Origin of the sequence: Pseudomonas gingeri (assembly GCF_013386115.1) — a bacterium.
GTDB lineage: Bacteria > Pseudomonadota > Gammaproteobacteria > Pseudomonadales > Pseudomonadaceae > Aquipseudomonas > Aquipseudomonas gingeri.
On record NZ_JACAOR010000018.1, the window covers coordinates 56,568 to 112,199 of the forward strand.

Consider the following 55,632-nt stretch of genomic DNA (forward strand, 5'->3'; position numbering starts at 1 on the left):
GTGGCGGTCACCAGCAGTTGCACCGCGATTTGTCGGCGCAACGACCGGGCGACATCGTCATCGCCCTGGCCTACTTCGACGATTATGGCCCCGAAAACGGCGCGACCCGTATCGTCCCCGGCAGTCATCGTCCCGGGCCGGGAGAATCGCCATCGGATTTCAATGACGAGTGCGGCTCCGTGCAACTTGCAGGTTGCGCGGGCGATATCCTGGTGTTTGATGCCGACCTCGTGCACGCGGGCAGCCTGAACGCCAGCGGCGCCCATCGTCGCTCCCTGCTGATCAGCTATTACGCGGAATCGCTGTATGCGTCGCACCTGGAAACGGCGAGCCTGCGAAACATTCGCATGGACACGCACGATCGGTTCGACCCGCCGCCGTCCGTTGCCCCGCCGCTCTAGCGTAATCCTCTTGAATACTTGCCTGATCCTCCGAGCCTGCCGACCTATGGTTGGGAAACCCTGTGCACGCGAGCTAGAGTCAAGACATGAAGGATTTAGCCGACACGCCCCATTCAAGCTCGCGCCAGGCATGGCACCTGGCATCGAGCATCGACCCGCACACCCTTGAGCCGGGGGATTTCCCGACGGCCATTGCCGGCGTGTCCGTCTTTCGCCGCGACCATCCGGCACCACCCGCGGTGTGCCTGGTCGAGCCCAGCCTGGTCCTGGTCGCCCGAGGTGCAAAACAACTCTGGGTCGGTGGCGAGGGCTACGTGTATGACCCCTCGCGGTTTCTGATCAACTCGCTGGATCTCCCCGCCAACTCCCAGGTGCTCGTCGCCAGTGCCCAGCAACCCTGCGTCGGACTGGTGATGAAGCTGGACGTCGCCATGCTCGCCGAGCTGATCGCCAAGGGCGGCCTGCCGTCGACACGCGACCGTGCCCAGGGCAAAGGCGTGGGGATCGGCACTATGACCGCTGCGCTGGAGGAAGCGATCGGGCGTTTGCTGGGGTTGCTGGATGAACCCGAGACGATTCCGGTGTTGGGCCCGCTGATCATGCGCGAGATCCACTATCGCCTGCTGAACAGCAACCAGGGGCCGCGGCTTCGACGCATGACCGCCGTGGATGGCCAGGGCTATCGCATCGCCAAGGCAATCGATTGGCTCAAGCGGAACTACACCGAAGCGCTGCGCATCGAAGAATTGGCCGCTCGGGTACAGATGAGCCCGCAGACTTTTCATCACCACTTTCGCCAGCTCACCGCCATGAGCCCGCTGCAGTACCAGAAATGGCTACGCCTGACCGAAGCGCGGCGGCTGATGCTCAGTGAGCGCCTGGATGTATCGCGAGCCGCGTTTGCCGTGGGCTACGAGAGCCCGTCGCAGTTCAGCCGTGAATACGCGCGGCTGTTCGGCGATACGCCCAGGCGCGATATCGCCCTGCTGCGCGGTCAGGTGTTCGAGACGGATACGACGACATCGAGCACAGCATGACGCTTGATGGCGATGCGCTTCGCTGCCCATCGCCCCTTATAACAACGACACATCAACCGATGATCAGCGGGTTAGCCATGGAACTACGAATCAACCAGAAGAGTTATCAGGTCGATGCCGACGCCGATACGCCCCTGCTGTGGGTGATCCGCGATGATCTGGGCCTGACCGGCACCAAGTACGGCTGCGGACTGGCGCAGTGCGGGGCCTGTTCGGTGCTGGTGGACGGCAACGTGGTGCGCGCCTGCGTCACGCCGGTGGCCGGCGTGGTCGGCCGCGAGGTCACCACGATCGAAGCCATCGAGGCCGATGAGGTGGGCAAGCGCGTGGTCGCGGCCTGGGTCGAGCATCAGGTTGCCCAGTGCGGTTACTGCCAGTCCGGCCAGGTCATGGCAGCCACGGCGCTGCTCAAGCACACCCCACGTCCCAGCGACGAGCAGATCGCCGCGGCGATGGTCAACCTGTGCCGCTGCGGCACCTATAACGCCATTCATGCCGCCGTGCACGACCTCGCGGCACAACCCGCGAAAGGAGACGCATGATGAGCGCGCACATCGATCCCCTTGAAAACGCCCTGGGCGAGCCGATCAACCTCTCGCGCCGGCGTTTCCTGGCAGGTACCGCCGTAGGCGCCCTGGTGCTCGGCTTCGGCCTGCCGCTGGGTTCGGCCAGGGTGCAGGCGGCCGTTGCGGCCGCCGAGCGCGGGACACAGGTGCCGGCATTCCTGGAGATCCGCCCGGACAACACCGTGCGTCTGCTCTGCTCGTTCATGGAAGGCGGACAAGGCACCTACACCGCCATGGCGCAGATCGTCGGCGAAGAACTGGACGCAGACCCCGCCACCTTTGTGGTCGACAGCGCGCCTCCCGGCGACGTCTACGTGGTGATGGACAATGGCATGCGCATCACCGGCGGCAGCATGTCGGTGCGCACCAGCTACCCGACCATGCGTCGCCTCGGGGCTCTGGCCCGGGCCATGTTGCTGCAGGCCGGCGCGCAGAAACTCGGGGTGCCGGTGGGCGAGCTGTCCACCGAGCCGGGCAAGGTGATCCATGCCGCGTCCGGGCGTTCGGTCGCCTATGGCGAGCTGGCCGAGCACGCCATGGACCTGCCGGTACCGGATCCCGCCAGTGTAAAACTGCGCGACCCGAGCCAGTTCCGCTGGATCGGTAAACCGGTCAAACGTGTCGACGCCTACGACAAGTCCACCGGCAAGGCCCTGTACAGCATCGACTTGAAGGTCGACGGCATGCTCCACGCCGCCGTCCAGCACGCGCCGCGCCTGGGCATGACAGTCGGTGGCCTGCGCAACGAAGAACAGGTCAAGGCCATGAAGGGTGTGCACTCGGTGCATCAGTTGCCCGGCGCGGTGGCCGTGGTGGCCGAACGCTGGTGGCACGCCAAGCGCGCGGTAGAAGCGATCCAGGTCGATTGGCAGGAGCCTGCGGCCGATACCCAGGTACGGCCAATGCCCGCGGACTTTTCCAGCGATGCCTTTGTGCAGCGCCTTGCCGCCGAGCAGGGGCCGGGCCGCGACGCGGAAAATGAAGGCGATGTCGCCACCACCCTGGCCAACGCCAAAACTCGCGTCGAGGCGACGTACCACAACCAGTACCTCAATCATGGCCAGCTGGAGCCGCCCTCCGCCCTGGCGCGCTTCAATGCCGACGGTTCGCTGGAGGTCTGGCTGCCCAACCAGGCGCCCGACATGTTCCGCAACGACATCGCGAAACGTACCGGCCTTGATCCGTCCCGGATCACCTTGCACTCGCCCCTGCTGGGTGGCTTTTTCGGGCGCCATTTCCTCTACGACTCGGCCAACCCCTACCCGCAGGCCATTGCCTTGGCCAAGGCCGTGGGTCGCCCGGTCAAGCTTATCTGGAGCCGCGAGGAAGAGTTCCTGCGCGATGCGCTGCGCCCCATCGCCGCGGTCAGGTTCCGCGCGGCACTGGACAATGACGGCCTGCCCGTCGCCATCGAGGCGATCAGCGCCACCGAAGGTCCCAGCGAGGCCCTGGCGGGCAAACAGGGCGAAAAGCTCGACCCCACCGCCCTCGAAGGGTTGGCGGGCAAGTCCTACGCCATTGCCAACAAACGCATCGCCCAGGTCTACGTCAAGGGGCCGGTCATGCTCGGCTACTGGCGTTCGGTGGGCAATTCGCTCAACGATTTTTTCTACGAGGCCTTCCTCGATGAACTGGCCGACAAAGGCGGCAAGGACCCGTTCGAATTGCGCCTGCACCTGCTGCGCGGCAACCCGCGCCTGACTCACTTGCTGCAAGCCGTCGGCGAGCTGTCCGGAGGCTGGAAACGCGGCCCGTTCACCGCCGAAGACGGCACCCGGCGCGCCCGGGGCGTGGCCATGGCGTCGCCGTTCGGCACCCAGACCGCGGTGATCGCCGAGGTGTCGATCGACAAGGGCCAGGTCAAGGTGCACGACATCTGGCAAGCCATCGACCCTGGCAGCATCGTCAACCCCGCCATCGTCGAAGCCCAGGTCAACGGTGCCGTGGCCCTGGGCCTGTCCCAGGTGCTGGTGGAAGAAGCGGTGTATGTCGACGGCAAGCCCCGCGCGCGCAATTACGACCTGTACCCGATCCTGCCACCCTCACGCATGGCGCGGGTGCACGTGCGTATCGTCGAGAGCGGGGAAAAGATGGGCGGCGTCGGCGAGCCGCCGCTGCCGGCAGTGGCCCCCGCCGTGGCCAACGCGGTGGCGCGGCTGACCGGCCAGCGCATCCGCAGCATGCCCCTGAGCCGATACACCTTCGCCTGAACGGCGCCGGAGCCTTTATGAATAACAGCCGATTCGCAAGAACCGCTGGCTGGCTGGCCGTGCCGTGCCTGGTCGCGGCAGGCCTGCTGGCCTGGTACGTCACCCGCGAGCCGACCTCGCCCCTGGCAAGCGATCAGGCCGCCGAAGCCCGCTTCGACCCGGCCCTGGTCGCTCGTGGCGAGTACGTCGCCCGCCTCAGCGACTGCGTGGCCTGCCACAGTGTGCCGGGCGGTGCGCCCTTCGCCGGTGGCCTGGAGATGGCCACGCCGCTGGGCGCGATTCACACCACCAACGTCACTCCGGACCGCGACACCGGTATCGGCCGCTATAGCCTGGCGGACTTCGACCGTGCCGTGCGCAGCGGCGTCGCTCCGGGTGGACGGCGCCTGTACCCGGCCATGCCCTACCCGTCCTACGGCAAACTCAGCGACGACGACGTGCGTGCGCTGTACGCGTTTTTCATGCAGGGTGTGGCCCCGGTCAAACAGGCCAATATCCCCAGCCAGATCCCCTGGCCGCTGAACATGCGCTGGCCCATCGCCCTGTGGAATGGCGTCTTTGCCGATACGACGCCCTACGCGGCCAAGCCGGCAAACGATGCGCTGTGGAACCGTGGCGCCTACCTCGTCCAGGGACCCGGTCATTGCGGCAGTTGCCATACGCCGCGAGGCCTGGCCTTCAACGAGAAGGCACTGGACGACTCCGGCACACCGTTCCTGGCCGGCGCCCTGCTCGACGGCTGGTACGCACCGAGCCTGCGCGACGATCACAACACGGGCCTGGGGCGCTGGAGCGAGCCGCAGATCGTCCAGTTTCTCAAGATCGGGCGCAACCAGCACGCGGTGGTCTATGGCTCGATGACCGAGGCGTTCAACAACTCCACCCAGTTCATGAGCGACGATGACTTGCGGGCAATCGCCCGCTATCTCAAATCACTTCCCGGCGACCCCGGGCGTGACGGGCCCGCCTGGCAATACCAGGCGGTATCCGCCGCGACGCGCCAGGACACTCCCGGCGCCCACACCTATGTGACCCGTTGCGCTGCCTGTCATGGCCTGGCGGGCGAGGGTCAGCCCGAATGGATGCCACCGCTGGCCGGAGCCACCTCGGCACTGGCCGCGCATGCCGAGTCGGCGATCAATATCACCCTCAACGGCTCGCAGCGCGTGGTGGCGGCTGGCGTGCCGGATGCCTACCGGATGCCGGCATTCCGCGAGCAACTGTCGGACCAGGAAATCGCCGAGGTGCTGACGTTCGTGCGCAGCACCTGGGGCAATCAGGGCGGCGCCGTTGATGCCCAAGCGGTCGGCACGCTGCGCGGGCATACCGGTCCCGCCAGCAGCAGCCCCATCATCCTGCAGATGCGTTGAACCTGGACATCATGGAGAGTATCGATCTGCTGGTCTTGCGCACCGCCCGGGACTGGCTCGGTGCCGGGGAACGCGTGCTGCTGGCAACCGTGGCGCGCACCTGGGGCTCGTCGCCGCGTCCCGTCGGCTCGATGATGGCCTTGCGTAACGATGGTCGTGTGGTGGGCAGCGTCTCCGGTGGCTGTATCGAGGATGACCTGATCCACCGATACACCACCGCCCATGGCGGCACGGGCCTGACAGACGGGCTGCCCGAAGTCGTGCGTTACGGTATCAGCGCGGACGAGGCCCATCGCTTTGGCCTGCCCTGCGGCGGCACCCTGGAACTGGTTCTCGAGTTCAGCCCGTCGCGACAGCGGCTCGATGAAGTCCTGAACCGGCTCGATGCCGGCAGTCTCATTCGTCGCCGGCTGGCGGTAGACACCAACGAAGTGGTCCTGGAACCGACCGCGATCCCTGAGCAGTTCAGTTTCGATGGGCAGTACATGACCAACACCCTGGGCCCCGGCTATCGCATGCTACTGATCGGCGCCGGCGCGCTGGCCGAATACCTGGCGACCATGGCGCTGTTCAACGGCTTCAAGGTGGCGGTCTGCGATCCTCGACCCGAGTACATGGAGTCCTGGGCGGTCGGTGACGTGGAGTGCATCGTCGGCATGCCGGACGATGTCGTCCGCGCCTTTTCCGTCGACCTGCGCACCTGCATCGTCGCGCTCAGCCATGACCCCAAGCTCGACGACCTGGCGCTGCTGGAAGCCTTGCAGGGCCCCGCCTTCTACATCGGCGCCATCGGCTCGCGTCGCAACAGCCAGTTGCGCCGCGAGCGACTGATCGAGCACTTCGCCCAGACCGAAGCCTCGCTCAAGCGCCTGCGGGGGCCGATCGGCATCTACATCGGCAGCAAGACCCCGTCCGAGATCGCGGTGAGCGTCATGGCGGAAATACTGGCGGCCAAGAACGGTATTGCCCTGTCGAGCGAGGTCACGATAGCCGTGGGCAAACGTGCGCATGAAGCGTGAGCCAGAACGCAGCCCCCTTGTCACACCGCTGATGCTATCGTTTCATTGCGCCCGGCGGCCTCGGAGACTGTGCCGATGAATCAGACAGCAAGCGTTGTGTAATCACTGGATAGACGTCGATTCAATAACCCGCACGCAGCGATAAGGGCGGCGGGAGCGGATGCTGCTCGTAAAGGGCTGAGGGTCTTCCACTGCCCTTACCGGTATCCGGCCATGCAGTCTTCGTGGCTGAAAGGCTTTGCGCAGGAGCAGCAGTTGGATTTTGAGTTTTGCTACTCAGTATCCCTCTAAAACCTAACGCCACACCGGCCTTGAAAAACTGATAGAACGACGTTTTTATTGATGGGGCATGCTCACCAGGGGTACTGGATACAACCGGAACCTCTCCGATACCCTGCGCCAGCCTCTGGATATTTTCAGCCGACTCCACCGTTCCTACGGCATGAAAAAATTCGTTCCAATCCATCAATTGACGAGCCCCATTATCGGGCAGCTATACCCCGCCCCTCAACCTTTGAGCAACACGGGATCATCCCAAACATCTTCATACTCTTCAGTAATAAGAAATCTTGATCCAGGAGGAAGCCCCAAATACGGAAGAACCAAAGGCGCCCACTCTGAAAGATGCATGCCATGCAGAGGCACAAAAAAATCAGGCGCCTCTGAAAAAACTTCTCCAGCCCAAATATACCAGCCAGATGTTCCTGATCCAGGCCTAATCCTCATACCATTTAAAGGGCGAAGACCTTCTTTTACGTTAAGTGAAATACCCACCTTAAGGTCCAGATCACACCCATAAAATTCAACACTAAACCGCGAGCAAATTTCCTGCTGAGCGGACTTAAAGTCATCATCCATCATTAAAATCCAAAATATTTTCTCATGGCTTTCCCAAATGCCCCTAACTGTCCGCCCTGGCTAGAAGAACAACTAGGGCAATGTGCTTGGACCGCTTCTAGCGACCTTTGGGCCTGCGAATCTACAGCTCCATCCCTATAGTACTACACAACCAACGGGTCAATATGTCCTGCCACCTGACTTCGGGGAAACAGAGGAAAATGGGACGAATTTGAATTGCACTTACTTAACGGATAAACTACTAATTTTAAATAAAAAAATCAAAAACAGCTCATCTTTTTCTACGGTGATTCCGACATCTTTCGCCAGCCTCTGCATGTTCTCATGCCGACTCTACCGCTCCCAGGACATACTCAAATTTGTTGAAATTCATCGCCCCCCCCAGCGGGTGCTTTTTTCCAATAGCTGATTCAACACCTTCAATGATACCGATCATTCTACATCATTCATTTTACGCAAAAACAACTTAACTTACCTAGGTTTTCTAGATCCTTCTTTAGCTGCTTCAGTGCATTACAATGGGTGGTCCACCAACAAAGCCTCAAGATCTTCTAGTAAAACTTCCGGAGCACCAGATAGAAGCCATTGTTCAAAATCCTGAGGAAATGGAGTTAGATATCTTTTACCCTTATAGCATCCAGAAGAGCTACTACCAAACTCCGAGACAAATCTAAGATGGTGCACCACAAGAATTCTTAATCGACGAGCATCTTGCGCCTGCTCTCGTTCTAACGGCCAATCCGATACCCCCTCAACCAAGCCCAAAACTTCTTTTGAGCGCCCAGAAGCCATCAGGCACCTTATAGTCTCTATTTTATTCAAAACCACCTCCTTCACCGCGAAAAGCGAACACTAGAACCAACAACTTTAACCGTTTTAAAACCAAGCGAATCCATGGTTTTTCCTAACGGCGTCTCCCATACCGCCTGCAACTCAGTCATACCTGAATTTTTTGCTTCCCTAAATACTTCAGCGTTTGTTTTTCCTAACTGCGCTGAAACCGACTCGACCTTATCCGGCCCAACAGTTTCTATAGCCCGAGAAATCATTTCACTACCAACCCCCCGAACTTCAACAGTCGTACCATACCAATCGATACGTAGATCTCCATCAGGAGAATATCTGGCTACCAAGTCAGACTCAGCATAGCGTCTAGAAACTATATTTCCAGACTCATCAAACATCTGATTAGATGAAAGCTCAACTTCCATATTCCCACTCGAATTCGATGAGATTTTTTCGTCAAACTTCAACCCTGTCCTTTCTGCTGGGAAAAACTCAGTTGATATTTCTGAAAGCTCTCCCGCCCCCTCACCTGCAACCTTACCAATATCAACAGCAACGCCTTCAGATACCCCCGTAGCACCACTCTCAGCGGCCCCGGCACTTAATCCAGCAGCTCCCTCACCAACCTCACTAAACAAACCTCCAAAAGCCGGCAACGAAGCAAGCGCGCCCTCCATCGACACAGATGCCAAAGCACCAAACCTACCCGCAAATCCCCCCATGAGGGCCGCGGCCATCAAGGCGGTCTGATTCGGCGGGTTTGTCGGCGATGATCCACCAATCGGCATGCCCATGCCATCGGATTGGTTGGTAGGGTCCTGCCCGGCAATATCGCCCTCAGGGTTTCCGCCATTGGTCGTTGTGAACAGCTTCTTGAACGCAGCAGCTAGCGCATCTCACGCAAACGTTCCAGGCACCGTGAAGGACGGAGGCGGCCAAGTGTCCGAATCAGTCAAAACCACATCCGGATACCGGCGACAAATCGTGCCTCGTTCGCATTCTCTTCTTGATCGCTGGCCAGGTCTGCCGTATTGCCGTAGGAGCGACTCCAGCTAACGCCAATGTATGGGGCAAATTGGCGAACAATTTCATAACGCAATCGCAGCCCTACTTCGGTGTTTGCCAATCCAGCCCCAATGCCGCGCCCAGGATCATTTTTTCCGTAAAAATTGGCTTCGGCCATCGGCTGCAAAACCAGGCGGTTGGTCAGCAGGATCTCGTAGTCTCCCTCCAATCGAGCAGCGGCTTGACCGTTCTCACCGATGTAGGCAGTTGCTTCGACCTCAAAGTTATAGAGGGCCATGCCCTGAATACCGAGCGCTCCCCAAGTTTGTGGTGCCCCGGGCTTGAAGCCCTGTCGTACGCCGGTGACGATATCCCACGATGGGCTGATGGAGTGCCCCCAAAGTGCTGAGAGTTCAGCGTTTTCCGTTACGCCTCTAGTACGTTCGCCTTCCGAGCGCAACCACAGTCGATCAATATCACCGCCGATCCATCCTTTTGCCTCCCAGGCCAATGCATCACCGTTGTCAGTATTCTGATACTCGAACTTATCCAACAGCATGAAGGAGTTGAGCTTTTTGTCGTGGACACCATGACCGGCAACATCTGGAAAAGCGGCGGCACGCTCAGCGTCGGTCAGTACGGGAACAGGGGTTCGACTGGTGGTGGTCGCCCCTCCGTCCATACTTTCCATACCTTCCATCTGCGCGTCATCCATACTCATCTTGCCGTGATCCATTGACTCGTGTGTCGCAGTTGCAAACTTGCTCGGCGCTTTCGCAGACGCAGCAGGCGAGTGTTCATTACCCTCTTCGACCGCCAATGCCAAGGGCGAGAATCCGCCCATCAAGCCGACGGTAAAGAGGCAACCGACCAGCGACTTACGATTCAGGTATGTGCTCACAGATCGTCTCCTTTACTCATCAACCCGTACTTCACGGAACATGCCCATTTCCATGTGGAAAAGCAGGTGGCAGTGATAGGCCCAGCGCCCCAAGGCATCGGCGGTGACCCGATAACTGCGCCTGGTCCCTGGAGGCATGTCGATTGTGTGTTTGCGCACCATGAACTTGCCGTTCTCATCCTCAAGGTCGCTCCACATGCCGTGAAGGTGGATGGGATGGGTCATCATGGTGTCATTCACCAGGGTGATGCGAAGACGCTCCCCATACTTCAGGCGAAGCGGTTCGGCGTCAGAAAATTTGACTCCGTTGAAGGACCACGAAAACTTTTCCATATGACCGGTCAGATGAAGCTCAATGGTGCGATTGGGCTCGCGGCCGTCGGGGTCTTGGAAAGTGCTTTTCAGATCCGAATAGGTGAGCACTCGACGACCATTGTTCCGCAAACCGATACCTGGATCGTTTAGCTTGGGGGTCGGGTTCATGGCTTGCATGTCAACCAAGGGGTTGTTGGCTTCGGAGGAAGGGTGAGTCTGCATTTCGCCGCCCATGCCGGCCATCTTGCTATGGTCCATACCGGCCATGTCAGTCATGTCACCACTGTCCATGCCGGTCATGTCACGTTGCTCCATTCCCCCCCTCTCGCCGTGGTCCATACCAGCCATGCCTGGCATATCACCTTGTTGCATATCGCCACCATCCATACCGGCCATGCTGCCATGGTCCATGCCCGCCATACCGCCCATCCCCATGTCATCCATGGTCAACAGCGGGCGGGGATCGATCGCAGGTACCTGTGGCTCCAAGCCTTCGCGAACGGCGAGGGTTCCGCGTGCATAACCAGTTCTATCCATGGACTGGGCGAAGATTGTGTAAGCCTCTTCACCGGCAGGTTCTACAATCACGTCATACGTTTCTGCCACGGCGATGCGCAATTCATCGACGCTGACCGGTTTGACATATTGGCCGTCAGCCGCCACAACGATCATTTTCAAACCAGGGATGCGGACGTCGAAATAGCTCATGGCTGAGCCGTTGATAAAGCGCAGGCGCAGCTTTTCACCCGGTTTGAAAATACCGGTCCAGTTACCGTCAGGCGCCTGGCCATTCATGAGGTAGGTATAAGTATCTCCACTGACGTCTGCGAGATCAGTGGGATTCATTTTCATTTCAGCCCACATCTTCCGGTCGGCGAAGGCAGATGACCAGCCTTGCTTGCCGACATCGTCGATGAAATCGGCCACGGTACGTTTGTGGTGGTTGTAGTAGTCCGATTGCTTCTTGAGCTTGGCCATGACGCGACCAGGATCTTCGTCGGTCCAGTCAGTCAACATCACCACATAATCACGGCTGTATTGAAAAGGTTCAGGCTCTTTCGAATCGATAACGATTGGACCGTAAACGCCTGCCTGCTCCTGTAAACCCGAGTGGCTGTGATACCAGTACGTACCGTTCTGATGAACCTTGAATTTGTACTCGTACATGCCATCGGGGGCGATGCCGTGGAAACTCAAGCCAGGTACACCGTCCATATTGGCCGGCAGGATGATCCCGTGCCAATGGATTGAGGTGTCTTGGTCCAGGCGATTTTTCACGCGCAGTGTGACCGTATCGCCTTCACGCCAGCGCAACAAAGGTCCGGGCAACGAACCATTGATGGTCAGGGCCGTACGCGGCGAGCCAGTTATATTTACAGGGGTTTCTTCAATAAACAGATCAAATTCATTACCAGTGAGAACACTCGGCAGACCAGGACTGGTCACTGCCCATACAGGAGTGCGCCACAGACCAAGGCCGCCGAGAACGCCACCAGCGGCCAGGCCTTTCACGAATGTCCGCCTGGAGGTTTTGGAGTGCATGCCGTTTATATCCAATCAGTCAAAAAGAAAACCGTGCGAAACAACCAATTGATTGCCCGGATTAGCTTCGCCCGCCATCACAGGAAGCGAATGCTTAAGGTAAGCGAGTTAAGAAATTGCCACATTCAAACCACAACAGTTATTACATTTCTGTCAGCTTTGGAATATACCCGGCTATTTAGCAACTCTTGTGATCCATCACTTTTGTCGTACTTTCTGCGACGGAAGGTTGCGGACTTTGCGCTTTAACTACTTGATACGATTCCATCGAGTTGCTCCTGGCCGTTTCCATGCGTGCAAAAGTCCGATCACCACCGCCTTCGGCCATAGCCAAAGAAGAGAGGGTCAGTGCAGCAATGACGAACAGGAATTTCACAGGATTCATTTTGGTTTTCTCGAATGAGTAATCGTTTACCCCGGAATCCACATCGGGCGTTGATTCTTAGGGGTGAGCTTAAGGCTCAACAGGACTCTAAGATTTATCCCCTGTCAGAAAGCTTAGAAAAATATTACTTTTCTGTCAGTTACCGGTTAGCTGCGTATTTCATTGCGCACTGCGCTCCATGATTACTCGAGAGTCCGGCTCAAGCTGACTGAAATGTAATCGAACCGTTTTCGTTCATGTGGCATCGTGTGCTCGCACCGTGACGTTGAAGTTCAGATGTTTTTTCTTGCTCAGTCTGCCCTAGGGCACGGAATCTGCCGGGGATTCGCCGGTGGTTTTAACAAGCGTCGAAAAGTAAAAACCAGATATTCTCAAATAAACCTCGAATCAACAGCTCTTGCTGTGAGGAGCCTTGCATGTCATTCCTTAAAACTACAACCATAGCTGTTGTACTTAGCGCCGGTTTACTGCTGAGTGCGGTTGCTCAAGCACACCCAAAACTCCTTTCCTCCACTCCGGCAGAAGACTCGGACGCGGCGGCCCCTTCGAAAATTGAATTGCATTTTTCTGAGAATCTCACCCCTCAGTTTTCCGGTGCAAAACTGATCATGACCGATATGCCTGGCATGCCAAACTCTACAATGGGAGTCAAGGCCGCCGTCGCTGGCGGCGGCGATCCAAAAACCATGGTGATCACACCCGCAGCGCCTCTGACCACCGGTACTTACAAAGTCGAATGGCGTGCCGTCTCCTCGGACACACACCCTATTACCGGTAAATTTTCCTTTAAAGTGAAATGATTCATGAGTGACTCAATAAATATCGCTGTTCGCTTTTCTCTCTACTTCGACCTGATGATTTTATTTGGACTGGCAACGTTTGGTCTTTATAGCCTGAGGGGAAAAGAACGAGTATCGGGAACAGTTTTGAATTTTGAGTCGCTTCTTTACGGTACTTCAGTGATAGGTGTGGCTCTATCTCTTGCAGCCATGTTATTGCTTGCGAAAGCAATGAGCGGCGTGTCGGGGTTCATGGAGCTACATCACCATATTTTTCAAATGGTACTCATGGGAACTGACGTCGGCTTGACCTGGATAGTCCGAATAGTGGCGTTGCTGATGGCAATTATTGGCGTGTCCCTGAACAAGCGCTTCCCGAGACTCAGTCTTTGGATTGCCAGCATATGTGGCGCGATTGCGCTAGCAACCCTGGCATGGACGGGGCACGGTGCGATGGACGAAGGTAACCGTCGCTATTGGCATTTCACCAGCGATATCCTCCATCTTCTGGCCGCAGGCGGTTGGCTGGGTGCGCTTGCGGCATTTGCCTTGCTGCTGCGTTTAAAAGCGCTGAAAGGCGATCAAGAAGCACGAATTCTTGCTCGGGTACTGACAGGATTTGAATCCGCCGGCGCTGTGATTGTCGTGATCATCAGCGTCACGGGCGTGGTGAATTACCTATTTATCGTCGGACCAAACCTCGATGAAGTGATGCTCAGCACTTATGGTGAGTTGTTATTTCTCAAGGTCCTGTTATTTGCCGGGATGATTGTATTGGCCACGCTCAACCGCTTTCATCTAAGTCCGGTATTGGAGCAATCAGTTCGCAATGGCGAATATTCTGTTGCAGTCAATGCCCTGCGTCGCAGCATGACGCTCGAGTTTTCAATGGCCGTCATCATAATTTGCCTTGTCGCATGGTTAGGCACTTTAAGTCCGCAAATGGAGATGAGCGAGGGATAGAATCGACCGATTTGCTCGCCGTCCTCCCGCATCATCGAGACAATGCTGCGGCTACAGGTCACGGCGCCGTGCCTTTCTGCGCAAGTCATGCCTGCTCTACTAAACGGAACTATAAAGCCAGCTTGTGAGCGCGCCGAATGGTTCGTTTCTGGAAAGCCAGGCAAGTGCTGTGACACCCCGCCGGCAAAGCCAGCGGGTTGTTGGCTGGTTTCGATCAAGCGGATGGTTGCCGATCAGCCCGGGATGAACCTTCAAGCAGCGCATCCACCACGGCGCGCGCCACCTCCACCGAATGCAGCATGCCCCAGAACAGCGTCCGTTCGACAGGGTTGGTGCGCAGGCTGATTTCGTCGCCGTTGAGCTCTGCTGTTTGCAGAAGATTGGAAACGTAGGCCTGTGCGTCGTGGGCATTGATGCCTGGCCGGATGACGAACAAGCCGGGCTTGCGGGGAGCGGCAGGAGCGACAGGTTTGAAGCAGGTGAAAGCAAGGGTTTCGAGCAAATGGGGTGAGCTTGCCAGTAGTGGTTCAGGTTCATTGGCAGAGACTTTATGCAGGTACCGGTCTTTGTCTACGGTACTGGAAACGTTGCGAAGCGAAGGTGGATCGGGGGTGATTTTCTTGGCCATGGTGAATCTCCTGTTTGATAAAAGGAGCTCATCCATCCTCGCTGCGAAACAAGGGTGGCGAACTGCGCGCAGGTTCGCAGACCAGGGTAAACAGGAACCCGGCAGGCCGAAGCCTCCTGCGCACAGCTCGCCATAACGCGAGCAATAAAAAGCCGCTTTCGCGGCGCTGTACGCCTGTCTACGACCGGGCTGCGAAACCCGTGCCACTGAATTTGCAGCGACAGCTGAACAGTAGCCATCGTGGTAGGCGTATGTAATATTGTCCCATGACTGGAGTTAGTGGGAAATGTTGGATTTTTGGGCAGGCTATTTCGCATGCCGATTGAGCCCTGCTTAGCCGCGCCTATAGCGGCAAGGAAAAATAAATCAGTCACCTTTTCCGATCGATCTTTTTCACTGGCAGAGCGCCCTCATCTGATTCAGTTACCCCACCTCCTGGGACACAATCAAAATACTCCTTATGTAGCCACCGTGAATCCTTTACGTCGCTGCACGTTCACGCTAGGCTAAAGCATGGCCGTATGCCATTATAGATTTGTGTAATCAGCTCATGGATCTGGATAACTGCCACCAGGAAGGCAACCAATATGACCAATTAAATCTGACGCCCCTGCTGGACAATATCTGTAGCGAGTGGTGTGAAGGCGTATTCTCGATATTGCTATTACGAATCCAGAGACACGCCACCTCAAACCTGTGTTTATCGACACTAATCTCTCTATTGATGCCTGCATGTCTCGCTTAGCGGAATAGCTTTAGTGATTTTTGTTAGTTATCAAACGGAAAATTGATATGACTGTAGACAACACACCAAGACAATATACAAAAAAATATTCTCGCATAAATTACGAAGATATAATGTTTTTGTACGATTACCATCCTTGGAGTGACGGGACCAACCCTAGAATTGACAATATAACCCATACAATTCTTAACACCAAGAACTCATCTACAGAATCCAGGCGACGAGCTGCTGTAAATTACTTCACAAAAGTTCTGACTACCCCTCCTGGTGGCTTGGCAAAGCTGGCCAGTGGCGAAAAATGCCTTTTCGCGATCGTTCCATCGCATACAAGTGGTGGAGTATCAGAAGCCTTGCTTCAAATAGTGAGAAATGTTTCGCATGCATTTAATTTTGTTAATGCAGACAACGTGCTTTTCCGGCATACTACCGTACCAAAGGCCGCCACTGGCGGACAGCGATCAAGGCTAGTACATTTAGAGTCTATTGCGGTAGTGAATAATATTGAAGGAAAGACAATCTACCTATTTGATGACATTACGACTACTGGCTGCAGCCTTTTGGCATGTAAAGAGCTACTATTAGATGCAGGCGCCGCACAGGTTGCTATGATAGCCTTGGGGCAAACTTACTTGGAAAATTAAAATGCGAGCTGAGTATTTTTCTCAATTGATGGCCTTAACTTTGCTTAAGCAATCAATTCCGAACGATCGCATTTCAACATTTTTAAAGAAGTATATCAGCGAGCTTTCGGTTGCTTCAAATTTCTATGAGGTTTCGGAGATTTTTTCAAGATTCTTTATAAATCTTCCTCCACTATCTAATAAGGAGTGGGATGAAGCTAGGTGGAGTTATGAAAAAAATTCTACGCACAGCGTTAGTATGCTTTGCATAAGCGATGAGCGGTACCCACCTTCTCTCGGAAAACTTTCAGATGCTCCGCCAGTCTTATTCGTCAAAGGTAACTTTTCAGCACTTACCTCGCTCCCTGGAGTAGCTATTGTTGGTGCTCGCGAAGCAACCGATTCTGGCAAGGAAATCGCACGAAGAATTGCACGATTTATTTCCGAGAAAGGATGGCCGGTAGTTAGTGGATTGGCACTAGGTATTGATGCTGCCGCACATCAAGGTGCACTAGATGCAGGAGGGATAACAATTGCAGTATTAGCGGGCGGGGTTGAAAAGCCTAACCCTGCTGCGAATCATGATTTAGGTTACCAAATCTTAGATTCAGGAGGAGCATGGGTCTCAGAGCATCCTGTGGGAACGCCTCCCAGGAAACATAATTTTGTTCTTAGAAATAGAATTCAAGTTGGACTGTCCGCCGGCTCTATTATTGTAGAGGCCAAGGTTCGGAGTGGTTCTATCACGCAGGCTCGTTTCTGTATAGCTGAAGGGCGTCCTCTTTTCGCGGTCGTTCCGCAGGCGATAAATAACCCTCTAGGGTTAAACTCTGAAGGTACCATTCACATGGTCGATGAGTTAGATGCTCTGCCTGTGAGAACCAAGGAAGATTACCCAATCATTCTTGAGAAGGTAACTAAAAGTCGAAATAGGCTGATTTCTGATATTAGTGATTCGGAAGCTCTTTATAAATCTGATTTATTCTGAATAAAAAACTAATAGCACTTCGATTTTACGTGGACCGCTCATTGGTCCGACTGCGCAACTGAAGTCCTTGCCACACCTATCGATGGCAACTATTTCAAATACCTATGTGCCAGGGCTCACCAGGGACAAGGGCCCTCATTGCGAGGGCCCTTGCCAACCAGGATATAGAAGAGGTTATCGTTTACTGCTTGAGCCAACAGGTCGAGCAACCAGCGTTAAGGCTCATCTACAGCCTAGAAACCACCCGAGCGCTCAAAAACCCACCCGCTACAAAGGGGCATCCACCTGAGTAGTGCCGTCGCTGGATATGACGTTACAGACTTCATAGTTCTTGCCCTTTACACCGGCCCACTCCGAACACTGCATATAGTTATCCGCCTGTGGCGCCTGTAGTACCAGCGCAAACGGCTTGCCCGCGGGCACCCGTTACCCGACCACAATTTCCTAAAGTTACCCTCAGCCATTAATCAGTATGGTCAATTAGGTAGTGGCCGGTATGAGTCCAAGCTTTTGCAGCCCGAGAAGAAGCATATATACACAGGTAAAAATCCCAATGTAGAACAGAGCAGTAAAAACACGGACTCTAAACCTTCCCACAACGGGCATGGGGTGAGTATCCACGTACTGAGCCACCGTCTGGTCACAACGAACAGTAGCAAGTACCGGCAAATCCGCATTTACTGATAAAATATGAACGCTCACACTCTCTTTTGGCGAGAGGCTGTCGAAAACAATAGCGTATCTGCCATCAGGCAAAAGGTGTTCAGTATGATGTCGTAAAGGCAAGATGTTGCAGATCGGTTTCCAATTGAAAACAATTTCTACCTTTGTGGAAGTTTCGCGCCCCGAATTATAGACGACAAATGACCTTGTACACGCTGTTTGAACCTCGCGCATGAGCTCACCGTCCGGATTGAACAGCTGCTGCTGCACCAAAAAAGTATGGCTATGAGATTGAGAGTACTGAAGACGAGCCTTGCCTTTGAAGCGATCAAGCATCCAAGGAATAGCAGCCACAACCACTGCAAAAATCTCTTTGCCATACGCTTCAAAAAAATTCATGAGGGAATACCTACCGGGCGAATACCCCAGCGTAGCATTTGGCCACATTATTCGGCGACATCATCCCCTACAACGGACGCTGAAGCCGTGGTACCGCGCTGGAACGGTTTTGATCTAACACCCTTCTAACGCACTCATGAGGGCAGATCCACGCCGGATGCCGCAGACAACCAGCAAAACCCACTTCAGCCTGCCTTATTAAAAGCCCCGCCCACTCATCGAGCCGGACACTTCTGCCCCGACGGTGCCGTGGGCTTGAGCATGCTCGGAAGCACCAACCCCCGCGTGCCCAGACTCACCAGCTCATACGCCGCAAAAGGGCATTTCACCTGAGTCGTGCCGTCTTTGGCGGTGATGCTATTGATGCCCATGAACACCTCATAGTTTTTACCTTTTTCAAAGGTAAAAACAGCGGCCTGCTCCGAACACTGCATATAGCTACTGCCATAGGTGCCCGCCTGCAGCGTCTGCAGCGCCAGCACAAATGGCTTGCCCGCCGGCACCCGGTATTCGGCCACGATTTCCGAATAGCTGCCTTCAGCCATTCTTATCGCGCCCAGGTAGTCACTCAGTTTCGGCGCAAAACGGGCGGGCATATCCAGCCGCGGCGGCACCACGGGTGACTGCGGGTAGTTGATTGATGGCAGGTGATCGCCATAGAAGCGCCCTGCCCTGGCCAGGCCCTGCTCATTCCCCACACAGCCGTCGTACACGCCGCCCCGTACCTCACCGTTGGTGATCACGCGAAGCTGGGCGGTGTCGGTACCTGGAGCCGGCTCGACATAGGGGACCCACGGCCGCATGCCACAGGCAGTGAGCAGGATCAGGCCGGCATACAGAGGAATATGCTTCAGGAACATGAGACCAGCCCCTCGCAAACGACAGAGACGGTATGGAGATGCGCCAGACGGGTAATGTGCATAGATCCCTCTACAGGTGTTTCAGGTGGGCGGGCTTCAAAAGTGACGCGCATGAAAAAGCCCAACCTTTCAAGGCTGGGCTTCATCATCGAATATATTGGTCGGGACGGAGTGATTCGAACACTCGACCCCTTGCACCCCATGCAAGTGCGCTACCGGGCTGCGCTACGCCCCGACACTGAGTAGCTGTGCTTTCAAACCTCTGAAAGCGATTAGGAATCTAACCTAACCTTTTGAATTTTGGAAGTATTATTTCCAAAAAATTTACTTCTTCAGTACCACCAGCACATCCTCCAGCTCGGAAATCATCTGGCGGATCAGCTGTTTGTACTGGGTGCTGTCGTCCTTGGCCTCGTCACCGGAGAGACGCAGACGCGCCCCGCCGATGGTGAATCCCTGGTCGTACAGCAAGGCGCGGATCTGACGGATCATCAGCACGTCATGGCGCTGATAATACCGACGATTACCACCACGCTTGGCGGGGTTGAGTTGAGGAAACTCTTGTTCCCAGTAACGCAGCACGTGCGGTTTTACCGCACACAGCTCGCTGACTTCACCAATGGTGAAGTAGCGTTTGCCCGGGATCGGCGGGAGCTCGTCGTTATGACTTGGTTCCAGCATAGGCCTCAACTCGGGCTTTCAACTTCTGCCCTGGACGAAAGGTGACCACACGGCGAGCCGTGATCGGGATTTCTTCTCCCGTTTTTGGATTGCGGCCAGGCCGCTGGCGTTTGTCCCGCAGATCAAAATTGCCGAATCCCGACAGTTTGACCTGCTCGTTGTCTTCGAGAGCGTGTCTGATTTCTTCAAAAAACAGTTCGACCAATTCCTTGGCCTCACGTTTATTCAGACCCAGCTCTTCGTAGAGACGTTCCGCCATTTCAGCTTTCGTCAGAGCCCCCATACGTCACTTCCTTAACGTGGCGTTCAACCTGGTTTCAAGCGAGGTGAGGATATTTTGCGTCGTGGAATTCACCTCATCGTCATTAAGAGTGCGCGATGGATGCTGCCAGGTCAAGCCAACTGCAAGGCTTTTTCTATGCGGATCAATGCCTTTACCCTCATAGACGTCAAAGAGCCTGAGCTCTGTGAGCCATTCGCCTGCATTTTCTCGAATTACGTCCAGTACGGCACTGGCCGCCACGCCCTTGTCTGCCAGCAGCGCAAGGTCACGACGCACTTCAGGGAAACGCGACAACTCGCTGAATTTCGGCATTTTGCCCAGAGCCACTTCAGCCAGAACCAGCTCGAACACGAAGACCGGACGGTCGAGACCGAGGGTTTTCGACAATTCGGGGTGGATTGCGCCGATGAAACCGACCAGGCGCCCTTCCCGCTCGATGCGCGCGGTCTGACCCGGATGCAGCGCGGGGTGTTTGCCCGGCACGAAGGTGAACGAGTCCAGGGCACCGGCAAAGCCCAGCAACGCTTCCACGTCAGCCTTGACGTCGAAGAAGTCGACGGTGTCGCGCCCCTGTGCCCAGCCTTCCGGCAGACGGCTGCCGCAGACCACACCGGCGAGCATCGGCTCTTGCTTCAGGCCTTCCAGCTGACCGACGAAACGCAGGCCGCTTTCGAACAGACGGACACGATCCTGCTGGCGGTTCAGGTTGTGCTGTAGCGCCTTGACCAGACCCGGCCACAGGGACGAGCGCATGGCTGCCATGTCGTTGGAGATCGGGTTGGCCAGCAACAGTGGCTCGACGCCCGGGTTGAACAGTTCGAACTGCTTCGGATCGATGAAGCTGTAGGTGATCGCTTCCTGGTAACCACGGGCCACCAGCAGGCGACGCAGCTCAGGCAGGTCGCTACGGGCTTCTGCCTTGGCTTTCGGGGCCAGACGGGCCTGCGGGTAACGAACCGGCAGGCGGTTGTAGCCGTACAGCCGCGCCAGCTCTTCGATCAGGTCGACTTCCAGGCTGATATCGAAGCGATGGCTAGGTACTTCGACCTGCCACTGGCCCGCGCCGCTGGCGGCAATGCCCAGGCCCAGGCCGGACAGCAGACGCTCAATCTGAGGAGCGTCCATTTCCATGCCCAGCATCTGGGTGATGCGCTCGGCACGCAGGGTCACCGGGGCAATGGCCGGCAGATGCGCTTCACTGACGGTTTCAATGATCGGACCGGCTTCGCCACCGGTGATTTCCAGCAGCAGGCCGGTGGCGCGCTCCATGGCTTCACGGGCCAGTTGCCAATCCACGCCACGCTCGTAGCGGTGCGAGGCATCGGTGTGCAGGCCGTAGGAACGGGCCTTGCCAGCGACGGCGATCTGGTCGAAGAAAGCGCTTTCGAGGAAGATGTCACGGGTGGTCGCGGTGTTGACGCCGCTGTGCTCACCGCCCATCACGCCGGCAATCGCCAGGGCGCGGGTGTGGTCGGCAATCACCAGGGTATCGCTACGCAGGCTGACTTCCTGACCGTCGAGCAGTACCAGCTTCTCGCCCTCTTCCGCCATCCGCACGCGGATACCGCCGTTGATTTCGGCGAGGTCGAACGCGTGCAGCGGCTGGCCCAGTTCGATCATCACGTAGTTGGTGATGTCGACGGCGGCATCGATGCTGCGCACGTCGGAACGACGCAGACGCTCGACCATCCACAGCGGGGTCGGCTTCGACAGGTCGACATTGCGGATCACGCGGCCCAGGTAACGCGGGCACGCTGCCGGCGCCAGGACTTCGATCGAACGCACTTCGTCATGCACGGCGGGCACCGCCGCCACGACTGGACGAGTGACCGGAGCGGCATACAGCGCGCCGACTTCACGGGCCAGACCGGCCAGGGACAGGCAGTCGCCACGGTTCGGGGTCAGGTCGACCTCGATGCTCGCGTCGTCCAGGTTCAGGTAGACACGAATGTCTTCGCCCACCGGCGCATCGGCCGCCAGTTCCATCAGGCCGTCATTGCCTTCGCCGATCTGCAGTTCGGCTTGCGAGCACAGCATGCCGTTGGACTCGACGCCGCGCAGCTTGGCTTTCTTGATCTTGAAGTCGCCGGGCAGTTCGGCACCGATCATCGCGAACGGGATCTTCAAGCCCGGGCGCACATTGGGCGCGCCACAGACGACCTGGAAGGTCTCCGAACCGTTGCTGACCTGGCAGACGCGCAGCTTGTCGGCATCCGGGTGCTGTTCGGTGCTGAGCACCTCGCCGACGATCACGCCGCTGAAGGCACCGGCGGCCGGGGTCACGCTATCGACCTCGAGGCCGGCCATCGACAGACGAGCAACCAGCTCGTCGCGGCTCACCTGCGGGCTTACCCAGCCGCGCAGCCATTGTTCACTGAATTTCATCCTGTTCTCCTAATAGATTCGTTACGACTAGCGAAATTGCGCGAGGAACCGCAAGTCGTTGTCGAAGAACAGACGCAAGTCGTTCACGCCGTAACGCAGCATGGCCAGACGCTCGACGCCCATGCCGAAGGCAAAGCCCTGGAACTCTTCCGGATCGATGCCGGACATGCGCAGCACGTTCGGGTGCACCATGCCGCAGCCCATGACTTCCAGCCAGCCGGTCTGCTTGCAGACGCGGCAGCCTTTGCCACTGCACATCACGCATTCCATGTCGACTTCAGCGGACGGCTCGGTGAATGGGAAGTACGAAGGACGGAAACGCACCGCCAGCTCTTTCTCGAAGAACACCCGCAGGAACTCTTCGATGGTGCCTTTGAGATCGGCGAAATTGATGTCGCGATCGACCAGCAGGCCTTCGACCTGGTGGAACATCGGCGAGTGGGTGATATCGGAGTCGCTACGATACACACGGCCTGGGCAGACGATGCGGATCGGCGGCTTCTGCGATTCCATGGTGCGGACCTGTACCGGCGAGGTGTGGGTGCGCAACAGCATGTTCGCGTTGAAATAGAAGGTGTCGTGCATCGACCGGGCCGGGTGATGGCCTGGGATGTTGAGCGCTTCGAAGTTGTGGTAATCGTCTTCCACCTCGGGACCTTCGGCGATGCCGTAGCCGATGCGGGTGAAGAATTGTTCGACGCGTTCCAGAGTCCGGGTAACCGGATGCAGACCGCCCGAGGTCTGGCCGCGGCCAGGCAGGGTCACGTCAATGGACTCGGCGGCGAGTCTGGCAGCCAGATCCGCCTCCTCGAACGACGCCTTGCGCGCATTGAGAACCTCTGTGACACGTTCCTTGGCAACGTTGATCAGGGCGCCGACTTGCGGACGCTCTTCTGCCGGCAGGCTCCCCAGGGTCTTCATCACCTGAGTCAGCTCGCCCTTCTTGCCAAGGTAGTGAACCCGGATTTGCTCCAGGGCATTGATGTCTTCAGCGCTTTGCACAGCCTCAAGTGCTTGAGAGACCAGTGCGTCCAGGTTTTCCATGTACAGACTCCAGATACGAAATAGGGGAAGAGCTTTAAGGCTCTTCCCCTATTTACTGACGTTTAACACCCGAACCCGCAAAGGCGAACCCGGGTGATTGTCGGGGGGTACTTAAGCCAAGGTGGCTTTAGCTTTCTCGACAATCGCAGCAAACGCCGCTTTTTCGTTCACTGCCAGATCAGCCAGAACCTTACGGTCGATCTCGATGGACGCTTTTTTCAGGCCGGCGATGAAACGGCTGTAGGACAGACCGTTGATACGAGCACCAGCGTTGATACGAGCGATCCACAGAGCGCGGAACTGACGTTTTTTCTGACGACGGTCACGGTAGGCGTATTGGCCTGCCTTGATTACCGCTTGCTTGGCAACACGGAATACGCGCGAGCGAGCGCCGTAGTAGCCTTTAGCAAGTTTCAGAATTTTTTTGTGACGTTTACGGGCAATGACGCCACGCTTTACACGAGCCATGAGTTACTTCCTCTATTCTTGATCCAAAAATTAACGAAGGCGCAGCATGCGCTCGACTTTTGCCACGTCAGACGGATGCAGCAAGCTGCTACCGCGCAGTTGACGCTTACGCTTGGTCGACATTTTGGTCAGGATGTGGCTCTTGAAAGCGTGCTTGTGCTTGATACCGTTAGCAGTTTTCAGAAACCGCTTAGCAGCACCACTTTTAGTTTTCATCTTTGGCATGTTCGGATACTCCGCATTCAGTTGATAAACATAACCGCAAGGCCTGCCGTGCCCTGGTGGTTACTTCTTCTTTTTCGGGGCGATGACCATAATAAGCTGGCGTCCTTCCATCTTAGGATGCTGTTCGACCGAACCGTACTCGAGCAGGTCACCTTCAACCCGCTTGAGGAGTTCCATCCCCAGCTCCTGGTGGGCCATCTCACGACCGCGGAATCTCAAGGAAACCTTGGCCCTGTCCCCATCACTCAGGAAACGTACCAGGTTGCGCAGTTTTACCTGGTAATCCCCTTCCTCCGTCCCTGGACGAAACTTGATTTCTTTAACCTGCACTTGCTTCTGGTTTTTCTTCGCAGCAGCAATTTGCTTTTTCTTTTCGAAAATCGACTTGCCGTAGTCCATCACCCGGCAGACGGGTGGCACTGCATCGGCGGAAATCTCCACCAGATCCAGCTTGGCTTCTTCAGCAATCCGAAGCGCTTCATCAATCGAGACGATGCCAATCTGCTCGCCATCAGCGCCAATTAACCGAACCTCGCGTGCCGAGATATTCTCGTTGATCGGGGCCTTCGGTGCAGCTCGTTTATCTTGTCTCATTTCACGCTTAATAATAATTACTCCGAATCTGGGCGACCACGCCGGGAAACCGCTTGCGCGAGGAACTCGGCGAACTGGGCGACGGGCATCGAGCCCAGGTCAGCACCTTCACGAGTACGCACAGCGACAGTCTGCATCTCGACTTCCCGATCTCCGATAACCAAAAGATAGGGAACCTTGAGCAAAGTATGCTCGCGGATTTTAAAGCCGATCTTTTCATTTCTCAAGTCGGACTTGGCACGAAATCCGCTTTCGGCCAGAGTTTTTTCCACTTCGAGGGCGAAATCAGCCTGCTTGTCCGTGATATTCATGATCACGGCCTGGGTTGGCGCCAGCCACGCGGGGAACGCGCCCTCGTAGTGCTCGATCAGAATTCCGACGAAACGCTCGAACGAACCGAGGATCGCCCGGTGCAACATCACCGGGTGCTTGCGGCTGTTGTCTTCGGACACGTATTCGGCGCCGAGACGGATAGGCAGGTTGAAATCGAGCTGCAGGGTACCACACTGCCAGACGCGACCGAGACAGTCCTTCAGGGAAAACTCGATCTTCGGACCGTAGAAGGCGCCCTCGCCCGGCTGCAGGTCATACGGCAGGCCCGCGCTGTCGAGTGCCGCGGCCAGGGCATTTTCAGCCCGATCCCACAACTCGTCGGAACCCACGCGCTTTTCCGGACGGGTGGACAACTTCATCTCGATGTCCTTGAAGCCGAAATCGGCATAGACATCCATGGTCAGCTTGATGAACGCAGCGGATTCGGCCTGCATCTGCTCTTCGGTGCAGAAGATATGGGCATCGTCCTGGGTGAAGGCGCGCACGCGCATGATGCCGTGCAGCGCACCCGACGGCTCGTTGCGGTGGCAGGCACCGAACTCGGCCAGGCGCATCGGCAGCTCGCGGTAGCTCTTCAGGCCCTGGTTGAACACCTGCACGTGGCATGGGCAGTTCATCGGCTTGATGGCGTAGTCGCGGCTTTCCGACTCGGTGGTGAACATGTTCTCGGCGTAGTTGGCCCAGTGCCCGGACTTCTCCCACAGGGAGCGATCGACCACTTGCGGGGTCTTGATCTCCAGGTAGCCGTTGTCACGCTGCACCTTGCGCATGTACTGCTCGAGCACCTGGTACAGGGTCCAGCCGTTCGGGTGCCAGAACACCATGCCCGGCGCTTCTTCCTGGGTATGGAACAGGCCCAGGCGCTTGCCGATCTTGCGGTGGTCGCGCTTTTCCGCTTCCTCGATGCGCTGGATGTAGGCAGCCAGCTGCTTCTTGTCCGCCCAGGCGGTGCCGTAGACGCGCTGCAGTTGCTCGTTCTTGGCGTCGCCGCGCCAGTAGGCACCGGACAGCTTGGTCAGCTTGAACGACTTCAGGAAGCGCGTGTTCGGCACGTGCGGGCCACGGCACATGTCGACGTATTCTTCGTGATAGTACAGGCCCATGGCCTGCTCATTCGGCATGTCTTCGACCAGGCGCAGCTTGTAGTCCTCGCCACGCTGGGTGAACACGTCGATCACTTCGGCGCGCGGCGTGACCTTCTTGATCACGTCGTAGTCTTTTTCGATCAGCAGCTGCATGCGCTGCTCGATCGCGGCCAGGTCGTCCGGGGTGAAAGGACGCTCATAGGCGATGTCGTAGTAGAAACCTTCGTCGATGACCGGACCGATCACCATCTTGGCCGTCGGATACAGCTGCTTGACCGCATGACCGACCAGGTGGGCGCAAGAGTGGCGAATGATCTCCAGCCCCTCTTCATCCTTGGGCGTGATGATCTGCAGCGTGGCGTCGGCGTCGATCAGGTCACAGGCATCGACCAGCTTGCCGTTGACCTTGCCGGCCACGGTGGCCTTGGCCAGGCCGGCACCGATGGATGCGGCGACGTCGGCGACGGAAACCGGATGATCGAACGAACGTTGACTGCCGTCGGGAAGAGTAATAGTGGGCATGGCGCCTCCTCTCCTAGTGGTGACCCCTACCAAAGGTCACGTGGGTTGGGATGAGCAGCCAGTACATGATCCGTCCAGCCGTTCAGTGAAGAACGCCTGCCGCACAGTGGCAGGAGCCGCAAGGCCAACCGGAAAACGAACCACCGTGACTGGAGTTCAAGAAAAAGGGTTGATGGCGGGGCATCAGTCGGGTGCAACCCGCACCGACGCCGGAAATAGCCAGGTCGGGGATGCTAGCACAGATGAACGGTCATCGCCTCGCCTGACGCACAAACTGCTAAAGTCCGCAGGTTTTGCAGCCCGGGTGAACTTGAATTGCACTCTCGCCCTCAAATACAGGGCAAGCGCTACCCAGCCCGTCGTTTTTTTATCCAGAGGAGTATTCGAACATGCGCCTGACTCATCTTTTTGCCTTTGCCGCCCCCGCCCTCCTGCTGCTGCCGTTGAGCGCCCACGCAGAGTGGCCCACCGGCCAGCGCGAGGCCTACATGAAAGACTGTACCGCCGCCGCCAGCAAGAGCGTCCCGGTCAATGTCGCACAGCAACATTGCGCCTGCGGCGCCGACAAGCTGCGGGACAACTTTACCCAGAAGGAAATCGAGGAGCTGATGAACGCGAAAAAAGAGCCTAGCCCCGAGCTCAAGACGAAGGCCCTGAACACCATTGCCGCCTGCCGCGTCGTCAAATAGCCCCTGAAACAGGGACGTTTGTGAGGCCTTCAGGGCTGAAAACAGCCTGAAAAACAGCTTTTTCACACATTTTATGCAGCTTTTACGGCTTTTTTTATCACCGCCATTTTTACCTGCAGGCCTTTTAAACCGGGCCTCTCAGACAAACACAGCGGTAAAGAAAGCGCGACTGATTGGCAATCCGCCGCTGCGGGGGGCTCCCAAGTCGAACATTTCGACTATGATAGGCCAGTGTGCCCAGTTGGCCTGAGCAGCACAGTACTACTGAAAATATATGTTTCTTGGAGATACACCATGTCTAATCGCCAAACCGGCACCGTAAAATGGTTCAACGATGAAAAAGGCTTCGGCTTCATCACTCCTCAAGGTGGCGGTGACGACCTGTTCGTACACTTCAAAGCTATCGAAAGCGACGGTTTCAAAAGCCTGAAAGAAGGCCAGACCGTTTCCTTCGTGGCTGAGAAAGGCCAAAAGGGTATGCAAGCTGCACAGGTTCGTCCGGAGTAAGTTTCCGCGAACTGAAAAAACCCCGTCCATGTGGCGGGGTTTTTTATGGGCGCTACAAAACCGTCGGCCGATCAGCCACAGTTGACCCGCTCGACCTTGCCGGTGCTGTCGACATTGAGGTTCAGGCGGTCGGAACGGTACTCCAGCGTGACCATGTCATCCGGCCCGAGGATGCGGGCGCTTTGTGCGCCACTGCGGCTGCGCGCCTGCTCCAGCAGTTCGGCAGAGACCTGCTTGCCGATCGTGAACTCGGCGCCTTTGGCTTCACAACGGCCGCTGCCATTGCCGCTCTCGCCGGCAGGCGCACTGGCTGCCGGCGCGGAACCACTGTTCGCGCAACCCGCCAGGACCGACATGGCGAACAACGCCCCCAAAGATGCAAGCTTCCAAGGCATGAAGCCTCCTTTCAGAAAATAAGTAGAGTGCGTGCGACCGCCGTTTACGCCATTGGTTGCATGCCGAATGATCGTTGGCCTGATTCCTACGGCAATGCAAGACAAGTCTGCCTGAGCCACCGACTCACCTGCACAATGAATCGTGACTGAATATGAACGAATTGTTGAGTCAGTAGATGTCGATGTAGTCGAACGGCGGGTTGGGCCAGTTCTCCTTCAACGCATTGAAGATCTGCATGACCCAGACCTCGTCACTGGCCGCGACGTTGCCGACATAACCCGAGCCGGCCGCCCAGGTTTCCAGCCGGAACAGCAGGCCGTCGATATCCTGCCCGCCGACCACGCCGGAGGACAGGTAGGCGATGCCGGAACGGGTCACGCGCAACTGGGTGTGCACGTCATCGCTGGCCGAGGCGAGCAGTTGGCGCACAGCGTCGAGGGTCAGGTTGGCGGGGTTGTTCAGGTCGATCTGCACGGGCGGGTTCCAGAAAAAACAAAACCCGAGTTTGGCATGCGACCGGCCCTTGTGCCCAGTCGCCGCGAGCGGTTTGATCGCCCCCGGGCTACGGGTTGCCGCGCCTGGGAACAATCAGTGCCGGGTGTTACTTCAGGCGGGCCAGGCGCGCCGTCAGCAGGTCGAAGAAGCCCTGGGCGTCGCCGTTCTCGACCCAGAACACGTTCTTGTTCTGCTTCAGGCCGTCGTACCAGTCGACGATGGTCTGGCCGAAGGTCGGGCCTTCACGGCTGTCGACCACCATGTTGACCTGGCGCCCGCTGAACAGCCCGGGCTTGAGCAGGTAGGCGATCACCGTGGCGTCGTGCACCGGGCCACCGGGAATGCCGTAGTGCTCCATGTCACCCTTGACGTACTCGTTGAGAATATCGCCGACCACCTTGCTGGCGTTGTTGTTCAACGCCGCGATCTTCTTCAGGCGCTCGTCGCTGGTGAGGATCTTGTGGGTCACGTCCAGCGGCAGGTAGGTCAGCTTGACCCCGCTCTTGAGCACCACCTCGGCGGCCTGCGGGTCGGCGAACAGGTTGAACTCGGCCACCGGCGTGATATTGCCGCCGTTGAAGTGCGCACCGCCCATGACCACCACTTCCTTGATGCCCTGGGTGATCTCCGGATCCTGGATCAACGCCAGCGCCAGGTTGGTCTGTGGCCCGAGCATGGCAATGGTGATGCTGTGGGGCTTGGCCGCGCGCAGGGTCTCGATCAGGTAGTTGACCGCGTTACCCTTGGCCAGGGGTGCCTTGGGTTCGTGCACGGTGACGCCGGAAATGCCTTCCTTGCCGTGGATGTTCTCGGCATAGATCGGCGTGCGCAGCAGCGGCCTGGGCGCACCGGCATACACCGGCACCTCCTCGCGCCCTGCCCACTCACGGGCCAGGCGCGCGTTGCGCGAGGTCTTGTCCAGGCGCACATTGCCGGCCACGGTGGTCAGGGCACGGATATGCAGCTCCTCCGGAGAAGCCAGGGCGAACAGCAGCGCGACCACATCGTCGGCCCCCGGGTCAGTGTCGATGATCAGGTCGATTTTTTCCGCCGCCTGGGCGCCTGTAGCAGTGAGCAAGGACAAAATCAGCAGACTCCGGAACCAGCGTTGCAAGATCTGAGCATAGCGGTGCATGGTGCACTCCTTGTGCATGGATTGGGATTTAAAACGTGACGCCGGCGACCAGGACGATGTTGCAGTACGGCTGGCATTCGCCGGTGCGCACCACCGCCCTCGCCTGGCGGCTGAGCGCTTTGAGCTCTTCGTGACTGAGCAACCGGCGCTGTCCGAGATCGCCCTGGGCATTCAAGGCCTCCAGGTGCTCCAGGGCCGGCGGGCGCTTGAGCAGGACCTCTTCGGCCAGCACATGGCTTTCTACCTGCATCTCGCTGAGCACGGTGCGCAGGGTGCTGACGAAATCCGGAATACCCTGGGTCAGGGCCAGGTCGATCAACTCGACACCTGGTGGCACCGGCAGACCGGCATCGCCGATCACCAGCATGTCGCCGTGGCCCAGGGAGGCGATCAGGCGTGACAGCGCGATATTGAGCAGCGGTGCTTTTTTCATGGCTGTTTGAAACCCTGTACGTCGGACAAATGGGGAATGGACGGCTGCGCGCCGGCGCGGGTGACCGACAGCGCCGCCGCGACCTGGCCAAAACGAATGGCCTCGGCTTCGCTCTTGCCGGAGGCCAGCGCGGCGGCAAAACCGCCGACAAAGGTGTCGCCGGCAGCCGTGGTGTCGAGTGCCTTGACCTTGGGCGCCGGGAAATGCGCAAAGGCCTGGCCATCGGCAAACAACGAACCCTGGGCCCCCAGAGTGATGATCACCTTCCCTGCCCCGGCCGCCATCAGGCGCGTCGCGGCAGCCTCGGCAGTCGCCAGCGAATCCACCGGCAAGCCGCTCAGGGCCGAGGCCTCGCTTTCATTGGGAATCAGGTAGTCGATGGCCGCATACCAGTCGGCCGGCAACGGCGCGCTGGCCGGCGCCGGATTGAGGATCACCGTCTTGCCCAGTTCACGACCGCGCTTGAGCGCATAACCGACGGTTTCCATCGGCACTTCGAGCTGACAGATGATCACATCCGCCGCCTGCAGCACCGCATCGAACCCCTTGAGCACATCGGTCGTCAGACAGCCGTTGCCGCCGGCGACAATGACAATCGCGTTCTGGCTGCTGGCATCGACCACGATCAGGGCAACCCCGCTGGACACGCCGTCCACCGCGGTGACCGCCCGGCAATCGATGCCCTCGACCAGCAAGGCATCGCGCAGTTGCCGGCCGTAGGCGTCATCGCCGACGCAGCCGACCATCGACACCTGGGCCCCCAGTCGCGCCGCCGCTACCGCCTGGTTGGCGCCCTTGCCGCCGGGAACCGTGGCGAAGGACTGGCCGATCAGGGTCTCACCCGCGCGCGGCAACCGCTCGGCCCGGGTGACCAGGTCCATGTTGAGACTGCCTATGACCACTACTTTTGCTTGCATGCATCATTACTCTTGAATTCAATTCGGTCAGATTCAGCGCTGCAGCCCCAAGGGCTCAGGCGAACCCGGTCGAGACCGGCGCCGTCGACTCGCGCAGGACGATACTCGGGATCACGATCCGCTGATCGATCGGCACCTGCGGCGTTGCAATACGTCGCAGCAGTAGTTCGGCCGCCGTCTCCCCCAGTTGCAGGATCGACTGGCCAACCGTGGTCAGCGCCGGATAGACATAGCGACTCATCTGGATATCGTCGAAGCCGATGACCGACAGCTCGCCGGGCACGCGGATATTACGTTCCGCCGCCGCCCGCAGCACACCGATGCCGAGCAAGTCGTTACCGGCAAAAATCGCGCTGGGCCGGTCACCGTCCAGCAACAGCGCCGCCGCCTGATAACCGCCAGTGCTGGTGAAGTCGCTGGCCACCACCCACTGGGCGGGCACCTTGACCTTCGCCCGCTGCAACGCCCGGCGATAACCGGCCAGGCGCAGTTGCGCCACGCTGGTATTGTCCGGCCCGCCGATGAACGCGATCGCCCGGTGCCCCAGCTCCAGCAGGTGCCGGGTCGCGAGGTACGCGCCCTCCTCGTGGTCGATCCGCACCATGTCGGTTTCCAGGCCAACGACACCCCGGTCGACGATCACCATCGGCGTACGCACCGCCGACAGGCCGGCCGCGAAACTTTCGTCGCCGCCGGTCGACGCCACGATCAGGCCGTCGACGCGTTTCTCCAGCAGCACCCGCAGGTAGCTGCGCTGTTTGTCCGGGTCATCGTCGGAGTTGCAGAGGATCACGCAGTAATTGTTGCGCTCGCAGTAATCCTCGATGCCCCGTGCCAGTTCGGCGAAGTACGGGTTCAGGCTGTTGGGCACCAGCAGGCCGATGGTCGCGGTGGTCTTGGCCTTGAGCGAGCGCGCCACGGCACTGGGCACATAGTCGAGGGTGGCAATCGCCGCCTCGACCTTGAGTCGCACTTCCTCGCTGACCGGCCGGGTCTTGTTCAGCACATGGGACACCGTGGTGTAGGAGATCCCGGCCAGCGCAGCAACGTCCTTGATGGTCGCCATGGCTCAAGCCCGCCGACGGGCGCGTTGGCTGCGGTAGGTATCGAGCACCACCGCGATGACGATCACGGCACCGGTGATGATCCGCTTGGTCGGTTCGGTCGCGCCGATCTGCGCCAGGCCGGCCGCCAGTACCGAGATGATCAGGACACCGAAGAAGGTGCTGATCACCGAGCCGCGTCCGCCCATCAGGCTGGTGCCACCGATCACCACGGCGGCGATCACTTGCAGTTCCAGGCCGGAACCGGCGTTCGGGTCAGCCGCTTCCAGGCGCGAGATCTGGAACAGGGCCGCGACCCCGGCCAGCAACCCCATCAGGCTGAACACCAGGATCTTGTAGGGCTTGGGATTGATCCCCGCCAGCCGTACCGCTTCCTCGTTGGTGCCGATACCGATCAGGTAGCGACCGAACACGGTCCTGGTCAATACCAACTGCGCCGCGATGATGATCGCCAGGGCGATGATGAACGACGGCGAGATACCGAAGGCGATCGGGTTCGACAGCCAGGCGAACGAGTCACCGATATAGGCGGTGCGCGAGCCGGTCATCTGGTAGGCGACACCACGGGCCATTTCCAGCACGCCGAGGGACACGATAAACGACGGAATCCGCCAGGCCACGGTGATCGAACCGGTGATGGTCCCGGCCAGGGCCGCACAGCCCATGCCCAGCACCGCCGCCGGCAACACGCCCCAGCCCCAGCCGAGAATCGCCACGCTGACCGCGGACGCCGCCAGCGCCAGTACCGAGCCCACCGACAGGTCGATGCCGCCGATGATCAGCACGAAGGTCATGCCCACCGCCAGCACCATCAGATCGGGAATCTGGTTGGCCAGGGTGCTGAAGGTGTCATAGGACAGGAAATGACTGCTCAGGCTGGAGAACAGGATGATCATCGCCAACAGCGCGCCAGCCAGCCCCAGGTAGGTGCCGAGGCCATAGAAGTTGCGACTGGCTTTACCGGCCGAGGGTGCAGTTTTCATAGGGTATCCCTAGGCGCCGCATCGTTGAGCAGCGCGTCACGTTTTTGGTAGCCGGCAAAGGCGGCAGCAAGCAAATCGTCCTGGGTCCAGGTGTCACGCTCGAAGGTTTCGATCAGGCGCCCGGCCGACAGCACGCCGATCCGGTCGCAGATCAGCATCAGTTCGCGCAGGTCGCTGGACACCACCACCAGCGCCTTGCCCTGGCGGGTCAGTTCGCCGAGCAAGGCATAGATATCGAACTTGGCACCGACGTCGATCCCGCGCGTCGGCTCATCAAACAGCAATACCGAACAGTCGCGCTCCAGCCAGCGGCCGATCACCACCTTCTGCTGGTTGCCGCCGGACAGCTCGGACACCAGTTGGTCCGGGCTCGAACTGCGAATGCGCATGGCCTCGATCTGCCGCCGCGCCAGGGCGGTTTCGTCACGACCGTTGACCACGCCGCCGCTGGAAATCGCCGGCATGTTGCCCAGGGCGATATTGGCGCTGATCGATTGCGTCAGCAGCAGCCCCTCGCCCTTGCGATCCTCGGTGATCAGCGCAATGCCATGGCGTACCGCATCCACCGGGGAGCGGATGTCCACGATCTGCGCCGGCGAACCGAGGGACACCGTGCCGCTGTCGGCGATATCCGCACCGTAGATCAGGCGCAACAGCTCCGTGCGGCCCGCGCCGATCAGGCCGGAGATGCCATAGATCTCTCCGGCACGTACCTCGAAGGAAACATCGAGCACCTTGTCCGCACGGCTCAGGCCCTTGACCGTCAGGGCCGGCGCGCCAATCTTGCGCACGCCCATATCCATGTGTTCGCCGAGTTCGCGGCCCACCATCAGGTTGACCAGTTGCTCGCTGTTGTAATTGGCCATCGGTTCGACGCAGACCAGATTGCCGTCGCGCAGTACCGCGATGCGCTGGGCGACCCGGGCCAGTTCTTCGAGCCGGTGGGAGATATAGATGATCGACACGCCACGGGCCTGCAGGCGGGTGATCTGCTCGAAGAGCATTTCGACTTCGCGGGCGGTGAGCATCGCGGTCGGCTCGTCGAGAATCAGTACATGGCAATCGCCGATCAGGTTGCGGGCAATTTCCACCATCTGCTGGTGGCCGATGCCCAGCTCGCCGACCAGGGTATCCGGATCGATCGCGTCCAGGCCGACCTGGGCCATCGCCTCGATGGCGGCCTTGCGCAGTTGCTTGCGACTGATCCAGCCGCCATGGCTGGGCAGGTTGTCGAGAAACAGGTTCTCCGCCACCGACAGCGTCGGCAACAGATTGAGCTCCTGCATGACCATGCGGATCCCCTGCTCTTCAGCCTGGGTCCGACTGCCGGGGGTATAGGCCCGGCCATTGAACTGCATCTGGCCGGTGGTCGGTGTGACCAGCCCGCCGATGATCTTCGACAGCGTGCTTTTCCCCGCGCCGTTTTCACCGGTCAGCGCCAACACTTCCCCACGCATCAGCGTCAGGTCGATGTTGCTCAGGACAGGTTGCGCGTAGGTCTTGCCGATACCGCTGACCGACAGGACAGCGTTCGGTGCGGAAGATGACATAGGAAAGTCTCCAGGCGCCCGCTCAGGACGAGCGGGCGCTGTTGGGTGCAGCCAAGTGCAGGGATTACTTCTTGAGGACCAGTTCGACCGGGGTTTCGATCACGCCGTTGACACTGTCGACCTTCTCGCCCTTGACCAGCTTGAGCGCGTTCTGGATACCGAAGACGGCTTGCTGGGCAGCGGCCTGGTCGGCGGTGGCCAGGACACGGCCATCCTGGAGCATCGGCTTGATGGCCTCGATGTTGTCGTAGCCGACCACTTGCACCTTGCCGGCCTTGCCCGCGGCACGTACCGCGGAAACGGCGCCCAGGGCCATGTTGTCGTTACCGGCCAGCAAGGCCTTGAGGTCCGGGTACTCGCTCAGCATGGCGGAGGCAACCTTGTTGCCCTGGTCGATTTCCCAGTTACCGGACTGGATGGAAACGATCTTCATGCCGGCCGCGTCCATCGCGTCCTTGAACCCGGCGGTACGCTGCTGGGCGTTGGTGGTGGTCGGTACGCCTTCGATGATGCCGACCTTGTCACCGGCCGCCAGGGTCTTGGCCAGGTAGTCACCCACCAGGCGGGCACCCTTGCGGTTATCCGGCCCTACGAAAGGGATATCGAGATTCTTGCTTTTCAGTACGTCCGGGTCCAGGCGGTTGTCGATGTTGACGACCTTGATCCCGGCGTCGCTGGCTTTTTTCAGCACGGTCACCAGGGCCTTGGAGTCGGCGGGGGCAATCACCAGGGCATCGACCTTGGAGAGGATCATCTGGTTGACGATATCGATCTGCGCGGCGGTATCGGTTTCGTTCTTGATACCGTTGGTGATCATGTCGAAATCGGCGGCGTGGGCTTTCTGGTAATCCTTGGCGCCATCCTGCATGGTGACGAAGAATTCATTGGCGAGGGATTTCATAACCAGGCCGACTTTCGGCTTGGCGGTTTCCGCGGCGAAGGCCGAAGAAAGTGGCAGAGCGGCAGAGGCGGCAGCCAGCACAGCGACAGCGAGAAGACGTCCAGCGAATGGCAACTTCATGGGTTCACTCCGATCTTATGATTATTGTGAGCAACGCCAGGAGCGCGACGGGACTTCGGATGCGACTTTTGGAGAAAGCCCCTGAAACAGTCCGCGCAAACGTTTGCGTAAGACAAACTATGAGAACCCCGCCGACTTTTGTCAACGGGGTTGCAGGGGTTTCAACCAGAGAATTTCATGAAAAAAGCGTCATCGACAAAGCGTCGACGCGAAGGGACGATCAGGCAGTGGTGTTGATCGCAGAGCCCTTGCCCGCCTGATCGGTCAGCGCCTTGACCAAGGCATTGGCCACTTCCATCAGGCTGCCGTTGGTCTGGGAAATCTGGCCCTGGATCCCCATCAGCGTGGTGGTGCGCACATCATCCGATGGGTAGGACGCCTTTTCCGCCGCGGCCAGTTGCTGCTCCTGCTGACGCAAGAGTTCCTGCAATTCCTTCATGCGCTTTTGCAGCATCTTGATCGTGATGTTCTGCGAGCTTGCGCCGCTGTCGGCATCCGGCGCATCGGCAGCAGCCCCGCCGGTCTTCACTTTGCCGTCCTTCGCGTCGGCCTCGCTGGTGTCTTTCACCGCCTTGTCGATCTCGTCCGTCATGGCGATGGTCTTGGACTCCGTCGAACCAGGCAGCTTGCCGTTGATCAGCAAACCGCCAGGAGAAGGAAAACCGACTGACATGGACATAAGAACCTCAGGAAAATTTTCTGTACCGGTGTATCGGCGGCAATCGCCTGATCTTTAGCCATCCTGTACGACCTTGTATCCCCCACCGATACATCCTTCCCCTACAGTCACCCCCGCCTCCCCCCGCAAAAGCTGAAAAGCCCTACCGCTCAAGAATCACCGACCGACATCTATCCCACTATAAATTCTTATAATTTTTCCTACGACCGACATCAAATCGCAAAAGCTGTTGTCAGAAACCGCACCAGCTCTCGCTGGGAGTTGCGAAATTGCTTACAGTTAAATACTGTATGCACGTACAGCTTATTAAGGATTGTTCCGTGGCAAACCCAACCTCAGCTTCCGCCGTCCCCAGCTCCTACGAACGCATGGGCCTGCGGGTACAGAAAATCATCAACTCGCCCACCGCCCAGAAAGCCAGGGCCGCGCTGATCTTCCGCCTGCTGGACGAGTCCGTCGACGAGTGGGAACAACTGCTCGAGGAAATCGCCGAGAACGACAACGTCACCCTCGCCTACCGCGATGACGGTGGCGTGCAGATTTTCTGGGTCGTGCCGAAGGAAGACTGAAACAATGCTTGTGCGCGTTATCGCTTTGCTCTGCCTGGGCTGGCTGCTGCCGGCCCAGGCAGAGGCCCCACGCACCTTCGCCGAAGCCAAGAAAGTCGCCTGGAAACTCTATGAACGGCAGTCCACGGAGTTCTATTGCGGCTGCAAGTACAACGGCAACCGGGTCAATCTCGAGGCCTGCGGTTATGTCCCGCGCAAGAACGCCAACCGCGCCGCGCGCATCGAGTGGGAACATATCGTCCCCGCCTGGCAGATCGGCCACCAGCGCCAGTGCTGGCAACAGGGCGGGCGCAAGCAATGCAGCCAGCACGACCCGGTCTACAAGCGCGCCGAAGCCGATCTGCACAACCTGGTGCCGAGCATCGGCGAAGTGAACGGCGACCGCAGCAACTTCAGCTTCGGCTGGCTGCCGGAGCAGAAAGGCCAATACGGTTCGTGCCTGACCCAAGTCGACTTCAAGGCGAAGAAGGTCATGCCGCGGCCCTCTATTCGCGGGATGATCGCCCGCACCTATTTCTACATGAGCAAGCAGTACGGCCTGCGCCTGTCGAAACAGGATCGCCAGTTGTATGAGGCGTGGGACAAGACCTACCCGGTGCAGGTCTGGGAACGCCAGCGCAACCAGAGCGTGGCCTGTGTGATGGGCCGTGGCAACGAGTTCGTCGGCGCGGTAGACATGAAGGCCTGCGGCTGACCTTACCCTACACACCCTTCTGTAGGATCCGACGTGCCGGCGCCTACAGAAGTGATGGTCGTTCCCACGCTCTGCGTGGGAACTCATCGGGTGACGCTCCGCGTCACCGACAGAGCGGACGCAAAGCGTCCTGGGCGGCATTCCACGCGGAGCGTGGGAACGATCAGCCGCTATCGCCGGCAAACCGGCTCCCCTGCGTTATCAAGGCTGCGCCTTGTGCTCCACGACCTCGGAGTCCATGTTCTGCTTGTCGGCCAGTTGCGCCTTTTTCTGCTCGGCAATTTCCTTGCTCGCGAACGGCCCGGCAATCACCCGACCGTCGTCGAGGATCTTGAACGGGAAGCCGTGCTCGATCAGCCAGGCGGTCCAGTCGGTCAGTGCCTTGGACTTGTCATCCTTGATCAGCAGGTCCCATCCCGTGGTTGCCGCAGCCGCGGGCACCGGCGCAACGGCCGCCTTGACCGGCTCGACCTTGTTTCCCGAACCATCGCCACAACCGGCCAGCACCACGAATGCCACCATCACTGCTATTCTGCGCACAAAGCGTCTCCCGTAATGATCAGTTAATGTGATTTTATCACCTTACGGCTTGTCTCAACCTTAGTTGAACTGGGCTGCTCCTGTCTTATCAGGCTGAATTACCGACGATTTTCCGGCTTCGGGGAATTAAATAGAATGAAATGACGTCTGTAATGAACCACCCGCTCGAATGAACTTGGCGGTATTCTGTGTGTAAGACCTAAGCCAGGAACGCCTGCGAAAGGCACCTTAGTAACAATCAAGGAGAAAGACATGCTGATACTCACCCGCAAAGTCGGTGAAAGCATCAACATCGGTGACGACATCACGATCACGATTCTGGGCGTTAGCGGCCAGCAAGTCCGGGTTGGCATCAACGCCCCCAAGGACGTCGCGGTGCATCGTGAAGAGATTTACCAGCGTATCCAGGCCGGCCTGTCTGCCGGAGAAAAGAAAGACCCTCTGTAGGACTTCACACTCGTCAGCCCTGCCGCCCACGGTCGCGGCTGACGAAAGTTCCCCTCGCCTCCTCCTTGCCTTTGCCCATGCATCGCCCTGTCACAGGGCCAGGTTCAGGCCGCCCGCCGGCAACGGCAGCGCCGTCTTGTAGCGCACCTGCTTGAGCGCGAAACTGGAGCGGATGTTCGCCACGCCCGGCACCTTGGTCAGGAAGTCCATCATGAAGCGCTCCAGCGCCTGGATCGTCGGCACCAGAACGCGAATCAGGTAATCCGGGTCCCCCGCCATCAGGTAGCACTCCATCACCTCCGGCCGATCGGCGATCGCCGCCTCGAAATGCTGCAGCGCCTCTTCCACCTGCTTTTCCAGGCTGACGTGGATAAACACGTTGACGTGCAACCCCAACAGTTCCGGATCGAGCAAGGTCACCTGCTCGCGGATCAACCCCAGTTCCTCCATCGCCTTGACCCGGTTGAAGCACGGTGTCGGTGACAGGTTGACCGAGCGGGCCAGGTCGGCGTTGGTGATGCGGGCATTCTCCTGAAGGCTGTTGAGAATCCCGATGTCGGTACGATCCAGTTTGCGCATGAGATAAAAACACCTGTTTTTTATGGTTATGAAGATTTTTTATCTGCAAATACCTTCAAGCGCAACCAAACAGAGAGAAATATTCTCCTACGACCGGCCTATGATTGTTGTAGGACAAGATTTCCCTTACCCAGGGAATGATTGCCAGCTAGCGCGCCCACTACAAGAAATTCACAAGATAGAGCGTAGAAAGCCATGACCTCAGCGTACGAACCGCTGCGCCTGCACGTTCCTGAACCCTCAGGCCGTCCCGGTTGCAAGACCGACTTCAGTTACCTGCGCCTGACCGATGCCGGCCAGGTCCGCAAACCGCCCATCGACGTCGAACCCGCCGACACCGCCGACCTGGCCAGAGGCCTGATCCGCGTGCTCGACGACCAGGGCCAGGCCCTCGGCCCCTGGGCCGAGGACGTGCCGGTGGAGATTCTGCGCAAGGGCATGCGTGCCATGCTCAAGACGCGGATCTTCGACACCCGCATGGTGGTCGCCCAGCGCCAGAAGAAAATGTCGTTCTACATGCAGAGCCTCGGCGAGGAAGCCATCGGCAGCGCCCAGGCCCTGGCCCTGAACGTCACCGACATGTGCTTTCCGACCTATCGCCAGCAAAGCATCCTGATGGCCCGCGAAGTGCCGCTGGTGGACCTGATCTGCCAACTGCTGTCCAACGAGCGCGATCCGCTCAAGGGCCGGCAACTGCCGATCATGTATTCGGTCCGCGAACATGGCTTCTTCACCATTTCCGGCAACCTCGCCACCCAGTTCGTCCAGGCCGTCGGCTGGGGCATGGCCTCGGCGATCAAAGGCGATACCAAGATCGCCTCGGCCTGGATCGGCGACGGCGCCACCGCCGAATCGGACTTCCACACCGCCCTGACCTTCGCCCACGTCTACCGCGCCCCGGTGATCCTCAACGTGGTCAACAACCAGTGGGCGATCTCCACCTTCCAGGCCATCGCCGGCGGTGAGGCCACCACCTTCGCCGGACGTGGCGTGGGCTGCGGTATCGCCTCGCTGCGGGTCGACGGCAACGATTTCATCGCGGTCTATGCCGCCTCCGCCTGGGCCGCCGAACGCGCCCGGCGCAACCTCGGGCCGACCCTGATCGAGTGGGTGACCTACCGCGCAGGGCCGCACTCCACCTCCGACGATCCGTCCAAGTACCGCCCCGCCGACGACTGGAGCCACTTCCCCCTCGGTGACCCGATCACGCGCCTCAAGCAGCACCTGATCGCCATCGGCCAATGGTCCGAAGAAGAACACGCCAGCGTCAGCGCCGAACTGGAGGCCGAGGTCATCGCCGCCCAGAAAGAAGCCGAGCGCTTCGGCACCCTGGCCGGCGGGCAGATGCCCAGCGCCGCGACCATCTTCGAGGACGTCTACAAGGAAATGCCCGACCACTTGCGTCGGCAGCGCCAGGAATTGGGGTTATAAGTCATGAACGATCACAGCAAACTGCAAACGGAGAACGCCGTGGCGACCAGCACCATGACCATGATCCAGGCCCTGCGCTCGGCCATGGATGTGATGCTCGAGCGCGACGACAACGTGGTGGTGTTCGGCCAGGACGTGGGCTACTTCGGCGGCGTGTTCCGCTGCACCGAAGGCCTGCAGGGCAAGTACGGCACCTCGCGGGTATTCGATGCGCCGATCTCGGAAAGCGGGATCGTCGGCGTCGCGGTCGGCATGGGCGCCTACGGCCTGCGGCCGGTGGCGGAAATCCAGTTCGCCGACTACTTCTACCCGGCCTCCGACCAGATCGTCTCGGAAGCGGCGCGCCTGCGCTATCGCTCGGCCGGCGAGTTCGTCGCGCCGATGACCCTGCGCATGCCCTGCGGTGGCGGCATCTACGGCGGCCAGACCCACAGCCAGAGCCCGGAAGCCATGTTCACCCAGGTCTGCGGCCTGCGTACCGTCATGCCGTCCAACCCCTATGACGCCAAGGGCCTGTTGATCGCCGCCATCGAAAACGATGATCCGGTGATCTTCCTCGAACCCAAGCGCCTGTATAACGGCCCGTTCGACGGCCATCACGACCGCCCGGTAACACCGTGGTCGAAACACCCGGCCAGTGCCGTGCCCGACGGCTACTACACCGTGCCCCTGGACAGCGCCGCGATTGTCCGCCCGGGCAGCGAGGTGACCATCCTCACCTATGGCACCACCGTCTATGTGGCCCAGGCCGCCGCCGAGGAAACCGGTGTCGATGCCGAAGTCATCGACCTGCGCAGCCTGTGGCCGCTGGACCTGGAAACCATCGTCAATTCCGTGAAGAAAACCCGTCGCTGTGTCGTCGTCCACGAAGCCACGCGCACCTGCGGCTTCGGTGCCGAGCTGATCTCGCTGATCCAGGAGCACTGCTTCCACTACCTGGAAGCGCCGATCGAGCGCGTCACCGGCTGGGACACGCCCTACCCCCATGCACAGGAGTGGGCGTATTTCCCGGGTCCGGTGCGTGTTGGGGCGGCTTTGAAACGGGTCATGGAGGTCTGAATGGGTACCCACGTCATCAAGATGCCTGACATTGGCGAAGGCATCGCAGAAGTAGAACTGTCCCAGTGGCATGTCCAGGTCGGCGACCTGGTGGTCGAGGACCAGGTCCTGGCGGACGTCATGACCGACAAGGCCATGGTCGATATTCCCTCGCCGGTCCACGGCAAGGTGATTTCCCTCGGCGGCCAGCCGGGTGAAGTCATGGCGGTCGGCAGCATCCTGATCAGCATTGAAGTGGAAGGCGCCGGCAACCTCCGTGAGGGCAGCGAAGCCCCGGCGACCAAGACGGCTCCGGCTCCCGCTCCGGTAGCGCAGGCAGCGGTTGCCGAACCGAAAGTCGAAAGCCCGGCCGCCAAGCCCGCGGCCACCCCGGCAGCGGCACGCCCGGCGCCGGTGGCACGCCAGGCCGATGAACGTCCGCTGGCCTCCCCGGCCGTGCGCAAGCGCGCCTGGGATGCCGGGATCGAATTGCGTTTCGTCCAGGGTAGCGGCCCGGCGGGACGAATCCTCCACGACGACCTGGACGCCTACCTGGCCCAGGCCGGGCAACCCGTGCAGAGCAGCGGCAGCGGCTATGCCCGACGCACCGACGAAGAGCAGATCCCGGTGATCGGCCTGCGCCGCAAGATCGCCCAGCGCATGCAGGACGCCAAGCGCCGTGCCGCGCACTTCAGCTATGTCGAGGAAGTCGATGTCACGGCCCTCGAAGAACTGCGCGTGCACCTGAACCACAAGCACGGCGACAGCCGCGGCAAGCTGACCCTGCTGCCGTTCCTCGTGCGGGCGCTGGTCGTGGCCCTGCGCGACTTCCCGCAGATCAACGTGCGCTACGACGATGAAGCCCAGGTCATCACCCGCCACGGCGCGGTGCATGTCGGCGTCGCCGCGCAGACCGACGGCGGCCTCATGGTGCCGGTGGTACGGCATGCCGAAAGCCTCAACCTGTGGGGCACCGCGGACGAGATCAACCGCCTGGCCAAGGCCGCCCGCACGGGCAAGGCCACGCGCGAGGAAATGTCCGGCTCGACCATCACCCTGACCAGCCTCGGTGCCCTCGGCGGCATCGTCAGCACGCCGGTGCTGAACCTGCCGGAAGTCGCCATCGTCGGCGTCAACCGCATTGTCGAGCGGCCCGTGGTGATCAAGGGCCAGATCGTCATTCGCAAGATGATGAACCTTTCCAGTTCCTTCGATCACCGCGTGGTCGACGGCATGGACGCGGCGCAATTCATCCAGGCCATTCGCGGCCTGCTCGAACAACCCGCCTGCCTGTTTGTGGAGTGACCATGCAACAGACTCAAAACACCACCCTGCTGATCATCGGTGGCGGCCCCGGCGGTTACGTCGCGGCCATCCGTGCCGGGCAACTGGGCATTCCCACCGTGCTGGTGGAAGGCCAGGCACTGGGCGGCACCTGCCTGAATGTCGGCTGCATCCCGTCCAAGGCGCTGATCCATGTCGCCGAACAGTTCCACGCCACGCAAAGCTACAGCGGCGATACCTCGCCACTGGGGATCAAGGTGTCGGCACCGACCCTGGATATCGGCAAGAGCGTCGAGTGGAAGGACGGCATCGTCGACCGCCTGACCAGTGGCGTCGCGGCGCTGCTGAAGAAGAACGGGGTCAAGGTCATTCATGGCTGGGCCAAGGTGATCGACGGCAAGCACGTCGAAGTCGACGGCCTGCGCATCCAGTGTGAACACCTGCTGCTGGCCAGCGGTTCGCAGACGGTCAACCTGCCGATGCTGCCGGTGGGCGGCGCGGTGATTTCCTCCACCGAAGCCCTGGCCCCGACCTCGATTCCCAAGCGCCTGATCGTGGTCGGCGCCGGCTACATCGGCCTGGAGCTGGGCATTGCCTACCGCAAGCTCGGCGCAGAAGTGACGGTGGTCGAGGCCCGCGAGCGGATCCTGCCGACCTACGACCGCGAACTGACCCAGCCGGTGGCCGAGTCGATCAAGGCCCTGGGCATCAGCGTGCTCCTGGGCCACAGTGTCGAAGGCTTCGATGCCGCGACAACCACCCTTGAGGTACGCGATCCCCAGGGTGAAACCCTGAAGCTGGCGACCGATCAGGTGCTGGTGGCCGTCGGCCGCAAGCCGCGTACCCAGGGCTGGAACCTCGAGGCGCTGGCCCTGGAAATGAACGGCGCGGCGATCCGCATCGACAACCGTTGCCAGACCAGCATGCGCAATGTCTGGGCCATCGGCGACCTGACCGGCGAGCCGATGCTGGCCCACCGCGCCATGGCGCAAGGCGAAATGGTTGCCGAACTGATTGCCGGCAAGCACCGCGAGTTCAACCCCACGGCCATTGCCGCCGTGTGCTTTACCGATCCGGAACTGGTGGTGGTTGGCAAGACGCCGGATGAAGCCAAGGCCGCCGGACTGGACTGCCTGGTGTCGAACTTCCCGTTCGCCGCCAATGGCCGGGCCATGACCCTGGAAGCGAAAAGCGGTTTTGTGCGGGTGGTGGCGCGGCGTGACAATCACCTGATTGTCGGCTGGCAAGCGGTGGGTGCCGGGGTCTCGGAACTGGCGGCCGCCTTTGGCCAGTCGCTGGAAATGGGCGCGCGCCTGGAGGATATCGCCGGGACCATACATGCCCATCCGACCCTGGGTGAAGCGGTGCAGGAAGCGGCCCTGCGGGCGCTGGGGCATGCGTTGCATGTCTGATGGCGTACCCGTTTCAACCGACTGACACCACCCCATGTAGGAGCAGGGCTTGCCAGCGATGAGGCCCTCAAGCCTTGCAGCGTCAGGACTGACGCCTTCGCGGGCAAGCCCGCTCCCACAGGGTTGCAATCTTGTGCTCAGCCAGGCGCCTTTGTGGGAGCTGGCTTGCCAGCGAAGAGGCCCTCAAGCCTTGTAGCGTCAGGACTGACGACTTCGCGGGCAAGCCCACTCCCACAAGGTCCGTGCCGGGTTGCAATCTTGTGCCCAGCCAGGCGCCTTTGTGGGAGCTGGCTTGCCAGCGATGAGGCCCTCAAGCCTTGCATCGTCAGGACTGACGACATTGCTCCTACAGTGGCGTGTCGTATACACAACTCCCGGCGCTCATTCGAAAAGCATCAATCCCGATAATCCGGCGCCACCCGATCCAGCAGGCGCAGCATCGCCGACCACGCCAGCTCCATGGCGTCCGGGTCGGTCAGTTGCCCTTCCTCCACCGGCCGCCCCGGATCGTTGAACTGGCGCTCGGTATGCGCACAGACTTCATGGGACGGCAACACCAGCTCGCCACAGGCCTGGGCGGTGACCTGGATCTGGCAAGCCTTTTCCAGGTAGTACATGCGCAGGAACGCCTGGCCCACCGTCTCGCCCACGCTCAACAAACCGTGATTGCGCAGCACCATCACCGACTTGTCCCCCAGGTCGTGCACCAGCCGTGCCTGCTCATCCATGTCCAGCGCTACGCCTTCATAGTCGTGGTAAGCCGTGCGTCCGTAGAACTCCATGGAGATCTGGTTCACCGGCAGCAGCCCGCACTTGAGGGCCGCCACCGCGCAACCGGCCCTAGTATGGGTGTGCAGCACACAGTGGGCATCCTTGCGCGCGCCATGGATCGCACTGTGGATCACGAAGCCGGCCGGATTCACCGGGTACGGCGAATCCTCCACCGCCCGGCCGTCCAGATCGATCTTCACCAGGCTCGACGCGGTGATCTCCTCGAACATCAGTCCGTAGGGGTTGATCAGGAAATGGTGATCCGGCCCGGGCAGGCGCAGGGAGATATGGGTGAAGATCAGGTCGGTCATGCGAAAGTGCGCAACCAGGCGATAACAGGCCGCCAGTTGCTCGCGCAATTGGCGCTCGATGGCTGCCGGCGCGGCAGCGGTATGCAGAAGGTCGTTCAAGCGGAGGACTCCCTCAGGCAGGTGGATCGGCTCAGGCCGACGGTGCGCCACGGCAGCGCCCGACCCTGGCTACTTTACTGGCTTGCCCACACATTGAAAGGCCCTTGGTGTTCTGATTTGTGAGCATCCGATATCTTTAATAGTAAAAATATAAGTTGATTTTTTACTACAGGTAAATTTTCATACAAGAACAATAACAACTGCCCGGCCTCGATTCCGGGCCGCCCGGAGTGTCGCCATGCCGTCGTCCCCGCACGCCTTCGCCCACCTGTTCGAACCGTTGCAACTGCGCGGCAAGCGCCTGAAGAACCGCATCATGTCCAGCGGGCACGACACCTCCATGCCGACCGACAACCTGGTCAACGAACAGTTGATCGCCTATCACCGGGCTCGCGCCGAGGGCGGCGTCGGCCTGATCGTGCTGCAGGTGGCCGGGGTCCACGACAGTGCGCGCTACACCTCCCATGTATTGATGGCCACCGACGATGCCTGCATCGACGGCTACCGGCGGCTGGCCGAGGTCTGTCATGCACAGGGCACGGTCGTGCTGTCCCAGGTATTTCATCCCGGCCGGGAAATCATGGAGTCCAGCGACGGCTTGCTGGCCGTCGCCTACTCGGCGTCCAGCGTGCCCAACGAGCGCTTCCGGGTCATGCCCCGGGCGCTGGACCAGACGATGATCGACGAGATCGTCAGCGGTTATGCCGCCGCCGCCCGGCGCCTGCACCGGGCCGGCATCGACGGCGTGGAGGTGGTCGCCAGCCACGGCTACCTGCCGGCGCAATTTCTCAACCCACGGGTCAACCGGCGTACCGACGGCTACAACGGCGACCTCGACCAGCGCCTGCGTTTCCTGCGGGAAGTGATTGCGGCAATACGGGCGGCCAGCGACCCGCAGTTCATCATCGGCCTGCGGATCTGCGCCGACGAGCGCGATCCCGAAGGCCTGACCGAAGACGAATCCCTGGCCGCCGTGGTGCGACTGCAAGGTGAACTGGACTACGTGCACATCGTCGCCGGCACCTCGGCCTCCCTTGGCGGTGCGATACATATCGTGCCGCCGATGGCCATCGAGGCGGCGTACCTGGCGAAGGAAGCCGGGACCTTCAAGGCCAGTCTGTCGATTCCGCTGTTCGTGACGGGGCGGATCAACCAACCCCAGGAAGCCGAGCTGATCATTGCCCGCGGCCAGGCGGACGTGTGCGGCATGACCCGCGCACTGATCTGTGATCCGCAGATGCCGAACAAGACCGACAGCGGCCACAGCGAAGACGTCCGCGCCTGTATTGCCTGCAACCAGGCCTGCATCGGCCACTTCCACAAGGGCCTGCCGATCAGTTGCATCCAGCATCCGGAAACCGGTCGCGAGTTGCAGTACGGACAGTTGATCGCCACGGCCAGACGCCAGCGGGTGATGGTGGTCGGCGGCGGCCCCGCGGGGATGAAGGCCGCGGCCGTCGCGGCTCAACGCGGCCATGAGGTGACGCTGTACGAAGCCGGGTCGCAACTGGGCGGCCAGGTCCTGCTGGCGCAGTTGCTGCCACGACGCAGCGAGTTCGGCGGCGCCAGCACCAACCTGCAACGGGAGATGGAGCTGGCAGGCGTGCGGGTACTGCGCAATACCCGGGTCGACCGGGCGCTGGTGGAGCGCGAGCGGCCGGACCAGGTGATCGTCGCCACGGGGGCCGAACCCTACTGGCCGCCGTTCGAGCGCGGCGGCGAACTGCAGGTGGTGGATGCCTGGCAGGTGCTGCGTGACGAGGTGCCGATCGGTCGTTCGGTGGTGGTGGTCGACTGGCGTTGCGACTGGATCGGCCCGGGGATTGCCGAGCGACTGGTGCGCGCCGGGCATCAGGTACGGCTGGCGGTCAACGGCACCCATTGCGGCGAGAACCTGCCCCTCTATGTGCGCGATCAACTGGCGGGCGAACTGCACCGCCTAGGCATTGCCATCACCCCCTATGCCCGGCTCTATGGTTGCGACGACAGCACCGTGTACCTGCAACACACCGCCAGCGGCGAGCCGATGCTGTTCGAGGACGTCGATACCCTGGTGCTGTGCCAGGGCCATCAACCGGTCGACACCCTCGGCGACCAGTTGCAGGGGCTGGTGGAATTTCGCCGGATCGGCGACTGCCTGGCGCCGCGTACGGTGGAAGAAGCGATCTACGAGGGCCTGAAGGTGGCCTGGGAGATCTGATACCCCACACCATCCCCTGTAGGAACCGGCTTGCCGGCGATGAGGCCCCCGAACCTTGCATCGCCCCTCGGGACGCCATCGCCAGCAAGCCGGCTCCTACAAGGTTTCGTTGCACCTCAATAAGCACCAAGTGCCTTATACTGCGGCCCTTTCAAGGATCGGAGCTGGTCATGAGCAACGCCCCAACGCCCGCCGGCGACAGCACCGCAGCGGGCCCGCAGTTTCTCGGCACGCGTATTCGCGGCCTGCGCAAAAGGCGCGGCATGACCCTGACCGAACTGGCGACCCAGGCCGAGCTCACCGCCGGCTACATCAGCCAACTGGAACGCAACCTCGCCTACCCGTCGATCCCGGCCCTGTTCAATATCGCCCGCAGCCTGGGCGTGACCATCCAGTGGTTCTTCGCCAGCGAAGCCACCACCGCTCCCGAAGACAACGGCTATGTGGTGCGCAAGAACAGCCGCCTGAGCGTGCACTACGAGGACGGCATCGTCGACCAGTTGCTGACCCCGCAACCCAACCGCCAGCTGGAAATCCTCCACTCGCGCTTCCCGCCGGGCACCTACAGCCAGCAAAGCTACAGCCATGAAGGCGAGGAAGCCGGCTACCTGTTGTCCGGCGTCTTCGAACTGTGGGTCGGCGAGCGGCATTTCCTGCTGGCCGAAGGCGACAGTTTCAGCTTCTCCAGCCAGGAACCGCACCGCTACGGCAACCCCGGCGATGTCGAGGCCGTGGTCATCTGGGTCATCACCCCGCCAACGTTCTAACGGAAAAGGTATCGCCATGAGCACGGAACAAGCACCCGCGCTGAAGGAAATCTTCAACAGCGAACGCCTGCAGCATATCGCCAGCGAAATGCGCGCGGTGTACCCCGATTTCGACAGTGCCGGCTTTCTCGGCCTGACCCACCAGGGCCTGGACGAACTGTCGATCATGCAGCGCCTGGCCAGGGTCAGCGAGAGCCTGCACGCCGTGCTGCCACTGACCTACAAGCAATCGCTCAAGGTGTTGCGCCAGCTCGCCCCGCGCCTCAACAGCAGCTTTGTCACCCTGTGCCTGCCGCATTATGTCGCCAGCTACGGGGCGAAGGATTTCGATCTGTCGATGGAGGCCCTGAAGTACTTCACCACCTTCGGCTCCGCCGAATTCGCCATCCGCCACTTCCTGCTCAACGATTTCGAACGCACCCTGGCAGTGATGGAAAGCTGGGCCTCGGACACCAACGAACATGTCCGGCGCCTCGCCAGCGAAGGTTCGCGACCGCGCCTGCCGTGGTCGTTCCGACTGGCACGGATCCAGGCCGACCCAAGCCTGGCCGCCGGCATACTCGAGCGACTCAAGAGCGATGACAGCCTGTACGTGCGCAAGTCGGTGGCCAATCACCTCAACGATATCACCAAGGAACATCCCGACTGGGTGCTGGACCTGATCGAAGGCTGGTCGCTGGAAGACCCACGTACCGCCTGGATCGCCCGACATGCCCTGCGCAGCCTGATCAAGCAGGGCAATCCACGGGCCCTGGCGCTGATGGGCGCAGGCGCCAAGGCCCAGGTCGAGGTGCTGGAACTGAAGGTCGAGCCGGCAGTGATCCGCCTTGGCGACAGCGTCACCCTCTCCTTCACCCTGGCCTCCACGGCACCGGCCAGCCAGAAGCTGGTGATCGACTACGGCATCGACTACGTGAAGGCCAACGGCGGCACCTCGACCAAGGTCTTCAAGCTCAAGACCCTGCACCTGGCCGCGGGCGCGAGCGAAACCCTGAGTCGGCGCCAGCACATTCGTGAACTGACCACCCGCAAGCACTACAGCGGCCATCACGCGGTGCACCTGCTGATCAATGGCGAGCGCCTGGGCAGCAGCGGCTTCGATATTCTCGAATAAACTCCCTGGAGCCAGCTTGCAGGCACACCGCGTTATCGTTCATCGCTGGCAAGCCAGCTCCCACAAGGTTTCAGGCACGACGCTATTTTGCGGTGAGACACCGACCCGTGGGAGCCGGCTTGCTGGCGATGGCGATCTCAAGGTCGGCGCCTACCGATTGTGCTTCACGCAACTGAAGGGTGTTGCAGTAGAATCGCCGCCTAATTTTTTCAGGGCCCCGCCATGACCTCTCACCAGACTCCGCCCACCGCCGCGCCCCAGGCCAACGAACTGATCCTCGGCCTGGAAGACCGGCCCCGGCTGCTGATCGGCCTGCTGGCTGCGCTGCAGCACCTGCTGGCGATCATCGTGCCGATCGTCACCCCCGGCCTGCTGATCTGCCAGGCCCTGGGCGTCTCGGCGCGGGACACCAACCTGATCGTCTCGATGTCGCTGGTGATCTCCGGGATCGCCACCTTCGTCCAGTGCCGGCGCTTCGGACCCTTCGGCGCCGGCTTGCTGATCGTCCAGGGCACCAGCTTCAACTTCGTCGGCCCGCTGATTGCCGGCGGCGCCCTGATGGTCAAGCAAGGCACGCCGGTGGAAGCGGTGATGGCGGCGATCTTCGGCGTGGTCATCGCCGGTTCGTTCGTCGAGATGGGCATATCGCGCATCCTGCCTTTCGTCAAGCGCATGATCACCCCGCTGGTGACCGGCATCGTCGTCCTGATGATCGGCCTGACCCTGATCAAGGTCGGCCTGATCAGCATGGGCGGCGGCTTCAGCGCCATGGGCAACGGCACCTTCGCCAACGGTGAGAACCTGCTGCTGTCCGGGGTGGTGCTGGCGATCATCGTCGTGCTCAACCGCATCCCGCTGGTGTGGATGCGCAGCTGCGCGATCGTCATCGCCCTGGCCGCCGGCTATGCCCTGGCCGGTTACCTGGGACGCCTGGACTTCACCGGCATGCACGAAGCACCGCTGTTCCAGGTGCCGACACCGCTGCACTTCGGCCTGGACTTTTCCTGGGCGCTGTTCATTCCGATGCTGGTGATCTACCTGGTCACCTCCCTGGAAGCCATCGGCGACGTCACCGCCACCAGCAAGGTGTCGCGCCAGCCGGTGGAAGGTCCGCTGTGGATGCAGCGGATCAAGGGCGGCGTGCTGGTCAACGGCGCCAACTCGCTGCTGGCCGGTGTCTTCAACACCTTTCCCAGCTCGATCTTCGCCCAGAACAACGGCGTGATTCAGCTGACCGGGATTGCCAGTCGGCATATCGGCAAGTGGATCGCCCTGATGCTGGTACTGCTGGGCCTGTTCCCTTCGGTCGCCGGGGCGATCCAGGCCGTGCCGGAGCCGGTACTGGGGGGAGCGGCCATGGTCATGTTCGGCGCCGTCGCGGCCTCGGGCATCAACATCCTCGCGAGCATCACCCTCGACCGTCGCGCCCTGCTGATCATCGCCGTGTCCCTGGCACTGGGGCTTGGCGTTTCCCAGGTGCCGGAGTTCCTCGCCCATATGCCGGCGGCGCTGCGCAATGTGCTGGAGTCGGGTGTTGCCACCGGCGGCATCTGCGCCCTGGTGCTGAACTGGTTCCTGCCGGAAACCAAGGCCGGCGCCTGAACCTTCAGCCGCCTACAGCCTTCAGCCACCTATCTGAGACTGCGCAGGGCAAACCTCGCAGTCTCCTGCAGGACCTGAACCGGTGCCCCGGCCTTGGCACTGATCTTCAGACCGCCCAGGCTGCTCATCAGGTAGCGGGCCGCGGCGGGGATATCGATCTCGCGGTCGATCTCCCCCGCTTCCCGAGCTTCGTGCAACGCCCGTTCGAACGCCGCCATCAAGGTCTGCGCCGCGCTCTCGCGCAGTTGGTTGATCTCGGCATCCTCGACGCCGAACTCACAGACCGCGTTGACCCCCATGCAACCGGCGGTCCCCTCCGACTGTACCCGTGAGACAAACGCCAGCAGGGCCGACTCCAGGCCGGCCAGGGGCGAAGCCCCCTTGCCCAGCTTGAGGATCAGGTCACTGACGCTGTCGGCGATGTACTGCCGCATGGCGTGCATGTACAAGGCACGCTTGTCGCCAAAGGTGTTGTACATGCTCTGCCGGCCAAGCTGCATGGCCTGCATCAACTCGTCGGTGGACGCCGCGCTGAAACCCTTGTCGCAAAAGACCCGGATCGCCTGTTGCAGCGCCTGTTCGCGGTTGAATGCTCGGGTTCTGGCCATGCTCGTTCTCGTCGTTCAAGGCAGGCTCCGACGGTCTGCGCCGCCGGCTGCCATAAACCGTGCATGATACGGCGCCTTCGGCGCGGCGTCTCGCCTCAGGCCAGGTAGCCGCCATCGACGCTCAGGCTCGTGCCGGTGACAAACGACGCCCCCGGACTGGCCAGATAGGCCACCATGTCGGCGATCTCCTCGCCGCTGCCCATGCGCTTGAGCGGCACCAGGTTGCGTACCGCCTCGTGGTGCGGGCCATCGGCCGGATTCATGTCGGTGGCCGTGGGACCGGGCTGGACCAGATTGACCGTGATGCCCCGCGGCGCCAGGTCCAGGGCAATGCCCCGGGTCAGCCCGACCAGCGCCGACTTGCTCATCGAATACACGCTGGAACCGGGAAACCCCGAACGCTCGGCCACCACGCTGCCCATCAGGATGATCCGGTCGCCCTCGGCCATGTGCCGCGCGGCGCACTGGGCGGCGACAAAAGCCGCGCGGACATTGATGGCGAACGTCCGGTCGAAGTCCTCCAGCTTGAACTCGCCGATCCCTCCGAGCAGCAGAATCCCGGCGTTATTGACCAGGATATTCAGGCCACCCAGGGTCTCCACGGTCTGGCTCACAGCCTGTTCGATGGCTTGCGCATCGGCACTGTCGGCGTGGATCGCCAATGCCTTGCCGCCCTCCGCCTCGACCGCCGCCACCACTTCCCGGGCCTTTTGCGCGGACGCCGAATAGGTGAACGCGACCTGCGCGCCCTCGCGCGCCAGGCGCTTCACCACCGCCGCGCCGATACCACGGGAACCGCCTGTCACCAGGGCGACTTTATTTTTCAGGGACTGGAATTCGGACATCATGACGCATCACCTATTTTGGATTAATAAATCCAAAATATCAGCTTAACCACTACCAGGAGAATACCAACCTGAAAAATAATTGATTAAATAATCCAAAATAACATCATGAAAAACTGCCCACCCGGACGAAAAACGCCCCGAAAAAGTTCAGTTCTTAAATTTAATTTCATCCGTTCCAGCCCCGCTTTGACTCAGAACTGTCACATCGCCACCCCTTAATTGTTTCAAGAGTTTGCTGCTCTTATTTCAATTCTGTGACCAGGATCCGAACCAATGAACAAGCTGTTTAGTCCTATGATGGGCGCCGCTCTGGCGAGCGTCATGATGTCTGCCCACGCGGATTTCATCGATGACAGTCACGCCGACGTGACCCTGCTCAACCGCTACCTCAACCAGGAGGGGCGTGACATCAGCGGCAGCAGTGCCAAGGCACATAGCATTCGTGACTGGGGTCAGGGCTTCCAGTTCGACTTCAAGTCCGGCTACACCGAAGGCACCATCGGCCTGGGCCTGGACTTGCAGGCGTTCTACGGCCTCAAGCTCGACTCGGGTGGCGACCTGAACGACAAGGATCACCAGGGCCGCTACCCCGGCAGCATGTTCCCCCTGGATGACGGCAAGTCCGCCGACCAGTTCGGCGTGCTCAGCCCGACCTTCAAGGCGCGCTTCCTGAAAGACGAACTGCGCATCGGCACCCTGTACCAGAACAACCCGATGCTGGCCAACACCGACGGCCGCCTGTACCGCCAGACCAACACCGGCGCGCAACTGGTGTCCAAGGACCTGGATAACTTCACCTTTACCGTCGGTGATATCACCCAGACCAAGATTCGTAACGAAACCGGCGACACCGGCATGATCACCGCCGGCGGCACCAAGAAGAGCGATCGCTTCCTCTACGGTGGCGCCGACTACACCGGCCTTGCGGGTACCACCCTGAGCGCCTGGTACTCGAACCTCGAGGACTACTACCAGCAGGCCTTCCTCGGCGCCAAGCGCCATGACGCCTTGCCGGTCGGTGCCATCGACAGCGACTTCCGTGCCTATCGCAGCATCGGCACCGGTGGCAACAGCGATGGCGACAGCCAGTTCGCCGCGTCCGGTTTCTATGGCGACGGTTCGACCAAGGGCCGCATCAACCAGTCGACCATCAGCTTGCTGGAAAGCTACACCCTGGCCGGTCACACCATTGGCCTGGGCGCACAGAAGAACAGTGGCAACAGCGACTTCCCGTACCTGGATTCGGGCCTGAACAGCGGCGACAACCGCCAGGGCCCTGGCTCGGGCGCGGATACCCCGGCGCTGACCAACCTGCAATTGAACAAGTTCCAGCACGCGGGTGAGCGCACCTGGCTGGCGCAGTACAAATACGACTTCGCCCAACTGGGTGTCGACGGCCTGAAGTTCGCCGCGACCTACGCCCATGGCGACCAGGTGCGTACCCCCGCCAACCGCGATGCCAGCGAATGGGAACGTGACATCTCCCTGGCGTACGAAGTACCGACCGGCCAGTTGAAAGGCCTGGGCGTGAAATGGCAGAACGCCCACGCGGCGCCGGAAATCACCGGCCAGACGATTCAGGACGAAAACCGCTTCTACGTCAGCTACGTGATTCCCCTCTGGTAAGAAACCAGGCAGGGGCGCCCATGGCGCTTCTGCCTGCTTTACCGGGCGTTCAACAGAATATCGGCCGCGTCATCGAATGCAGGCTTTCACTGAGCAACGCGACTGCGGCACGGATACTTTCGCTCTGTCGGTGAACCGCAAACAGGCCATAGTTGACGCTCAATCCCGGCCCACCGTTCGCCGCCGCCAATGAAACCACCCGCATGGTCTCGGGCCGGATACTTTCAGCCGGTAGCAGAGCCACCCCCAGCCCATTTTCCACGGCCGCCGTGATCACACCAATATTGGGGCTCGTCACCGCCACGCGAAAATCGCGTCCCGCCTGTAGCAGGGCGTCGAACATCAAGCGTCGCCACGAGCAAGGCTCGGCATACACGATCACATCGAGTGGTTGCGCCGGATCGATCTCCTCGTCGATCGCGCAGACCCAGTACAGGTCAACATTCCATGAGCGCAGCGGATCAGCCGCGAACGCCGAACTGACCCCGATGGCCACATCAAGCACCCCTTCATGCCAACGCTCGGCAAGCGCATCGCCGTGTTCCACGCTGATTTCCAGGTGCATGTGGGGACAGGCTCGACGCAACCGCCCCAGGGCAGCCGGCAAAGTCGATATCGCGACATTCTCCGAAAGGCCGATACGGACATTGCCCATCAAGGTCCGCTCTTTCAGCCGTGCGGCCACGGCGTCTCCCAGCGCGAGGATACGGGTCGCGTAACTGAGCAGCAGTTCGCCCTCGGTCGTCGGCACCACGCCACGCCCCGTCCTGTGCAGGAGCCGCTGCCCCAGCAGTTCCTCGAGCCTGCGGATCTGCGCGCTCAACGCCGATTGCGCCCTGCCCGCCTGATTGGCGGCGCCACTGAGGCTGCGATGCTGGCAAACCGAGACGAAGGTACGCAACAGATAGGGGTCGAAGGCATCGGATATCATGTTTCGATTAACTCTGATTGATTCGATATAAGCCTATTTGAATACCCTGCCAATGACTACCATCACCCCTCGAAAGGTTTTCCATTCATCAGGAGCGTATCCATGAGCAATAACCAGAACCCGCGCATCGTGCTGGCCACACGTCCCGAGGGGCTTCCAAAACCGACCGATTTCCGCCTGGAGTACACCGATATCCCAGCCCCGGGCGAGGGTCAGGTGCTGCTCGAAAATC

General features: G+C 60.0%; 59 protein-coding genes and 1 tRNA gene (2 of these 60 running past the window's edge). 26 read left to right on the top strand and 34 right to left on the bottom strand.

What is annotated here, in order from left to right:
- The 7 genes from HX881_RS30900 to HX881_RS30930 all read left to right on the top strand — a co-directional run.
- Positions 1–401 carry the 3' portion of a phytanoyl-CoA dioxygenase family protein gene (locus HX881_RS30900; protein ID WP_177088367.1) on the top strand. 280 nt of this gene lie to the left of the window's left edge, so 401 of the gene's 681 nt are visible here — the last part of the coding sequence; its start codon lies beyond the left edge, outside the window; it ends in the stop codon at positions 399–401.
- 86 nt (positions 402–487) lie between these two features.
- Positions 488–1,438, top strand: coding sequence for an AraC family transcriptional regulator (locus HX881_RS30905; RefSeq protein WP_177088369.1), 951 nt, complete (start codon positions 488–490; stop codon positions 1,436–1,438).
- A gap of 77 nt (positions 1,439–1,515) precedes the next feature.
- Positions 1,516–1,980 carry a (2Fe-2S)-binding protein gene (locus tag HX881_RS30910; protein ID WP_017128244.1) on the top strand — a complete coding sequence of 155 codons (465 nt, stop codon included), beginning with the start codon at positions 1,516–1,518 and terminating at the stop codon, positions 1,978–1,980.
- On the top strand, positions 1,980–4,214 hold the full coding sequence (locus tag HX881_RS30915; RefSeq protein WP_177088371.1) for a xanthine dehydrogenase family protein molybdopterin-binding subunit: 2,235 nt from the start codon (positions 1,980–1,982) through the stop codon (positions 4,212–4,214). The genes HX881_RS30910 and HX881_RS30915 overlap by 1 nt, the downstream gene beginning before the upstream one ends.
- Positions 4,215–4,231: 17 nt before the next feature.
- Complete coding sequence (locus HX881_RS30920; RefSeq protein WP_177088373.1) at positions 4,232–5,584, top strand: c-type cytochrome; 1,353 nt, start codon at positions 4,232–4,234, stop codon at positions 5,582–5,584.
- 11 nt (positions 5,585–5,595) lie between these two features.
- Positions 5,596–6,603 (top strand): XdhC family protein, encoded by a 1,008-nt coding sequence (locus tag HX881_RS30925; protein ID WP_177088375.1) that lies wholly within the window; start codon positions 5,596–5,598, stop codon positions 6,601–6,603.
- A 105-nt stretch (positions 6,604–6,708) separates the two neighbouring features.
- The gene (locus HX881_RS30930; protein ID WP_177088435.1) at positions 6,709–6,894 is read left to right on the top strand and encodes a CrpP family ICE-associated protein; all 186 of its coding nucleotides are present in this window, start codon (positions 6,709–6,711) and stop codon (positions 6,892–6,894) included.
- A 216-nt stretch (positions 6,895–7,110) separates the two neighbouring features.
- On the opposite strand, the gene HX881_RS32925 is transcribed toward HX881_RS30930, so the two are convergent.
- From HX881_RS32925 to HX881_RS30960, 6 genes are all read right to left on the bottom strand, one after another.
- Positions 7,111–7,461 (bottom strand): immunity protein Imm33 domain-containing protein, encoded by a 351-nt coding sequence (locus HX881_RS32925; RefSeq protein WP_246356621.1) that lies wholly within the window; start codon positions 7,459–7,461, stop codon positions 7,111–7,113.
- A gap of 513 nt (positions 7,462–7,974) precedes the next feature.
- Entirely contained in the window at positions 7,975–8,283 is a 309-nt protein-coding gene (locus tag HX881_RS30940; protein ID WP_177063783.1) for a hypothetical protein, read from the bottom strand.
- An 11-nt stretch (positions 8,284–8,294) separates the two neighbouring features.
- Positions 8,295–9,041: a hypothetical protein gene (locus HX881_RS30945; protein WP_177088377.1), complete on the bottom strand. Its 747-nt coding sequence runs from the start codon at positions 9,039–9,041 to the stop codon at positions 8,295–8,297.
- 158 nt (positions 9,042–9,199) lie between these two features.
- Positions 9,200–10,153, bottom strand: coding sequence for a copper resistance protein B (locus HX881_RS30950; protein WP_425503554.1), 954 nt, complete (start codon positions 10,151–10,153; stop codon positions 9,200–9,202).
- Positions 10,154–10,165: 12 nt separating this feature from the next.
- A complete protein-coding gene (locus HX881_RS30955) occupies positions 10,166–12,010 on the bottom strand; it encodes a copper resistance system multicopper oxidase (protein ID WP_177088379.1) in 1,845 nt (614 codons plus the stop codon).
- 178 nt (positions 12,011–12,188) lie between these two features.
- Positions 12,189–12,395 carry a co-regulatory protein PtrA N-terminal domain-containing protein gene (locus tag HX881_RS30960; protein ID WP_177088381.1) on the bottom strand — a complete coding sequence of 69 codons (207 nt, stop codon included), beginning with the start codon at positions 12,393–12,395 and terminating at the stop codon, positions 12,189–12,191.
- 416 nt (positions 12,396–12,811) lie between these two features.
- Between HX881_RS30960 and copC the strand changes: the two genes are divergently transcribed.
- Positions 12,812–13,195, top strand: coding sequence for a copper homeostasis periplasmic binding protein CopC (copC, locus tag HX881_RS30965; protein ID WP_177088383.1), 384 nt, complete (start codon positions 12,812–12,814; stop codon positions 13,193–13,195).
- Between the two features lie 3 nt (positions 13,196–13,198).
- Positions 13,199–14,137 carry a copper homeostasis membrane protein CopD gene (copD, locus tag HX881_RS30970; protein ID WP_177088385.1) on the top strand — a complete coding sequence of 313 codons (939 nt, stop codon included), beginning with the start codon at positions 13,199–13,201 and terminating at the stop codon, positions 14,135–14,137.
- Between the two features lie 214 nt (positions 14,138–14,351).
- On the opposite strand, the gene HX881_RS30975 is transcribed toward copD, so the two are convergent.
- A complete protein-coding gene (locus tag HX881_RS30975; protein ID WP_177088387.1) occupies positions 14,352–14,765 on the bottom strand; it encodes a hypothetical protein in 414 nt (137 codons plus the stop codon).
- Positions 14,766–15,557: 792 nt separating this feature from the next.
- Between HX881_RS30975 and HX881_RS30980 the strand changes: the two genes are divergently transcribed.
- Complete coding sequence (locus tag HX881_RS30980) at positions 15,558–16,151, top strand: phosphoribosyltransferase (RefSeq protein WP_177088389.1); 594 nt, start codon at positions 15,558–15,560, stop codon at positions 16,149–16,151.
- 1 nt (position 16,152) lies between these two features.
- The gene (locus HX881_RS30985) at positions 16,153–17,118 is read left to right on the top strand and encodes a DNA-processing protein DprA (protein WP_177088391.1); all 966 of its coding nucleotides are present in this window, start codon (positions 16,153–16,155) and stop codon (positions 17,116–17,118) included.
- 480 nt (positions 17,119–17,598) lie between these two features.
- Here HX881_RS30985 and HX881_RS30990 read toward each other — a convergent pair whose 3' ends face one another.
- The 11 genes from HX881_RS30990 to thrS form a co-directional block, all read right to left on the bottom strand.
- The gene (locus HX881_RS30990; protein WP_177088392.1) at positions 17,599–18,180 is read right to left on the bottom strand and encodes a hypothetical protein; all 582 of its coding nucleotides are present in this window, start codon (positions 18,178–18,180) and stop codon (positions 17,599–17,601) included.
- Positions 18,181–18,395: 215 nt separating this feature from the next.
- Entirely contained in the window at positions 18,396–19,040 is a 645-nt protein-coding gene (locus HX881_RS30995; protein ID WP_177088394.1) for an amidase, read from the bottom strand.
- 158 nt (positions 19,041–19,198) lie between these two features.
- Positions 19,199–19,275 (bottom strand) — tRNA-Pro (locus HX881_RS31000).
- An 89-nt stretch (positions 19,276–19,364) separates the two neighbouring features.
- On the bottom strand, positions 19,365–19,721 hold the full coding sequence (locus HX881_RS31005) for a MerR family transcriptional regulator (protein WP_017128239.1): 357 nt from the start codon (positions 19,719–19,721) through the stop codon (positions 19,365–19,367).
- Complete coding sequence (gene ihfA, locus HX881_RS31010) at positions 19,702–20,004, bottom strand: integration host factor subunit alpha (RefSeq protein WP_002553164.1); 303 nt, start codon at positions 20,002–20,004, stop codon at positions 19,702–19,704. Before ihfA ends, HX881_RS31005 begins: the two co-directional genes overlap by 20 nt.
- A 3-nt stretch (positions 20,005–20,007) precedes the next feature.
- The gene (gene pheT / locus HX881_RS31015) at positions 20,008–22,389 is read right to left on the bottom strand and encodes a phenylalanine--tRNA ligase subunit beta (protein WP_177088396.1); all 2,382 of its coding nucleotides are present in this window, start codon (positions 22,387–22,389) and stop codon (positions 20,008–20,010) included.
- 27 nt (positions 22,390–22,416) lie between these two features.
- Positions 22,417–23,433: a phenylalanine--tRNA ligase subunit alpha gene (pheS, locus tag HX881_RS31020; protein WP_017128237.1), complete on the bottom strand. Its 1,017-nt coding sequence runs from the start codon at positions 23,431–23,433 to the stop codon at positions 22,417–22,419.
- Positions 23,434–23,544: 111 nt separating this feature from the next.
- Entirely contained in the window at positions 23,545–23,901 is a 357-nt protein-coding gene (rplT, locus tag HX881_RS31025; protein ID WP_007905879.1) for a 50S ribosomal protein L20, read from the bottom strand.
- Between the two features lie 30 nt (positions 23,902–23,931).
- Positions 23,932–24,126 (bottom strand): 50S ribosomal protein L35, encoded by a 195-nt coding sequence (gene rpmI, locus HX881_RS31030; RefSeq protein WP_002553160.1) that lies wholly within the window; start codon positions 24,124–24,126, stop codon positions 23,932–23,934.
- Positions 24,127–24,186: 60 nt separating this feature from the next.
- On the bottom strand, positions 24,187–24,738 hold the full coding sequence (gene infC / locus HX881_RS31035) for a translation initiation factor IF-3 (RefSeq protein ID WP_177061863.1): 552 nt from the start codon (positions 24,736–24,738) through the stop codon (positions 24,187–24,189).
- Positions 24,738–26,660, bottom strand: a complete 1,923-nt coding sequence (gene thrS, locus HX881_RS31040) for a threonine--tRNA ligase (RefSeq protein WP_017128235.1) — start codon at positions 26,658–26,660, stop codon at positions 24,738–24,740. Before thrS ends, infC begins: the two co-directional genes overlap by 1 nt.
- Before the next feature lie 389 nt (positions 26,661–27,049).
- On the opposite strand from thrS, the gene HX881_RS31045 reads away from it, so the two are divergent.
- Complete coding sequence (locus HX881_RS31045; RefSeq protein WP_177088398.1) at positions 27,050–27,349, top strand: hypothetical protein; 300 nt, start codon at positions 27,050–27,052, stop codon at positions 27,347–27,349.
- Between the two features lie 294 nt (positions 27,350–27,643).
- Positions 27,644–27,856 carry a cold-shock protein gene (locus HX881_RS31050; protein ID WP_003179963.1) on the top strand — a complete coding sequence of 71 codons (213 nt, stop codon included), beginning with the start codon at positions 27,644–27,646 and terminating at the stop codon, positions 27,854–27,856.
- Between the two features lie 71 nt (positions 27,857–27,927).
- Here HX881_RS31050 and HX881_RS31055 read toward each other — a convergent pair whose 3' ends face one another.
- The 10 genes from HX881_RS31055 to HX881_RS31100 form a co-directional block, all read right to left on the bottom strand.
- Positions 27,928–28,251: an I78 family peptidase inhibitor gene (locus HX881_RS31055; protein ID WP_042936337.1), complete on the bottom strand. Its 324-nt coding sequence runs from the start codon at positions 28,249–28,251 to the stop codon at positions 27,928–27,930.
- A 169-nt stretch (positions 28,252–28,420) separates the two neighbouring features.
- Entirely contained in the window at positions 28,421–28,726 is a 306-nt protein-coding gene (locus tag HX881_RS31060; protein WP_017128232.1) for a hypothetical protein, read from the bottom strand.
- Between the two features lie 127 nt (positions 28,727–28,853).
- On the bottom strand, positions 28,854–29,882 hold the full coding sequence (locus HX881_RS31065) for a nucleoside hydrolase (protein ID WP_017128231.1): 1,029 nt from the start codon (positions 29,880–29,882) through the stop codon (positions 28,854–28,856).
- Between the two features lie 28 nt (positions 29,883–29,910).
- Entirely contained in the window at positions 29,911–30,315 is a 405-nt protein-coding gene (gene rbsD / locus HX881_RS31070; RefSeq protein ID WP_017128230.1) for a D-ribose pyranase, read from the bottom strand.
- Complete coding sequence (rbsK, locus tag HX881_RS31075) at positions 30,312–31,232, bottom strand: ribokinase (RefSeq protein WP_177088400.1); 921 nt, start codon at positions 31,230–31,232, stop codon at positions 30,312–30,314. The genes rbsD and rbsK overlap by 4 nt, the downstream gene beginning before the upstream one ends.
- 55 nt (positions 31,233–31,287) lie before the next feature.
- On the bottom strand, positions 31,288–32,298 hold the full coding sequence (locus HX881_RS31080) for a LacI family DNA-binding transcriptional regulator (protein ID WP_017128228.1): 1,011 nt from the start codon (positions 32,296–32,298) through the stop codon (positions 31,288–31,290).
- A gap of 3 nt (positions 32,299–32,301) precedes the next feature.
- Positions 32,302–33,279: an ABC transporter permease gene (locus HX881_RS31085; protein ID WP_017128227.1), complete on the bottom strand. Its 978-nt coding sequence runs from the start codon at positions 33,277–33,279 to the stop codon at positions 32,302–32,304.
- Positions 33,276–34,829 carry a sugar ABC transporter ATP-binding protein gene (locus HX881_RS31090; protein WP_177088403.1) on the bottom strand — a complete coding sequence of 518 codons (1,554 nt, stop codon included), beginning with the start codon at positions 34,827–34,829 and terminating at the stop codon, positions 33,276–33,278. Before HX881_RS31090 ends, HX881_RS31085 begins: the two co-directional genes overlap by 4 nt.
- Positions 34,830–34,893: 64 nt before the next feature.
- Positions 34,894–35,850, bottom strand: a complete 957-nt coding sequence (locus HX881_RS31095; protein WP_177088405.1) for a sugar ABC transporter substrate-binding protein — start codon at positions 35,848–35,850, stop codon at positions 34,894–34,896.
- Between the two features lie 220 nt (positions 35,851–36,070).
- Positions 36,071–36,529 carry a hypothetical protein gene (locus HX881_RS31100; protein ID WP_244861838.1) on the bottom strand — a complete coding sequence of 153 codons (459 nt, stop codon included), beginning with the start codon at positions 36,527–36,529 and terminating at the stop codon, positions 36,071–36,073.
- A 269-nt stretch (positions 36,530–36,798) separates the two neighbouring features.
- On the opposite strand from HX881_RS31100, the gene HX881_RS31105 reads away from it, so the two are divergent.
- Positions 36,799–37,098, top strand: a complete 300-nt coding sequence (locus HX881_RS31105) for a DUF1654 domain-containing protein (RefSeq protein WP_083875435.1) — start codon at positions 36,799–36,801, stop codon at positions 37,096–37,098.
- 4 nt (positions 37,099–37,102) lie between these two features.
- Positions 37,103–37,792, top strand: coding sequence for an endonuclease (locus HX881_RS31110; protein WP_177088407.1), 690 nt, complete (start codon positions 37,103–37,105; stop codon positions 37,790–37,792).
- A 201-nt stretch (positions 37,793–37,993) separates the two neighbouring features.
- On the opposite strand, the gene HX881_RS31115 is transcribed toward HX881_RS31110, so the two are convergent.
- Positions 37,994–38,332: an SPOR domain-containing protein gene (locus HX881_RS31115; RefSeq protein WP_244861837.1), complete on the bottom strand. Its 339-nt coding sequence runs from the start codon at positions 38,330–38,332 to the stop codon at positions 37,994–37,996.
- Between the two features lie 252 nt (positions 38,333–38,584).
- Between HX881_RS31115 and csrA the strand changes: the two genes are divergently transcribed.
- Positions 38,585–38,779 (top strand): carbon storage regulator CsrA, encoded by a 195-nt coding sequence (csrA, locus tag HX881_RS31120; RefSeq protein WP_017128220.1) that lies wholly within the window; start codon positions 38,585–38,587, stop codon positions 38,777–38,779.
- A 90-nt stretch (positions 38,780–38,869) separates the two neighbouring features.
- Here csrA and bkdR read toward each other — a convergent pair whose 3' ends face one another.
- Positions 38,870–39,358, bottom strand: a complete 489-nt coding sequence (gene bkdR / locus HX881_RS31125; RefSeq protein WP_177061814.1) for a Bkd operon transcriptional regulator BkdR — start codon at positions 39,356–39,358, stop codon at positions 38,870–38,872.
- A 195-nt stretch (positions 39,359–39,553) separates the two neighbouring features.
- On the opposite strand from bkdR, the gene HX881_RS31130 reads away from it, so the two are divergent.
- The 4 genes from HX881_RS31130 to lpdA are packed head-to-tail and all read left to right on the top strand — an operon-like array spanning position 39,554 to position 44,523.
- The gene (locus HX881_RS31130; RefSeq protein ID WP_017128218.1) at positions 39,554–40,789 is read left to right on the top strand and encodes a 3-methyl-2-oxobutanoate dehydrogenase (2-methylpropanoyl-transferring) subunit alpha; all 1,236 of its coding nucleotides are present in this window, start codon (positions 39,554–39,556) and stop codon (positions 40,787–40,789) included.
- Positions 40,790–40,792: 3 nt separating this feature from the next.
- A complete protein-coding gene (locus HX881_RS31135; protein ID WP_017128217.1) occupies positions 40,793–41,848 on the top strand; it encodes an alpha-ketoacid dehydrogenase subunit beta in 1,056 nt (351 codons plus the stop codon).
- Entirely contained in the window at positions 41,849–43,132 is a 1,284-nt protein-coding gene (locus HX881_RS31140) for a dihydrolipoamide acetyltransferase family protein (RefSeq protein ID WP_103032927.1), read from the top strand. It begins immediately after the preceding gene.
- Positions 43,133–43,134: 2 nt separating this feature from the next.
- On the top strand, positions 43,135–44,523 hold the full coding sequence (gene lpdA / locus HX881_RS31145) for a dihydrolipoyl dehydrogenase (RefSeq protein ID WP_177088409.1): 1,389 nt from the start codon (positions 43,135–43,137) through the stop codon (positions 44,521–44,523).
- Between the two features lie 395 nt (positions 44,524–44,918).
- On the opposite strand, the gene HX881_RS31150 is transcribed toward lpdA, so the two are convergent.
- Positions 44,919–45,704 (bottom strand): class II aldolase/adducin family protein, encoded by a 786-nt coding sequence (locus HX881_RS31150; protein ID WP_017128215.1) that lies wholly within the window; start codon positions 45,702–45,704, stop codon positions 44,919–44,921.
- A 238-nt stretch (positions 45,705–45,942) separates the two neighbouring features.
- Between HX881_RS31150 and HX881_RS31155 the strand changes: the two genes are divergently transcribed.
- From HX881_RS31155 to HX881_RS31170, 4 genes are all read left to right on the top strand, one after another.
- Positions 45,943–47,904, top strand: coding sequence for an oxidoreductase (locus HX881_RS31155; protein ID WP_177088411.1), 1,962 nt, complete (start codon positions 45,943–45,945; stop codon positions 47,902–47,904).
- 170 nt (positions 47,905–48,074) lie between these two features.
- Positions 48,075–48,671 carry a helix-turn-helix domain-containing protein gene (locus HX881_RS31160; RefSeq protein WP_177088413.1) on the top strand — a complete coding sequence of 199 codons (597 nt, stop codon included), beginning with the start codon at positions 48,075–48,077 and terminating at the stop codon, positions 48,669–48,671.
- 16 nt (positions 48,672–48,687) lie between these two features.
- A complete protein-coding gene (locus tag HX881_RS31165) occupies positions 48,688–49,785 on the top strand; it encodes a DNA alkylation repair protein (RefSeq protein ID WP_177088415.1) in 1,098 nt (365 codons plus the stop codon).
- A 222-nt stretch (positions 49,786–50,007) separates the two neighbouring features.
- A complete protein-coding gene (locus tag HX881_RS31170) occupies positions 50,008–51,387 on the top strand; it encodes a nucleobase:cation symporter-2 family protein (RefSeq protein WP_177088416.1) in 1,380 nt (459 codons plus the stop codon).
- A 29-nt stretch (positions 51,388–51,416) separates the two neighbouring features.
- Here HX881_RS31170 and HX881_RS31175 read toward each other — a convergent pair whose 3' ends face one another.
- Positions 51,417–51,995, bottom strand: coding sequence for a TetR/AcrR family transcriptional regulator (locus HX881_RS31175; protein WP_177088417.1), 579 nt, complete (start codon positions 51,993–51,995; stop codon positions 51,417–51,419).
- 95 nt (positions 51,996–52,090) lie between these two features.
- Positions 52,091–52,843: a 3-oxoacyl-ACP reductase family protein gene (locus HX881_RS31180; RefSeq protein WP_425503556.1), complete on the bottom strand. Its 753-nt coding sequence runs from the start codon at positions 52,841–52,843 to the stop codon at positions 52,091–52,093.
- A 273-nt stretch (positions 52,844–53,116) separates the two neighbouring features.
- On the opposite strand from HX881_RS31180, the gene HX881_RS31185 reads away from it, so the two are divergent.
- Positions 53,117–54,469: an OprD family outer membrane porin gene (locus HX881_RS31185; RefSeq protein ID WP_017128208.1), complete on the top strand. Its 1,353-nt coding sequence runs from the start codon at positions 53,117–53,119 to the stop codon at positions 54,467–54,469.
- A gap of 49 nt (positions 54,470–54,518) precedes the next feature.
- Here the strand turns inward: HX881_RS31185 and HX881_RS31190 are convergent, their stop codons facing one another.
- Positions 54,519–55,400: a LysR family transcriptional regulator gene (locus HX881_RS31190; RefSeq protein WP_177088418.1), complete on the bottom strand. Its 882-nt coding sequence runs from the start codon at positions 55,398–55,400 to the stop codon at positions 54,519–54,521.
- A 102-nt stretch (positions 55,401–55,502) separates the two neighbouring features.
- Here HX881_RS31190 and HX881_RS31195 point away from each other — a divergent pair, with 102 nt between their 5' ends.
- Positions 55,503–55,632, top strand: partial view of an NADP-dependent oxidoreductase gene (locus HX881_RS31195; RefSeq protein WP_177088419.1) — the beginning only. Its footprint extends 899 nt past the window's final position; the window shows 130 of its 1,029 coding nt (coding positions 1–130); it begins with the start codon at positions 55,503–55,505; its stop codon lies off the right edge, out of view.

What these genes read in the sequence shown, in the direction of transcription:
- HX881_RS30905 (WP_177088369.1), top strand. Translation starts at nt 488, where the DNA reads ATGAAGGATTTAGCCGACACGCCCCATTCAAGCTCGCGCCAGGCATGG.
- HX881_RS30910 (WP_017128244.1), top strand. Translation starts at nt 1,516, where the DNA reads ATGGAACTACGAATCAACCAGAAGAGTTATCAGGTCGATGCCGACGCC.
- HX881_RS30915 (WP_177088371.1), top strand. Translation starts at nt 1,980, where the DNA reads ATGAGCGCGCACATCGATCCCCTTGAAAACGCCCTGGGCGAGCCGATC.
- HX881_RS30920 (WP_177088373.1), top strand. Translation starts at nt 4,232, where the DNA reads ATGAATAACAGCCGATTCGCAAGAACCGCTGGCTGGCTGGCCGTGCCG.
- HX881_RS30925 (WP_177088375.1), top strand. Translation starts at nt 5,596, where the DNA reads ATGGAGAGTATCGATCTGCTGGTCTTGCGCACCGCCCGGGACTGGCTC.
- HX881_RS32925 (WP_246356621.1), bottom strand. Translation starts at nt 7,461, where the DNA reads ATGGATGATGACTTTAAGTCCGCTCAGCAGGAAATTTGCTCGCGGTTT.
- HX881_RS30945 (WP_177088377.1), bottom strand. Translation starts at nt 9,041, where the DNA reads ATGGGCATGCCGATTGGTGGATCATCGCCGACAAACCCGCCGAATCAG.
- HX881_RS30955 (WP_177088379.1), bottom strand. Translation starts at nt 12,010, where the DNA reads ATGCACTCCAAAACCTCCAGGCGGACATTCGTGAAAGGCCTGGCCGCT.
- HX881_RS30960 (WP_177088381.1), bottom strand. Translation starts at nt 12,395, where the DNA reads ATGAATCCTGTGAAATTCCTGTTCGTCATTGCTGCACTGACCCTCTCT.
- copC (WP_177088383.1), top strand. Translation starts at nt 12,812, where the DNA reads ATGTCATTCCTTAAAACTACAACCATAGCTGTTGTACTTAGCGCCGGT.
- copD (WP_177088385.1), top strand. Translation starts at nt 13,199, where the DNA reads ATGAGTGACTCAATAAATATCGCTGTTCGCTTTTCTCTCTACTTCGAC.
- HX881_RS30975 (WP_177088387.1), bottom strand. Translation starts at nt 14,765, where the DNA reads ATGGCCAAGAAAATCACCCCCGATCCACCTTCGCTTCGCAACGTTTCC.
- HX881_RS30980 (WP_177088389.1), top strand. Translation starts at nt 15,558, where the DNA reads ATGACTGTAGACAACACACCAAGACAATATACAAAAAAATATTCTCGC.
- HX881_RS30985 (WP_177088391.1), top strand. Translation starts at nt 16,153, where the DNA reads ATGCGAGCTGAGTATTTTTCTCAATTGATGGCCTTAACTTTGCTTAAG.
- HX881_RS30990 (WP_177088392.1), bottom strand. Translation starts at nt 18,180, where the DNA reads ATGAATTTTTTTGAAGCGTATGGCAAAGAGATTTTTGCAGTGGTTGTG.
- HX881_RS30995 (WP_177088394.1), bottom strand. Translation starts at nt 19,040, where the DNA reads ATGTTCCTGAAGCATATTCCTCTGTATGCCGGCCTGATCCTGCTCACT.
- HX881_RS31005 (WP_017128239.1), bottom strand. Translation starts at nt 19,721, where the DNA reads ATGCTGGAACCAAGTCATAACGACGAGCTCCCGCCGATCCCGGGCAAA.
- ihfA (WP_002553164.1), bottom strand. Translation starts at nt 20,004, where the DNA reads ATGGGGGCTCTGACGAAAGCTGAAATGGCGGAACGTCTCTACGAAGAG.
- pheT (WP_177088396.1), bottom strand. Translation starts at nt 22,389, where the DNA reads ATGAAATTCAGTGAACAATGGCTGCGCGGCTGGGTAAGCCCGCAGGTG.
- pheS (WP_017128237.1), bottom strand. Translation starts at nt 23,433, where the DNA reads ATGGAAAACCTGGACGCACTGGTCTCTCAAGCACTTGAGGCTGTGCAA.
- rplT (WP_007905879.1), bottom strand. Translation starts at nt 23,901, where the DNA reads ATGGCTCGTGTAAAGCGTGGCGTCATTGCCCGTAAACGTCACAAAAAA.
- rpmI (WP_002553160.1), bottom strand. Translation starts at nt 24,126, where the DNA reads ATGCCAAAGATGAAAACTAAAAGTGGTGCTGCTAAGCGGTTTCTGAAA.
- thrS (WP_017128235.1), bottom strand. Translation starts at nt 26,660, where the DNA reads ATGCCCACTATTACTCTTCCCGACGGCAGTCAACGTTCGTTCGATCAT.
- HX881_RS31045 (WP_177088398.1), top strand. Translation starts at nt 27,050, where the DNA reads ATGCGCCTGACTCATCTTTTTGCCTTTGCCGCCCCCGCCCTCCTGCTG.
- HX881_RS31050 (WP_003179963.1), top strand. Translation starts at nt 27,644, where the DNA reads ATGTCTAATCGCCAAACCGGCACCGTAAAATGGTTCAACGATGAAAAA.
- HX881_RS31055 (WP_042936337.1), bottom strand. Translation starts at nt 28,251, where the DNA reads ATGCCTTGGAAGCTTGCATCTTTGGGGGCGTTGTTCGCCATGTCGGTC.
- HX881_RS31065 (WP_017128231.1), bottom strand. Translation starts at nt 29,882, where the DNA reads ATGCACCGCTATGCTCAGATCTTGCAACGCTGGTTCCGGAGTCTGCTG.
- rbsD (WP_017128230.1), bottom strand. Translation starts at nt 30,315, where the DNA reads ATGAAAAAAGCACCGCTGCTCAATATCGCGCTGTCACGCCTGATCGCC.
- rbsK (WP_177088400.1), bottom strand. Translation starts at nt 31,232, where the DNA reads ATGCAAGCAAAAGTAGTGGTCATAGGCAGTCTCAACATGGACCTGGTC.
- HX881_RS31080 (WP_017128228.1), bottom strand. Translation starts at nt 32,298, where the DNA reads ATGGCGACCATCAAGGACGTTGCTGCGCTGGCCGGGATCTCCTACACC.
- HX881_RS31085 (WP_017128227.1), bottom strand. Translation starts at nt 33,279, where the DNA reads ATGAAAACTGCACCCTCGGCCGGTAAAGCCAGTCGCAACTTCTATGGC.
- HX881_RS31090 (WP_177088403.1), bottom strand. Translation starts at nt 34,829, where the DNA reads ATGTCATCTTCCGCACCGAACGCTGTCCTGTCGGTCAGCGGTATCGGC.
- HX881_RS31095 (WP_177088405.1), bottom strand. Translation starts at nt 35,850, where the DNA reads ATGAAGTTGCCATTCGCTGGACGTCTTCTCGCTGTCGCTGTGCTGGCT.
- HX881_RS31100 (WP_244861838.1), bottom strand. Translation starts at nt 36,529, where the DNA reads ATGTCCATGTCAGTCGGTTTTCCTTCTCCTGGCGGTTTGCTGATCAAC.
- HX881_RS31110 (WP_177088407.1), top strand. Translation starts at nt 37,103, where the DNA reads ATGCTTGTGCGCGTTATCGCTTTGCTCTGCCTGGGCTGGCTGCTGCCG.
- csrA (WP_017128220.1), top strand. Translation starts at nt 38,585, where the DNA reads ATGCTGATACTCACCCGCAAAGTCGGTGAAAGCATCAACATCGGTGAC.
- bkdR (WP_177061814.1), bottom strand. Translation starts at nt 39,358, where the DNA reads ATGCGCAAACTGGATCGTACCGACATCGGGATTCTCAACAGCCTTCAG.
- HX881_RS31130 (WP_017128218.1), top strand. Translation starts at nt 39,554, where the DNA reads ATGACCTCAGCGTACGAACCGCTGCGCCTGCACGTTCCTGAACCCTCA.
- HX881_RS31135 (WP_017128217.1), top strand. Translation starts at nt 40,793, where the DNA reads ATGAACGATCACAGCAAACTGCAAACGGAGAACGCCGTGGCGACCAGC.
- HX881_RS31140 (WP_103032927.1), top strand. Translation starts at nt 41,849, where the DNA reads ATGGGTACCCACGTCATCAAGATGCCTGACATTGGCGAAGGCATCGCA.
- lpdA (WP_177088409.1), top strand. Translation starts at nt 43,135, where the DNA reads ATGCAACAGACTCAAAACACCACCCTGCTGATCATCGGTGGCGGCCCC.
- HX881_RS31155 (WP_177088411.1), top strand. Translation starts at nt 45,943, where the DNA reads ATGCCGTCGTCCCCGCACGCCTTCGCCCACCTGTTCGAACCGTTGCAA.
- HX881_RS31160 (WP_177088413.1), top strand. Translation starts at nt 48,075, where the DNA reads ATGAGCAACGCCCCAACGCCCGCCGGCGACAGCACCGCAGCGGGCCCG.
- HX881_RS31165 (WP_177088415.1), top strand. Translation starts at nt 48,688, where the DNA reads ATGAGCACGGAACAAGCACCCGCGCTGAAGGAAATCTTCAACAGCGAA.
- HX881_RS31170 (WP_177088416.1), top strand. Translation starts at nt 50,008, where the DNA reads ATGACCTCTCACCAGACTCCGCCCACCGCCGCGCCCCAGGCCAACGAA.
- HX881_RS31175 (WP_177088417.1), bottom strand. Translation starts at nt 51,995, where the DNA reads ATGGCCAGAACCCGAGCATTCAACCGCGAACAGGCGCTGCAACAGGCG.
- HX881_RS31180 (WP_425503556.1), bottom strand. Translation starts at nt 52,843, where the DNA reads ATGATGTCCGAATTCCAGTCCCTGAAAAATAAAGTCGCCCTGGTGACA.
- HX881_RS31185 (WP_017128208.1), top strand. Translation starts at nt 53,117, where the DNA reads ATGAACAAGCTGTTTAGTCCTATGATGGGCGCCGCTCTGGCGAGCGTC.
- HX881_RS31190 (WP_177088418.1), bottom strand. Translation starts at nt 55,400, where the DNA reads ATGATATCCGATGCCTTCGACCCCTATCTGTTGCGTACCTTCGTCTCG.